This is a genomic window from Paenibacillus sp. A3 (assembly GCF_001399685.1).
Taxonomy (GTDB): Bacteria; Bacillota; Bacilli; order Paenibacillales; family NBRC-103111; genus Paenibacillus_G.
The window spans coordinates 1-52,927 of record NZ_JTHN01000028.1 but is presented as its reverse complement, the minus strand read 5'-3'; the positions used below and the strand labels follow the sequence as shown (position 1 = coordinate 52,927).

Sequence of the window (52,927 nt, the reverse complement as noted above, 5' to 3'; positions counted from 1 at the left end):
TACTTCACTTTCCGGGGGAGGGCAGCGGCTGGAGGGATATACCCCACCGGCGTATACGGAGAATTTCTCTAAGCGAAGCGGGTCTCTAAACAAGCTCAGCCCGTCCGATGACGAATCGGACGGGCTTTTGCCGTGCATGCTAGCTTTGTGCCGAGACGGTTTGATGTCCGGGCGAGGCTGCGGCCGGGTGCAGCATTTTGCCGCTTTTCCAACGGCGGAGAACGAGAAAGCCGCGCAAATATTCGTCGGCGATCATCGACGTATAAATTCCGGCCAAGCCCCATTCGAGCCGAATGCCGAGGAAGTAGGAAAATGGCGTTGCGAGCAGCCAGAGCGAGAACACTCCGGTAATCATAATGAACCGGGTATCGCCGACTCCCGTTAAGGCGCTGCCCATGGCCATATTGATCATTTTCCCCGGCTGCAGCAGCAGGTTCAAACCGAGCAGCGCAACCCCGAGCGCTACAATCTCCGCATCGACGGTGAACAGAGACAGCGCCTTGCTGCCGAATACGTACAGCAGCAGCGCATTGATCATGACGACCGCAAGTCCCGTCCACATTCCCCGATAAGCGGCGCGGTACGCCTCCTGTGCCCGTCCGGCCCCGAAAAGATGGGCGATCTGAATTTGCAGAGCCATCGCGACGGAAAACCCGAGCGTGAAGCAAAACGACTCCATCGTATTCATATAGGTCCGTGCCGCCAATTCCTTGGCCCCGAGCATCGCAATGAACGAAAACAGAATCAGCTGCGAGAATACCCACGAAGCCGAGTGCACGCCCATAGGCCAGCCGATCTGCATCGTTTCGCGGAACAAAGGGCGGTCGAACTGCAAGAGGTCTTTCCAGCCGACCCGGCGCTCGAACGAATGCACGAACAGGAAGGCGAGAACGATCGTGGCCAACAGACGGCTGACAAGGGTCGAGACGGCCACGCCGGCCAGCCCCCATTGCGGGAAGCCGAGGGCGCCGTAAATAAAGGCGTAGTTCAGCACGACGTGAATGACGTTCATCCCGATCGCGATGTACATCGGACCGCGCGTGTTCCCCGTATTGCGAATCGCCGTGCTGAGAGCGGCCATGGCGGCGGTCAGCGTCATGCCTCCGCCGACGATGGAGATGTACGTGTCGGCCATTGGCAGCAGAGCGGCCGGGACTTGCAGCAGCGCGGCGATATCGCGGGCAAAAAGATAGAGCGCGAGGCTGAGCAGAGCCCCGATCACGACCGAGATATTAACCGACATGATGGCGACCGTCCGCGCGTCTTCCGGTTTGCGGGCTCCGAGCTTCTGCGCGATCAGCACGCCGGCCCCATTTGCGACGGTCATAAACAAGATCGTGACGGCTGCAAATAATTGCGTGGAAATGCCCACGACGGCAACGGCGCCGTCCGATATGCGACTGACCATTAGCGTGTCCGCCGTACCCAGCAAAAACTGCAAAAACATTTCAATAAAAATGGGCCAGGCGAGCGCCCAGAGCGTAAACTTTTTGTCGTCGTTCATGTTCCGTATCCTCCTGATGCCGTATTCCCATATCACATTATAGAGCGTATACTTGAAAGCATGTATCACTATCCGAACTAAAAATATTAATTTATAAACCTGACTGCGTAGGATAAGAAGGTGAAAGCGATGCCAATTCTGGAATTTACATCTCCGCCGCTGCCTCACTATTTGGCCAGCGGCTTCTGCGTCATTGCGCCCGGGCGCAAGCATCCGAACCGGCGCAACATCGGCGTGTTCGATCTGCTCGTCGTGCAGGAAGGCTGCATATATATCATGGAAGGCGGCGTTTACTACGAAGTTACGGCCGGCCACGCGATCATTCTCCGGCCTGACCGGCATCATTATTCGCCGCAGGGGTGCATGACGGATACGGCGCATTATTGGCTTCATTTCAACACGACGGGCGCGTGGAGAGAGACCGAGGAGGGAGTGCCGACGCTGCCGTCCGTCTCGATGGAGGAAAAAAGTTTCACAATGCAAACCTTCGCCATTCAGCTTCCCCAGTTTACCAAGCTGCTGAAGCCGACGTCCGTCTACCGGACGATGCAGCAGCTCGGCGAGCTGGAAAAGGAGTCGCACCGCAACTGGGCGCGCTGGAAACATCAGCAGCTGTTTCAGCAGGTGCTGGAGCAGCTTAGCGCTTCGCTGCAAGCGGAAACGCCGCCGCCCGGAGCCGAAGTGGCGGATCAGGCGGCATCCTACCTGCGCCAGCATTTCAAACAACCGGTGACCGCACAGAGCTTGGGGGAGGCGCTCAATTTTCACCCTGTATATATCGCGCGCTGCATGCAGCGGGAGTTCGGCTGCTCGCCCTTCGAGTATTTGCTGCGTTACCGGTTGGAGCAGGCCAAGCTGCTGCTGCAGCAGACCGACTTTCCGGTCGCCCGGGTGGCCGAAGAGGTCGGCTTCAACCAAGCGTCCTACTTTACGTCCTGCTTTGTCAAAGTGGAAGGCTTGACTCCGCGCGCCTACCGCAAGCGCTTTTCCCATGCCTGACCGGATACGGTGATGCTGTTGGAACGGAGGGGAGCGGAGTGACGCTGGAAAGCGTATATCCGCATGCTTCGCGGCAACGCCGTTTTTTCTTCGGAGGAGACGGCTTTTTGCCGCTTGCGGCATCGTGTTGTTTGCAGTTCGGGAGCTTGGAAAAACGATTGGGAGCGCCGATGCATACGGGATGAACGATTGCTCCAGCCTATGATAGCGATAGGGAATTCGTAATTGATGGCTCGGACTACCCTCCCTATAATAAAAATCGTTAACCGTCATTCGGAAACCGAACGATGGAATCGAAAGGGGGGTAAGCGATGCGGCATTTGCAAGATCAAGACCCCGCGGTGGCGGAAGCGATCCGAAAGGAGTTCGCCCGGCAGCGGGACCATATCGAGCTGATCGCTTCCGAGAACTTCGTCAGCCCGGCCGTCTTGAAGGCAATGGGGACGGTACTGACCAACAAATACGCCGAAGGATATCCCGGCAAACGGTATTACGGCGGCTGCGAGTATGTGGACATGGCCGAATCGCTCGCTATTCGGCGGGCCATGGAGCTGTTCGGAGCGGAGCACGCCAATGTGCAGCCGCATTCCGGCGCGCAGGCCAATATGGCGGTTTACCTGGCGGCCGTCCGCCCCGGCGATACGATTCTCGGGATGAACCTGGCGCACGGCGGCCATCTTACACACGGAAGTCCGGTGAACGCCTCCGGCCAGATGTACCGGTTCGTTCCTTACGGCGTGAACGAAAAGACGCACCGGCTCGATTACGACGAAGTGCGGAGCTTGGCGCTCAAGCACAAACCGCGGATGCTGGTTGTCGGCGCGAGCGCTTATCCGCGGATCATCGATTTCGAACGGCTGGCGCAAATTGCCGCCGAGGTCGGAGCTTTATTCTTGGCGGATATGGCGCATATCGCCGGACCTGTGGCTGCAGGATTGCACCCGAGCCCTGTGCCGCATGCGCACTTCGTGACAACGACGACGCATAAAACGCTGCGCGGGCCGCGCGGGGGCATCATTTTGTGCCGTAAATCGTGGGCGTCCCAGATCGACAAGGCGGTCTTCCCGGCGACGCAAGGAGGGCCGCTGATGCATATCATCGCCGCCAAGGCGGTAGCGTTGGGCGAGGCGGCACAGCCGGACTTCGCCGAGTATACCGCGCGCGTGCTGACGAACGCGAAAGCGCTGGCCGAAGGCCTGCTAGCGCAAGAGTTGAATGTGTTGACCGGCGGAACGGACAATCACCTGCTGCTGCTCGATCTGCGCAGCATCAAGATGACCGGCATCGATGCGCAGGAGCTGCTTGACAGCGTCGGCATTACGGTGAACAAAAATGCGATTCCTTTCGACACGGCCAGTCCTATGGTCACCAGCGGCATCCGTATTGGGACACCGGCGGTTACGACGCGGGGCATGGGGCCTTCGGAAATGGCCGAGCTTGCGGGCGTGATCGGTGCGGTGCTCAAGCACCCGGACCATGCCGGAGTCCGCGCGCAGGTGCGCCGCAAGGTGAAGGAATTGACGGCGGCTTTTCCGCTCTATGACGACATCGATTGAAGAAAGAAGGGAATGCCATGGAGTTAGCGTCGCTTGAAGCGAAGGAAAGCGCGCTGTTTCCGACCTATGCGCGGCATCCTCTGACCTTCGTCCGCGGCGAAGGCTCGCGGCTGTGGGATGATCGGGGGAATGTGTATTTGGATTTTATGTCGGGACTTGCCGTATGCAACCTGGGGCATGTTCCACCACCAGTCAAACAGAGCGTGGAGGAGCAACTGGGGCGTTTGTGGCATGTAAGCAATCTGTTTCAAAGTCCCCAGCAGGAGACCCTGGCGAAGCTGCTCGCTGAGCATAGCTGCACGGACCTCGCGTTCTTCTGCAACAGCGGTGCGGAGGCGAACGAAGCGGCCATCAAGCTGGCCCGGCGCTATGCCCAGCGGGTGCAGGGCAGGGAGCGGTACGAGATCGTGACGTTCGAGAAGTCGTTCCACGGCCGGACACTTGCCACGCTGACGGCGACCGGACAAGATAAGGTGAAGGACGGCTTCTATCCGCTCCCTGAAGGATTTGCCTATGCACGGTATAACGATATCGAGTCGGTGGAAGCGTGCATCAACGAGCGGACCGCGGCGGTCATGCTGGAGCTCGTACAGGGCGAAAGCGGCGTGCATCCCGCCGATCCGGCGTTTGTGCGCGAGCTGGCCCTATTGTGCCAAGAGCGGGATTTGCTGCTGATCGTCGACGAGGTGCAGACGGGGATGGGGCGTACCGGCAAGCTGTTTGCCTACGAGCACTACGGCATCGAGCCGGATATCCTAACGCTGGCCAAAGGGCTGGCGAGCGGCTTGCCCGTCGGAGCGATGCTGGGGAAACGCAAGCTGCGCGAAGCGTTCACGCCCGGCAGCCACGCCTCCACGTTCGGCGGATCGCCGCTCGCCATGGCGGCCGGCATCGCCACGCTGCGGACGATGCTGGACGAGCGGCTGCCGGAGCGGGCGGCAGCGGCCGGGCGCTACGCGCTGCGGCGGCTGGCGGCGGAGCTGCATCAGGTCCCGCCGGTGAAGATGGTCCGCGGGCTCGGGCTGCTGATCGGCATCGAGCTGGACCGGCCGGTCGAGCCGTTCATCCGCGAGCTGCAGCGTAAGGGCTTGCTTGTGCTGCCGGGAGGGCCATACGTGATCCGGTTTATGCCGAATTTGTACGTGGCCCACGATGAAATCGACGAAGCGGTGAAACAGCTTGCGGATGTCCTTTCCCAAGCCTCGGACAAGTAATTCCCGCGGACGGGCGCCAAGCAGTTTGATGGATTGCCGTTGCGGGAAAGGATACTGTTACCCGGGGCTTTGGGTTTTAACCGTAGTGATAAGCTGCTCCATAAAAACCCGGCTGGCCGCGCACAAATATTTATTTTTCCGGTAAACGACCCCGATTTGCGTCGTGATCGCGGGATTCGCGATCGGCACGATACGGATTCGCGGATCGGCGATATAGTCGAGGTAAGCCTTCGGCAATACGGTTACGCCGACGCCTTGAGCGACCATATTGATAATAGACTCCATCGTCGTCATTTCCAGCACTGGCTGCGGGGCGAAGTCGAACGCCCGGCAACGCTCGTCCAGAAGCTGCCGCAAATGATAGTTGCCCGGCAGCAAAATGCTGGGCGTCTCCCGCAGCGCCTCGAGCGTCACGGAGAGCTTCTGCCCGATGGGGTGACCGAGCGGGGCGGCCAATGCGAGCTCCTGCTTGCATAATGGTATCGTCTCCAGCTCCTCATGCTCCATCGGCATAAAGACGATGCCAAGATCCAGCTCGTTGTGCAGCAGCCCGTTATAAATATCGCCGGTGCGAAGACCCTGGACGGACAGCTTGACGTTCGGATACCGCTCGTGAAACGAGATGACGGTCGGGGGCAGCAAATAATTGACGACCGTCAGCAGCGCCCCGATGGTCAGCGATCCGCGCTTTAAGCCCTGCAGCTCGCTGATGGCGGCGCGGGCTTGCGACAGTTCGTGGAACACGCTGTAGCTATGGCTGAGCAAAATTTTCCCCGCCTCGGTAATGATCGTTTTCTTGCCGACGCGGTCGAACAGGGGCGAGCCGATTTCGTGCTCAAGCGTGCGGATTTGCTGGCTGAGCGACGGCTGGGCGATGCCGAGCTTGTCGGCCGCCCGCGTAAAATGCAGCTCCTGGCATACAGCCATGAAATATTCCAATTGTCTGAGTTCCAAGGGGCATTCCTCCGGGATGTCATTCGAATTTGGTATCGTTTAATCATAGATTTTGACGATCATTATATAGTAAACGATAGGAAAAAGAAAGGGTAGGTGAATGTTCCGTGAAGCTTCATTACATTCAGCACGTGCCGTTTGAAACACTCGGCCTCATTGAGGCGTGGGCTCGGGAGAAGGGCCATACGGTAACGGGAACGAAGGTATACGAGCAGGCAGCATTCCCCGCGCTTGGCGATTTCGATCTGGCTGTCGTATTAGGCGGGCCGATGGGGGTGTACGACGAGCGCCTTTATCCGTGGCTAAGCGCGGAGAAGGCATGGATCGCCGCCGCGATCAGGCAGAAGAAGCCGCTGCTCGGTATCTGCCTGGGCGCCCAATTGATGGCGGAAGCGATCGGGGGCAAGGTCCGTCAGAACTACTATAGGGAAATCGGCTGGTTCCCGGTCGAGCTGACCGAGGCCGCGAAACAAAGCCCGGCGTTCCGGGGCTTTCCCGAGCGGTTTGTCCCGTTTCATTGGCACGGGGATACGTTTGAGCTGCCGGATCGGGCGATGCGCACCGCCAGCAGCAAGGGCTGTCCGAATCAGGCATTCGTTTACGAAGACTATGTGGTCGGTTTGCAGTTTCATCTGGAGATGGACGAAGCGGGAATCGGCCGGATGCTGAAGCATGGCAAGGACGATTTGGTCCAAGGCCCCTACGTGCAGAAGCCGGAGGAGATGGCAGACCAGACGGAGCTAGTGAACGCGTCGAAAACTATTTTGTACATGCTGCTGGATGCAATGGAAAGGCGTTGTTCAGAGACGGAGCATACGCGGTTCGCTTCCGGCAAGGGACAAGTTTACCGGACCATCGGAGACTAGAACACAGGGGGAATCGAGATGGAGACAGGCTCTACACGCGTAAAAAGAGGAATGGCCGAGATGCAAAAGGGCGGCGTCATCATGGACGTGATGAACACAGAGCAGGCGAAAATCGCGGAAGCCGCAGGCGCAACGGCGGTGATGGCGCTGGAACGGGTGCCGGCGGATATTCGCGCAGCCGGCGGGGTGGCCCGGATGGCCGATCCGACGGTTGTCGAGGAAGTGATGAAGGCCGTGACGATTCCGGTGATGGCCAAAGCCCGCATCGGCCACTATGTGGAAGCCCGGGTGCTGGAGTCGCTCGGGGCCGACTATATCGACGAAAGCGAAGTGCTGACACCGGCCGACGAGCTGTTCCATATCGACAAGCGGGCGTTTACCGTGCCCTTCGTCTGTGGAGCGCGCGACTTGGGCGAAGCGCTGCGGCGGATCGGCGAAGGCGCTTCGATGATCCGCACGAAGGGCGAGCCGGGCACCGGGAACATCGTGGAGGCCGTGCGGCACATGCGGATGATGATCAGCCAAATGCGCAAGGTGCAGAGCATGAGCAAGGACGAGCTGATGGCTGAAGCCAAAGCTTTGGGCGCACCATACGAGCTGCTGCTGCACGTTCACGAGACCGGGCGTCTGCCGGTCGTCAATTTCGCGGCGGGCGGCGTGGCGACCCCGGCGGATGCAGCGCTTATGATGCATCTGGGCGCGGACGGCGTCTTCGTCGGGTCGGGCATTTTCAAATCCGACGCGCCGGAAAAGTTCGCCGCAGCGATTGTGGCGGCGGCCACGCATTACACAGACTATTCCCTGATTGCGCAGGTATCCAGGAACTTGGGCACCCCGATGAAAGGGATTGAAATTGCCACGCTGCAAGCAGCCGAACGGATGCAGGAGCGCGGCTGGTAAGCGGTCAAACCCATCCTTTGCGATGGGTTTTTTATTTTTCTACAATGTCGAATCATTGAAATCCAAGTCATGAAATTACCAAATAAAGTAATGGTATTCCATTGCGAGGAATTCATCCTAAATTATACAATATTACCAGAGGCGAGACGAACAACCGCTCACTCGAGTTCACAGCATTGGAGGAGTTGTAGTGCAGCCTGAACGCCCGCCTGATGATCACAGACGATTTTTAAAGCAATATGCCGAGGAATACAAGCTGGGAACGTACTTTCCCGAAAAGCTGACTTTGTTCGCCAAGTCGGAGCCCGTCTCCTTCCAATGGCTTCGGGAGACGGAGCATGGTTCCGTCGTGTTCCTGATGAGCGCTTCCTGCTCGGCTTGCAGCATGGGACCTGTTCAAGAGTTCGCGGAACGGTTCGGAGCATTCTGCTCCTGTGTGTTATTCGAAGGAAGCGCGGAGGCGATGGAGCAGCAGCGTGAGATCTATGATTTGGACATGCCGTTCTACCTGTGCGATACCGTTAAGCTGCAAAGCCAACTGAAGGTGGGCGCCGTTCCTTACGCCCTGATTTTGAATAAGATTGGACAAGCGGTCGGCGCCGGCATCTTCAACGACTGCGAGAAGCTCGAGCAGTTGGCGGCTCCGTTGATCCGCGTGTATGAGTGCAGCCTGGCACAAGTATGAAGTCGTTCGCGCGCACCATGAGATGCGCCGGTCAAGCCTTTTGCAAAGTATACCGGTTCAATAAACCTGTCGTTTTGCTGTCGTTGTTCGTTTACTTCATGGTGGCCCTGCAGTCGAATATCGGCATTTACTTAAGTAAACGGATCGTAGACCAGCTCTCCACGAACAATCTGTACCTGCTTATGGGAAGCATTGCGCTTCTTCTCTCGTTTCAGCTTGTACGGCTGCTGCTGGAAACGTACTCCCAGCTCAAAAGCAGACGGATGCAAATGGCGTTTGCCGTTCATTGCGAAAATGAATTGGTGGATCTTGTCGCGAAGACGGAGCTGCTGGATAAGGAGCATCCCCAGTTTACAGGCGATTTCTCTTATTGGTCCTTTATTAACGGCAAATATCTGGAATCGTATTCCACCGTGACCGGGCTCGTCAAGCAGGGCTTGATCGCGGCGGTAAGTCTGGGCTATCTGCTGTACTATCATCTGTACATCGGCCTGCTGGCGCTGCTCGTCGGTACATTGAAGGGCATCTACGACCTTCGCGCCGTCCGGCGAAGGGTAACGATCAACGAAGAGATGATGAGGCAATCCCGGGGATATCATTATTATTTCGATGTATTGACGGGCTCCCAGACGCAGAAGGAAATGACGCTGTTTCAATTGGTGCCGTATTTTCGGGAGAAGTGGTTGCGCAAGAAGGACGAGGCCAACGCCTTGTCCATGCAGCTCGAAACCTTAAATCTGAAAAGACAAGCTTCTGGCGAGCTGCTGTCCATCATCAGCTCAGGTATTGTCATTGTGATCACCGCGCTGCTCATTTATAAAGGCTCTCTGACGATTGGAGATTACGTGGCCATCACGATGGCGCTAACGATGACGGAAAGCAATATTACGATGATGTTTGCCTCGATCTCGAGGCTGACGGAAAACGCCGCCCATATTGAAAGGCTGAACAAGATCGAAAGCGATGTGCATGCCGCCGCCCGCCTGCCGGAGCAGGTTGAGCCCTATCCATTCCGCTTTCAGGACGAGCTTCAAATCCGCAACCTGACGTTCCGCTATCCGAATCGGGACGAGCCAGCGCTGACCGACATCAACGCGGAGATTCGCAAAGGCGAAATGATCGCCATTCTGGGCGAGAACGGTTCGGGAAAATCGACGCTGATCAAGCTGCTGCTGGGTCTTTACCGGAGCGACACCGACGCCATCTTGTACGACGGCGTGAGCGTCCGGCAGCTGGACCGGATCGGAATGTGGCGCCAAACGAGCGCCGTCTTCCAGGATTACATCCGGTATATGACGGATGTGCGGGATAACATCGCCGTCGGCAATATTGCCGAGGCGCACAATACGGACAAGCTGCTTTCGGTGCTCGCGAAGGTCGGGCTGTCCAAGACGTTCAAGCAAGGACTGGATACGAAGCTGGGAACGATGGAGGATAACGCGGTCAACTTGTCCGGCGGACAGTGGCAGAGGCTCGCTTTGTCGAGAGTGTTCGTCTCGGAGGATCACGAGCTGGTCGTGTTCGACGAACCGACCTCCGCGCTCGATCCGGTCAGCGAAGTGCGGCTGATGAATGAAATGCTTGAGCACTGCCGTGGTAAAACCGTGCTTATGGTATCTCACCGGGTCGGGATCGCGCGGAGAGCCGACCGCATCTTCGTGATGGAGGGCGGGCGCATAGCCGAGGTCGGAACGCACGACGAGCTGCTTCGCAAGCAAGGACTTTATCAGGAGATGTGGCATCAGCAAAAGCAATGGTACGACTAATTTAGGCGAAAAGAGGGAGTAACGATGTCGTTCAACCGTAAGCCGGGCGGATCAGCCGACAGCGGCCCGCTGATAGGCTCCGTGCTATCGGACCTGCCGCCCCATATCAGTAATACGCCAGCGGAGCCGGGCGAAGCGACGGGTACGATGCTGCTGTTCGTTTCCACCTATTGCTCGCATTGCATCGATTTGCTTCCGCATATCGAAGCGATGACACGGAGGCATCCGACCTTTTCTTTCCGGCTCTTCTCCACGGGCGACGAGGACGATCATCGAAGCATGGTCGAATATTTCGGATGGACCTTCCCGATTTATTCGCTGGACCAGAGCGACATGGAGGCGTATTTTGCGGTGAACTATCTGCCCTTTGCTATCCTCGTCGACGATTCGGGAAAAGTGGCCGCCAAAGGAGTTATTTACAACGCGGACGAGTACGAACAACTTGTGAAAGACTACGCCCGCCATGCGCTGGCTTGATAGTGGCATCCCGGTTATTACACCTTAAGATAAAGCTTCACATTCCGTTGAAAGGAGGTGAATACCATGGCTTGCGACAACCCGAATTGTGATGTTCCATTGAAAAATGAAACGTTCTGCTACCTCAGCGATTGTACTTCTGGCGGTTCGAGTTATCCGAAAACGATGGGCGCTAATAAGATCCTCGGATGCAAAGACGGATCTACGTACTCGTGCCAACAGCCAAGAATAGGCTGCTGCTACTAAACCGATTAGAGGAGGGGGGATCACCCCTCTTCTCTTTTTACTCTTTCAAGAACGGGGGAACTTCCTTGCAAGCTCAATTAATCGTATGCGACCGGATTACCCATAACGAACAGGCGAAGGGGCATCAGTTAGGTACCGTACTAAACCATCGGACGATTCCCGTTCTGCCGTATGCCTTGGATTTGTACATTTTGCTCAAAATCTTTGATTTGCCGCAGGGAAAATCGATAGATACGCATTTTGAGTTCGCCAATGACTGTGGAGAGCGCCTTGGCAAAACGGCGATGACCGTCCTCAGAAATTATAGAGCGGATGATCAAATTCCGGGCGTCGATAAGGATTTTGCATTTACGTTGGTGCTGACGGAGCCGGGAATCATCCACATCAAGTGCTTTACCGACGGCGAAGAAGCGGCATGGTATCCGCTGACGATCCGATTGCCGGAGGACGGGCATCAAGCCTCCTAACTAAAACGTCTAGTACCTGATGAGGTGATCGACGAAGATGACGGGTTTCATAGCGTATATTCTGGATATAACGATTGCGGTTCTGTTCTTCCTTCCCTTTTACATGAAGCTGCGCAGCTTCGAAGGATTAAAGGTGGAAATTTATGCCTATGGGGCGCTGCCGGTATCCATGCTGTCTTTGGCGGCTTATGCCGTGTTGATTGTGGAGTTTTTGCTGTTTTTCTTGTTTGCGACGGGCTTGGCGGAGGGCTGGAAGCAATTCGCGGCGATCGGGCTGCTGTCCGTCTTTACTTGGTTGACCTGGAGAAAGAAAAAAAGCACCGGGGCCGAAACCTGCGCCTGCTACGGCAATGTCGGTTTCCTCAACCGGTTTCCCATCTATAGAAATCTTGTTCTGATCGGTATTTTGCTGATCGATGCGGGCTTGAAGCGGGAGCCGGCAGATGCTTATTCCATGCTCCATTCGCTTGTTTTGGTCATGGCGTTGTCGTTTACCGTTGAGCTCATGACGATTCGTTGGAAAAGAAAAGAGGTCTGACGATGGCCGATCCGTTGTTTTTATGTACGTTACTGTGGTTTGCCATAAGTATAGCAGTACTTGCCACACTGAGAAGGAGGGAGCAACGGGCAATTCAAGCGCAAGTCCGGCAGATCGGGCAGTTGGCGAACGAAACGAACGAGCTGATCTTATTTCTGGACTACTCGGCGCCGGGCTTCAAGGAGATCGATGCTTTCCTGCTCACGGACATGCCGAGCAGGGTTACCGTTGTTTTCCATGCCCCCGAATGGCTGATTGCCGCCAAATCAAAAAGGTGGGAACGGCATTGCGTCGTGAGCGCCGGCAGCCTGAACGCATCCTCGTCTGGCGTGAGCCCAACTCGCATTATTCTGGATAAAGGGGGAAAATACCGCGTTTTCCATGAGGTACCGGCTTTCCTAAAGCTGATGAGCCGGTCAAAAACGTGAAATAGTTCATACTTTTTTGTGTGATAACTCCTTGTGTAGTAATGGCCGAAAGCTTACACTGCGCTAGAAACTGTGAAAATAAGCTTTTATTCATTGAACACCTGCCCTTTTCGGCAGGTGTTTTGTCGTTTAATCGCCGTGGAGATACCGCTTCAAATAATGCCCCGTGACCGAATGCGGATGCTCGATAAGCTGTTCGGGAACGCCTTCGGAGATGACTAACCCGCCCTCTTGTCCGGCCCCGGGACCCAAATCGACGATCCAATCGGTTTGACTGATCACGTCGAGGTTATGCTCGATCACGATCACCGTGCCGCCGTTGTCCACGAGCTTCAGGCGCTGCCCGGCCGCTCGGCCGCCGCTTTTGCGGCGTCGGCCGCCTTGGCGGTGCCGTTCGCGTGGTGGCTGGAGACCGCTTTCGTCTTTACGAAAGCGGCCGCGGCTGGCAGCAGCTCCCACGGCATCGCCGTCTCATCGCCGTGGCGGTAATTGAGGAGCTTGCCAAGCTGCTTGCTTTGCTAATCGTGTTCCGCGCCCGCCGCACCCGCTTCCTAACGGACGCGGTTGTGCTGGGCGCTGCCGCGGGGATGGGTTTCGCCGCCTTCGAGAGCGCGCTGTACGGCTGGGCGCGGCTGGCTTCGCCGGACAGCCTGCTGGCCGTGCTCTGGCTTCGCGGGCTGCTGTCGCCCTTCGGCCACGGCACGTGGACGGCCGTCATGGCCGCGGGCTGGTGGCGCTGGAACCGGCGCTCCGCGGAACGGGGATGCTACGCCGCCTGCATGGCTGCCGCGTTATATGCAGCCGCGGCTATCGGCTTGCATTTCTTGTGGGACGCAGTCGCGGGGACAGGCTCCCTGGGCCTGCTTCTGCAGCTCGTGATCGGCGCATGCGGGCTGTGGCTGCTGCGCCGATTGATCCGGCAGGGGACCGAGGAAGAGATCCGCGCGCTGCTGCGGATCAACCCGGACTTGGCGCAGGCCGCGGGACCGTTTCGCCGCGCGGAGCCGGGTATTGCGCCCGGTGCGGTCAGGCGCTAAGGGCAGAGGAGCACAAGGGCTAGTGCCAGCAAGCACTAGCCCTCAGGCTGTTGAGAAACCCTAGAGTAGAAAATCTCAGCCCAATAGAGGTGGGGTATATCCCGTAAGAGTTTACGTCCGCCTTTGAAACCCGTGAAGATACCGCTAATTCTAATCAAGTTCACGGGTTTCAAGAGCGGCTGGAGGGATATACCCCGCTTGCGTATGCAGAGAATTTCTACGCGAAGCGGGTTTCTCGATAAGCTCGGCTAGTGCCAGCAAGCACTAGCCCTTCTTCTTCCACCCCTTATCCGTTTTCCATTTTTTATCATTGACTCCTGTGCAAGCGAAAAGCTATGATATCACTGAATACTACTTAAACGTTTCAGTACTTAAACGATTCAGTTCACGTACAAATCAGTATGCTTAAGGGGGACCTCGCATGTCAAAACGATGTTTCATTTCCGCCGTTCTTGCCCTTTGTCTGAGTTCTTCCATCCTAGCCGCTTGCGGAGAGAGCCGTCCTTCGTCCGCGGGGCAGGAGCCGGGGAACGAAGCCGGAGGAAACGCAGCCGCGGAGCCATTAAAGCCGGAGCAAGGCGCCCAATTGCTCGTATGGGAATCGAAAGGTCCGGAGCTCGATTATTTGAAAGCGGTAGCGGAAAGCTTCGAGAAAGAATACGGCGTAAAAGTGAAGGTGGAGCCGGTACCCGCGATCGACACCGTTAAGAAGCTGACCACCGACGGTCCGGCGGGGATTGGAGCCGACGTCTTCTCTGCACCGCACGATCAATTGGGGAATGCGGTGACGGCCGGGCTCGTGCTGCAAAACGACGTGTCGGGCGACAGCAAGAAAAACGAGGTCATGTCCTCGGCGCTGGCCGGAGTCACGTACAAGGACGTGCTTTACGGCTTTCCGACGGCAATCGATACGTATGCGCTGTTTTACAACAAGTCCTTGATGGACAAAGCTCCGAAAACGTACGACGACATCGTGAAATTCGCCGAAACCTACAACGATCCGAAAGCCAAAAAGTTCGCCTTGATGTGGGACGTCGGCCAACTGTATCAATCGTACTCGTTCCTCGCCGGTTACGGCGGGTATGTGTTCGGAAGCAATGGTACGGACCCGAACGATATCGGTCTCAACAGCGCGAAAACGGTTGAAGGAGCAAAATATTTGCAATCGCTCAAAAAAATATTGCCGCTGAACGCCGGAGACATCAACGACAACATCATTACGGGCTTTTTCCAGGAAGGGAAAACCGCTGCCGTCATCAACGGCTCGTGGCTGATGGCCAGCTTGTCGAAGGCGAATTTCGACTATGGCGTAGCGCCGCTGCCCCTGCTGCCGAACGGCGAGCATCCGGTCAGCTTCTCCGGCATTCGAGCCCTGTACGTCAATTCGTACACGAAGTATCCGGCTGCCGCCAAGCTGTTCGCAAGCTACGCGACCAGCAAGGACAATCTGATCAAGCGGTTCAAGATGACGACCCAGCTTCCCCCGAGGAAGGACCTGATGGACGATCCCATCATTACGCAAGACCCGAAAGCGGCGGCGTTTCTGGAGCAGGCAAAATATTCGACGCCGATGCCGTCCATTCCGGAAATGGGCAATGTATGGGTGCCCGCGGGCGCCGCGCTCGCTGCGATCTGGAACGACGGTCAAGATCCGGCAGCCGTTCTGACTACCGCAGTAGAGCAGATCAAGACAGCCATGAAAACGACGAAGTAACGCACGGATTCATCCTCAAAACTCGGCTAAGGCGGTTTTACGTATGCAATCACAACCAAGCGCCCGGCGGCATCAGGTCACGGCAGCCGTTTGTTCCGCGGTGTTCATAGGCTTGGGCCAGCTCTACAACAGACAATATATCAAAGGCTTGCTGTTCATCGTCTTGGCCCAATTGTTTTTCTGGAACTATTATTCCATCGCATGGAAAGGCATCCTTGGGCTGATTACGCTAGGCGATGTCCCGACGCAGATTATTCGGGGAAAAATCGTTCAGGGCGACCATTCGATCTTTCTGCTGATCAACGGCCTCATTACCCTCGTCGTCATCCTGCTGTTCCTGGGGTTCTATGCGCTGAATATTTACGATGCGAAGAAGAACGGGGAGCTGCGGGACGAAGGCGGCCATGTTCTCGGCTTCGTCGAGTCCGTGAAGCAGGCGAAGTTCCGGCATTTTCCTTATTTGCTGCTGATCCCTGCCGCTTTTTTCATCCTGTTTGTTACCGTCATCCCGCTCGTGTTTAACGTGTTGATCGCCTTCACCAACTATTCGGCCCCGGCTCATATTCCGGACCGGGCGCTGGTGGATTGGATCGGCTTCCGCACGTTTTACGATCTGTTCGCGCAGGAAGCATGGAGGTCCACGTTCTTCGGCATTTCCGTTTGGAACATCATCTGGGCGGCGGCTTCGACCTCTACCGTCTTTCTCAGCGGGCTATTGCTCGCGATGATGGTGAATCACCCGCAGGTCCGCTTCAAAAAATTTTGGAGAACGGTGTTCATCCTGCCTTGGGCGATCCCGCAGTTCATCTCGATCCTCGTTTTCAGGGTGCTGCTGAACGGAACGTTCGGTCCGGTGAACGATCTGATCGTGAAGCTCGGCTTCTCTCCCGTGCCCTGGCTTTCCGATCCGACGATGGCAAAAGTATCCGTCATTTTGGTGAATTTGTGGTTCTCGACGCCGTTCCTGATGGCGTTGATGTCGGGAATCTTGACGACCCTGCCGCGCGATCTGTACGAAGCGGCGGACGTCGACGGGGCATCGGGACCGCAAAAGTTCGTCAAAATTACGCTGCCCCTCGTGCTGATGGCGACGGCGCCGATCTTTATTATGCAGTTTGCGTTTAACTTCAATAACTTCAACTTGATTTACTTGCTGACGGACGGGAAGCCGAATAATCCGGATTATTATTACGCCGGAAGCACGGATATTTTGATCTCGTGGATCTTCAAGATGACATTGAATCAAAGCCAGTTTAATATGGCCTCGGCCGTATCCATCATTATGTTCATTCTCATTGCGGCATTTTCCTTATGGAATTACAAGCGGATGAAGTCCGTTTAAGAAGAGGATTTGATCTGGATGTCCAAATTAAAAAACAAACTGATCGTCACGGGAATTTACGCGGTATTTGCGGTGCTGCTCGTCACGACGGTTTACCCGATTGTGTGGATCGTAGGCACGTCTCTGAATCCGGGCGATAACTTGCTCGTCAGCAAGATGATTCCCGATAACCCGACGATCGCGCATTACATCGAGCTGCTCCATACGACCGATTTTGTGCTGTGGTATCAAAATACGATCAAGATCGCGCTGGTGAACGCGGTCGTATCGACGGCATTGGTGGCGGCGACGGCGTATGCTTTTTCCAGATTCCGATTTAAAGGGAGACAGCAAGGCTTGATGATGCTGCTGGTCCTGCAAATGTTTCCGGGGTTTTTATCCGTCATGGCGATTTTTGTGCTGCTGCTGCAAACGAAGCTGCTCGACACGCATCTGGGGCTGATTCTCATCTATGCCGGCGGAGCGGTGTCCATGGGCACCTGGGTCATGAAAGGGCACTTCGACACGATCCCGAAAAGTCTGGAGGAAGCCGCGTTTATCGACGGTGCGAGCCATGCCGACGCGTTCTTTAAAATTATATTTCCTTTATCGCTGCCGGCGATTACGTTCGTAGCTCTGAACAGCTTCATTACGCCGTTCATGGACTTTATTTTGCCGCAAATCGTTCTTAGGTCCTCGGACAAAATGACGCTGGCGCAAGGGCTGTATGCGATGGTGGCCAACGAGACCAATTCCAGCTTTACGTTATTCGCAGCCGGCGCCGTGCTTGTGGCGCTGCCGATCACGCTGCTGTACATGTATTTCCAGAAGTACTTAATTCACGGAATCGCGGCTGGCGCGGATAAAGGGTAACGCAATTTTTTCCAAAAGGAGGCGTATGCCATGTTATTAGAAGCGGTTTACCACCGGTCCGGCCATGCGGATTGTTACGCTTACGACGACCGGACGATCCATATCCGGCTGCGGACGAAAAAAGACGATCTGCGCGCGGTAAAAGCTCTCTATGGCGACAAGTACGATTGGGAGCAAACCGCCAGCGAGCAATATCTTCATAAGCTGGCAAGCGATGAACGGTTTGATTATTGGCAGGCGGAGCTTGTTCCTCCGCATCGCAGACTGCGCTATGCGTTTGCCTTGATCTCGGAGGACGAAACGGTCTGGTACACGGAGACTGGCATTCAGAAGGAAAAGCCGCAGGACCCGCTTTCCTTCTTCGATTATCCGTTTCTGTGGCCGGATGAAGTTTCGAAGCCGCCGGGGTGGGTAAAAGAGGCTGTGTTTTATCAAATATTTCCCGAGCGGTTTGCGAACGGCGATCCGTCGAACGATCCGGCCGGCGTTCGTTCATGGGAGGAGGCGGACCCGGGGCCGCACGATTTTTACGGCGGCGATTTGCAGGGCGTATTGGACCGACTGGATCACCTTAGCTCGCTTGGTGTTAACGCGATTTATTTTACCCCGCTGTTTGCGGCGGAGACGAATCATAAGTACGATACGACGGACTATATGAAAATCGATCCGCAGTTCGGGGATACCGGATTGCTGAAGAAGCTGGTTCAGGCTTGTCACGAGCGCGGGATTCGCGTCATTCTGGATGCCGTATTCAATCATAGCGGCGCGCTGTTCGCTCCTTTTCAAGATGTGGTCCGCCACGGAACGGCATCGCGCTACCGGGATTGGTTCCACATCAAGCAATTTCCGGTGCAGACGAAGCCCAGACCTTCCTATCACTGCTTCGCTTTCGAGGCGCATATGCCGAAGCTGAATACGGCGAATCCGGAGGTCCGGCAATACCTGCTGGACGTGGCGCAGTATTGGGTGAAGGAATGCGATATCGACGGCTGGCGGCTGGATGTGGCCAATGAGGTCGATCACGAGTTTTGGAGGCATTTTCGCAAAGCTTTGAAGTCGCTCAAGCCGGATTTTTATATTCTGGGCGAGATTTGGCACGACGCGATGCCGTGGCTGCAGGGAGATCAGTTCGATGCGGTCATGAACTATCCGGTTACAGAAGCTATACTTGATTTTTTTGCCAAGGATGCGATCGGTGCGGAGCAGTTTTCTCACCGGATCAACCGGCTGCTGGCCCAGTATCCGCAGCAGGTGAACGAAGCGGCCTTTAACATCGTCGGAAGCCACGATACGCCGCGGCTGCTTACGGTCGCGCAGGAGGCAAGGAAAGCGAAACTCGCCGTGCTGTTTCAGTTTGCGTTCCCCGGCGTTCCGTGCATTTATTACGGCGACGAAGTAGGGATGCAGGGCGGGGCGGACCCTGACTGCAGGCGGCCGATGATTTGGGACGAGGACCGGCAAAATCAGGAGCTGCTTGCGTTTTACCGGACGATCATTTCGTACCGACGGCAGCATCGGGCGTTGCGGGACGGAACTTTTCAGGTGATCTATGCCAAGGATCATCAGCTTGTCATCCGTAGAACGGATGCAGACGAACAGCTCTACATCGGCTTCAACAACAGCGGGCATCCGGCTGTCGCGGATATCGCCTTGGACGCGCAGATATCGTTCGAAATCGCCATGGGCGACGGAAGCTTCGAACTGACACAAGAGCGGCTTTCTATCAGCTTGCCTCCGTACGGATGGCTTATTTTAAAGGCGCCATTGTCATGATTTGACAAAGACAGGGCCGTATGCTTTAATCGACCTAAACGTTTAAGTAGAGGCGGTTAAACCATGAAAAAAGCAACGATCAAAGACATAGCTAAAGCAGCCGGCGTTTCCATTGCGACGGTTTCGTATATTTTGAACGACGTGAAGACCCAATCCATATCCGATGAAACGCGCGTGAAGGTACTGAAGGCCGCGCAGCAGCTGAAATACGTAACGAACCGTACGGCGCAGTCGCTGAAGGTCAAGAAAACCGGACTCATCGGCATCTTATGGTTTAAAGGGGAGGACCGTCATATATGGTCCGATTTGAAGTATGCGAGAACGATCAACGCCATCGAGCGGCACTGCAGCGAGCTGGGGTATCATGTTATTTTTATGCAAATCGATAACTTGGGCCCGTCCTCGAAAATTATCATGGAGCGCAATTTGGACGGCGTATTCTTATTGGATGTGGATAAAGAACAATTTACAACCATATCGAATTATTTCGGATTCGGCGTTCCCGTCTTCGTGATCGACAGCTATATCGAAGACCCGTTGTTTCACAAAATCGTTCCGGATTTCGTGCGGAGCTTTGAAGCGGCTCGCAGCCTGCTTGGCGAAGCCCCGCAGTTTCTGGTGATGGATTCGTATAACAATGCCGAACTGGTGGAGTTTATCAAGCGGCAATCCGGCTTGGACGAAGAACGGGTTCATGTGTGCGAGAGCATCGAGGGCTTAAATGAATTTCTGTCCGCGTATGCCGGACGTCCGGGGATCGTGATGAATGAATTTTTGGCGTATGAAGCGGCCAAGATCCATGACCGGCTCGCTGTTCTGTGCACAAGCCATTGTCCGGAAATCGTTCCGCAAGGGATGGCGAAAGTTGCGTTTGATATGAATGACTACAAAGAGATTGTCCGTATGATGGATCGCAATATTCAGGATGCGGATGAGGTAAGCCGTGAAAAGTTTTATTGCCTGTCCGTCATCACGTGACGATCCGGTGAGGAGAATGTGGCGTGAGTTCGTCGCGGCTGATCGAAATCAATCATTTTTATTCCCAGATTCTTGACAATTCCAGAAATATATTTATATATCTGCCTCCGAGCTATGAAACGGACGCGGGGCAGCGGTACCCTGTCCTGTATATGCAGGACGGGCAGCACGCGTTCTACAAGGACCGGAAGGGCGAATCGTGGGACGTACACAAAACGGTTGACCGCCTGATCGCCGAAGGACGCATGCGGGAAATTATCATCGTTGCGGTAGCCCACATCGAGGATGCCCGGATTGCGGAATATATGCATGAGAATCCGTACGGACACCGGGTTTTCGATACGACGAATCAGGGCGAGCTGTACGAGGAGTTTCTCGTCCGTGAAGTAAAGCCTTATATCGACCGGGAATACCGGACGCTGCCGGATCAGGAGCATACGGCGCTGATGGGATCGTCCGCGGGCGGTTTGGTCTCTTACAATATCGGGTTCCGCAGGTCCGAGACGTTCGGGATGATCGGGGCTTTGTGTCCGTTCTTCGCAAGCGTTGATCTCCGCACGATGGAGGACCGCTGGTTGAGCCGCGTCTACACGGAAAAGAAAGCTCTGCGCATTTGGATGGACGTGGGAGATGCCGAAGGCTTTACCGTTATGGAAAAACATGTGCGGCATGTCGCGGATACGCTGATCGGCGCCGGATACCGGCCCGGGGACGATTTTATGTACTATTATGCCGTCAATTCGGGCCATTCGCAGAAGGATTGGGCCGCCAGAGTGCATGCGCCGCTGCTTTATTTTTTTGGCTGCATCGGAACTCCTGTTCGTGTCGATTTGCATGGGCCGGAGGCGGTTGGGATCGAAGGGCCGAAGCGTACGCTCAATCCGGTGGTGCACTACGACAGCGGCTTCATGATGACGGATTTAAACGCCTGCTATGAAGTAGTCGATCCCGAGCTGCTGGACGTGACGGCAGACGGCAAATTGCTGCCGAAGAAAGAAGGGGAGACGACGGTTCGGTACATAAACGGCAGCCTGACGGCTGAATTGGCTGTTGCCGTTGTCCCGTCGGTTTCGGAGACGGTCACCGTCCAAGCGTACGTGAAAGTGCCGGCTTCTACGCCGCCAACAGCTGCGCTATACGCCGGCATCGAGCTGCCGATGATCCGCGAAGGACTGTATGGAGGAACCTTTGAGGTACCGCGGGATATGTCCTTCGAATTCCGCATTTCCCGCGGCTTGGGCATGCATGAGACGGACCGGCAAGGCCGGGAAATTGCTTACCGGAAATTTACGGCCAGGGACGGCCTTGTTCTGAATTACGAAGTAGAAAATTGGGTGGATGCGGCGCCCGTGAACGAGCAGAGGTGATGAGGATGCGGAATAACCAATCGAGCATTTTGAAGGTGGAAAATTTCTACTCCGCCCACTTGGACAATACGCGGGATCTGTTTGTTTACCTCCCTCCAAGCTATCGCTGGGATCAAGCGAAGCGGTATCCGGTGCTGTATATGCACGACGGGCAAAATATTTTCCATCCCGCCTTCAACGGCTATTCCTGGAATGTCCATGAGACCGCGGACCGCTTAATTCAGAGCGGCCTCATGGAAGAAATCATCGTCGTCGGCATTCCGAATCGGGGTGTCGAGCGGGCCGATGAATTTACCCACGAGCTGGAAGGGGTTCTGTATCCGTCCGATAAAGTCCGAATCCAGCCCAAAGGGCAGCTCTACGAGCGCTTCATCATCGAGGAAGTCAAGCCTTACATCGATGCGCTTTTCCGCACGAAGCCGGACCCGGAGCATACGGGCTTAATGGGGTCTTCCCGCGGGGGGCAGGTCACCTACCATATCGGCTTGCGCCGTCCGGACATTTTCGGCAAGCTGGCGATTCTGTCGCCGTATTTTTACTACGTCGATCCCGTGACGCTGGAAGAATTCCGGCAGTATCATACGTTCGGCACGAAGCAGCCGGTTTCCCGGATCTGGATCGATTTGGGAGGCAGGGAAGGCACGCTGATCATGGAAAAGCATGTCCGCGAGGTCGCGGAGCAGCTTGCCCTCCTCGGATACGAAGCCGACGACGAGCTGCTGTATTTCTTCGATCCCGAAGCGGCTCATGTGGAGAAAGACTGGGCGGCCCGACTGGCCTCTCCGCTGCTCCATTTATTTGGAGCAAAGGGTCAGGCGCGCTCGTTATCGTTGTGCGGCTGGGACGAAGTCGGCATCCGCGGTCCGCTCTGCCGGTTAAACGCGATCGCGGAGTTTGACAGCGGCTTGAAGATGTCTCTGCTCAGGGCGGCTTACCGGGTGGAAGACCCTCGGATCGTAGAGGTTCAAGAGGACGGGACCGTGGTGGCGAAGGAAGAAGGAGAGACGACGGTGACGGTCAATTACCGCGGTTTGGAGGCTGCTCTTTCCATCCGTGTGGTCAAGGAGCTGAAGGAGCGGGTTACCCTCGATTTAAGGGTTCATGTCCCGCCGCATACACCGGAAACCGTCACGTTATACGCCTGGTTTCCTTTAAGCAAGCAGCCGGATGCGCCTGTATATTCCGAGCGGCTTGAGCTTCCGCTTCATACCGAGTTCGTTTATCAAATTAGCAGAGCCGACGGCGGGGCGGAAACGGATCAAGCCGGAAATCCGGTGGTGCGCCACTACCGGGCCGAGGCCGATTCGCGGTTGGAGCTGACCGTCGAACGCTGGTCTAACGACATCAGAGAGGATTAATTATCATGGTGAAAAAAATTATGCTCGGACTCGTCTGCGGTTCGATTGTGTTTACAGGGGCCGTGTTAATGAACGGAACCCCGCATGCCGCGCAGGATATCGATAATCCCGTGCCAATTGATAGCAATTATGTTTCGGGACCGGTCGGGGGGAACGAAAATTCCGCTTCGAATAAAAGCGGCTCGGAGCCCCAGCTACAGAAACTGCCGGTCACGCAAACAACTAACGGCGTTGAGGTTACCGTTCATTCCATCCGGCGGACCGCACAAACGACGGATTTCGAAATTACGATCAAGAACGGGACCGCGAACGAAAACGTTGCGGTTGACCCAAGCCGTCTTGCCATACAGTCGAACGACAACAGCGCGGGCAAGGTAAGCGAAAAGGTCGGGGCTTCCCCAACCAACCCCGACTTTACCGGGGCGACAATCCTGCCCGGCAAAGAAAGGCACGGCTGGATCAGCGGTCAAGCTTTAACGGAGAAAGAGCTGGAGAGCTTGATCGTGGAGCTTTCGTTGGATGGAAGCGAGCAGAGGGCTTTCTCGTTCGCCATCGACTGCAAAAATCTTAAGTTTCGTACGCTTTGAGCGAATTACTGTACAACGAGCCGTGGCCCTGAATAGGAGCCGCGGCTTATTTTTTTCATAGCCGGAATACGGTTGTATCGGCGCGTTATCGATGCCTTGCGCTATTGACACACTGCCAATTTCGAAGATATTATAGATATAATAACTCTACAATCGATGACGAAAATTACTAAAACGGCGAAGTATGCTCTGCACCCATGCTGTTTTTTTTGCTTTATTAAAGACATACTGAGTCTTCGATGTCCAATATCTTACTCACAGGAGGTCGGGAATTATGGGAAATGTATGGCATGAGCGTTTTAATTCGGAGGAATATTATTATGGGGAAGATCCTAACGTATTTATTCAACAACAAGCTTTTCGATTGGAACCATGTCACAAAGTTATCGCGTTTGCGGAGGGCGAGGGCCGGAATGCCGTCTTTTTAGCAAAACGAAATCATGAAGTGACCGCCATTGACTATGCGGAGAGCGGCCTGCAAAAAACGAAAAAACTGGCCCGGAAGCATGCAGTTGAGGTACATACCCAAAAACTAGACCTGTTGGCGGATGAGGTGTCGAACGAGCGATATGATGCCGCCATCATGGTATTCGGGCATTTTCATAAAGACGATCAGGCCATGATTCTCAATAAAATGAAAAACGCCATAAGGCCTGAAGGCATTATGATGCTTGAGGTATACTCGAAGGACCAATTAAAGTACGGTACCGGCGGCCCCCCGGACCCGGATTTGCTCTACGACCCCAAAGAAATTCTTGCTTGGTGCGAAGGTCATGAGGTGATCCATTTCTTCTATGGCGAGCAAGAGCGGGTGGAAGGAAAGGCGCACACCGGTTTAGCCCATGTCATTCAACTTGTATTGAGAAAAAAATGAGAAATCCGTCAGGCGCGCAGGCTGCTGCAGATGCCCCAAGTGTCCCATTTTGCATCACTGTATCGGATCGAATCGGCAAATGTGTCCCGAAATGGGACACATTTTTTTGTGCATTCCTTTCATTTCCCGCACTCCGACGGTTGGCACAATAATTGCTTTACTTAGGCTCAGAAGGGCAAACATCTATTATCGATTGGGAGGGTCTACATCATGAGTTCGTTTACGAATGAGCGTATTGCGGCCACGGCGGCCAGCCCCAACATGGAAAATTACGAGCAGATGCGGGGACAGTTTCGATGGGAGGAGGTGGAGAGTGAGTTCACATGGCACGAAACCGGAAAAATCAATATGGCGTACGAAGCGATCGACCGGCATGCCGAGTCCTCGCGCCGGGACAAAATCGCCTTATACTACAGCGACGGTCAGAGAGAAGAAGCGTACACCTTCGGGCAAATGAAAAACAGCTCCAACCGCTTCGGCAACGTGCTTCGTCAATTGGGCATTGGAAAAGGGGACCGCGTGTTTATTTTCATGCCCCGTTCTCCCGAGCTGTACTTTGCGCTTCTCGGGATTATTAAAGTCGGCGCGATTGCCGGCCCTTTGTTCGAGGCCTTTATGGAGACGGCCGTGAAGGACCGCTTGGAAGACAGCCAGGCCGTGGCGATCGTCACGACGCCTTCCCAGCTTCCGCGCATCCCGGTTCGGGATTTACCCCATCTGAAGCATGTGATCTTGGTCGGACACGACCTTCTTCGCCTGGAAGAGGGGCAGGTCGATTTCCACAAAGCAATGGAAAGCGCTTCCGAAGAGTTGGACCTCGAATGGATGGACCGCGAGGACGGCCTGATTCTGCATTACACCTCCGGCTCTACCGGAAAGCCCAAGGGCGTGCTTCATGTCCATGATGCGATGCTTCATCATTACTATACAGGCAAAATCGTGCTGGACTTGAAGGAGGACGACGTGTATTGGTGCACGGCCGATCCGGGCTGGGTGACCGGCACGTCTTACGGCGTTTTTGCTCCGTGGCTCAACGGCGCGACGAACGTGATCCGCGGGGGACGGTTCAAGCCAGCGGATTGGTACGCCACCCTGCAAAAGTACGGCATTACCGTCTGGTACAGCGCGCCTACCGCCTTCCGCATGCTGATGGGAGCCGGAGACGAGCTGGTTTCCGGGTTCGATCTGTCCAAGCTCCGCCATGTGCTCAGCGTCGGCGAGCCTTTAAATCCGGAGGTCGTCCGTTGGGGATTGAACGTATTCAAGCAGCGCATCCATGACACTTGGTGGATGACGGAGACCGGGGGCCAGCTCATCTGCAATTACCCGGGGATGGCAATTAAGCCGGGATCGATGGGCAAGCCGATTCCGGGCGTGGACGCGGCCATCCTGGACGACGAGGGCCGTGTCCTGGAGCCTTACTGCATGGGAAATCTGGCGATCAAAACGGCATGGCCGTCCATGATGCGCCGCATTTGGAACAATCCGGCCAAGTACGAAGAGTATTTCCGCTTCCAGGGTTGGTATGTGTCCGGAGACTCCGCTTTCCGCGACGAGGACGGTTACTTCTGGTTTCAAGGCCGCGTTGACGATGTCATCAACACCTCCGGCGAGCGGGTCGGACCCTTCGAGGTCGAGAGCAAGCTGGTGGAGCATCCGGCGGTTGCGGAAGCGGGCGTCATCGGCAAGCCGGACCCGATGCGGGGCGAAGTGATCAAAGCGTTCATCGCGCTGCGGGACGGTTATACGCCGTCGGAAGAGCTGAAGGAGCAGATTGTCCGATTTGTCAAAACCGGCTTGTCCGCTCATGCGGCGCCTCGTGAAATCGAGTTCAAGGACAAGCTGCCCAAAACGAGAAGCGGTAAAATTATGCGCCGCGTGCTAAAAGCGTGGGAATTGAATTTGCCGGTCGGCGACATGTCGACGATAGAGGATTAAGCTTCGGATTCATAAAACAGAGATGGGGGATATAACGGGATGCAGATTATTTTTATCGGATTGCCGGGTGCAGGGAAAGGGACCCAAGCCGAATTCATCCAAGCGAAATTCGGCATACCGCATATTTCAACCGGAGACATGTTCCGTGCTGCGATGTCGGAAGGAACGGCGCTCGGTCTTGAGGCTAAAGCCTACGTCGAGAAGGGGCAGCTGGTCCCCGACGAGGTGACGATCGGGATCGTAAAGGAGCGGTTGAGCCATGGAGATACGACGCGCGGCTTTTTGCTGGACGGATTTCCGCGGACGGTGTCTCAAGCGCTGGAATTGGAGCGGGTACTCATCGAAGGGCGTCGGCGGATCGACCTTGCGCTTCATTTGGACGTGGATAGCAGCAGGCTGCTCGGGCGTCTGACCGGACGGCGGATTTGCCGGTACTGCGGCGAGACGTACCACGTGATGTACCGCCCTCCGCAGGAAGAAGGGAGCTGCGACAAGTGCGGAGGACCGCTGTATCAGCGGCCGGACGATACGGAGGAAACGGTTGCCACCCGGTTGGAAATCAATTTAAAGCAGCAGAAGCCGCTGTTGAAATTTTATAAAATGAGAGGCCAGCTTCGTTCGGTGGACGGAGAGGCCGAGACGGACAAAGTATTCGAAGACATTTGCGGGATTCTCGGAGGCTTGCACGTCAGAGCCAGATAAAGCGGGCAGGCCGCTTGCCGGGGACATAAAGGGCAGATCCGCTGCACGAAGCGGGCCTGCCCTTAGCTTTGTTCGCTTGTAACTGTAACCGGCTTACGGCGTCATTTGAAATTCCTTCAGCTTCCGGTAGAGCGTACTCCGCGTAATGCCGAGCACCTTGGACGCCTCGGTGATGGTCTTCGTCTCGCTCAGCACCTGCTCGATCATCCTCCGCTCGACTTGCTTGAGCGGCTCGGCCGCCCTCGGTTTTCTTTGGTAATATCCCTTGAGCGCTCTCGGCAGATGCTCCACCCGGATCGCGGATCGTTCCCGACCGGCCAGCAAGTAGGCGCGCTCCATCACATTTCGCAATTCGCGGACATTGCCCGGCCACGGATATTGGACCAAGGCCTGCAGCGCTTCGTCGCTGAGGCTATCCGGCCCGTCGCCGTGGACTGTCTGAAATTCGCGGAGGAACTCCCGGCTTAAATGCTCCACATCCTCCGGGCGCTCGCGAAGCGGAGGGATCGTGATCGACAAGACGTTCAGACGGTAAAACAGGTCCGACCGGAACGAGCCGCTGTAGGCGATTTCTTCTTGAAGATTCCGGTTCGTGGCCGCAATAATCCGTACGTTGACCGCACGCTCTTTATTTTCGCCGAGCCTCATAATCCGCTTCGACTCGATGGCTCTTAGCAGGACGACCTGGAGATCCAACGGCATGTCGCCGATCTCGTCGAGAAAAAGAGTCCCGTCGTTCGCGGCTTCGAATTTGCCGATGGCCCCGCCTTTTTTGGCGCCTGTGAACGCTCCTTCGATATAGCCGAACATCTCGCTCGCGATCAGCTCCCGGGGCAGCAGGCCGGTGTTAACGGCGACCAGCGGGCCGTTCTTCCGTTCGCTTTGCTGATGAATCGCCTGGACGAGCACTTCTTTTCCCGTTCCGGTCTCTCCGGTAATCAGCACGTTGGCGCACGATTGGGACGCCAGCTTGGCGACCTCCAGCTCCAACTGGTATTCGGGGTTCAACGTCCGGATGCGGTCGAATTGATAAGGTGCCCCCGAAGAGCGGACGCTAGGCTTCGGCTTGAGCAGAAGCATTTGCTGACCGGTTGTTCCGTAAGGATGCACCTCGAACGCGTGATGGATTTGCTGCAGCAGCGTCGGCGTGAGGAGCTGGCCTTCCGTTAACCGGGTCAGCTCTTCCGCTTTTTTGCTCATGTACACAATATGCTGCCGTTCCGATAGAACGACGATCGCTTCATCGCTGATCCGGCCCCACGACTCCAGGATGATCTCATTCAGCTGGCCGGGCTCCCGGCTTTTTTCTTTAAACGGCTTCGGGGCAATATTGCGCTGCGAGTCCCATACAATCTCGAATTGCCCGTCCGGCATCGCTCTTCCGATTTTTACCGGTCTCGACAAATGGTGGTGGTCGCCTTCGACGAGTACCGTCCCGCAAGCGGTTTCAAGCTTCTTGTCGCTCAGGTGATAAAAGACGTCCCGGTAATCCAAGCTCCCGGTTTCATGAATGCTGTCCAAGATCATTTTGGTGCCCAGATAAGTGTTGAACATGACCGACGAAATCACCTGCTGCGCGCCGAAGCGCTCGTGGAACGTGCTGACGAAATGCAGATTGTGCTCATTCTGAAGCGATTGAAAATAGCTGGCCGAGCCGTAATGCCCCGCTCCGTAGTCTGCTCCCATCGCCGCGATTTCCGTTTCCTTCGTGATCGGACTAAAGATAGGCAAGTGATCGGGATTCAGGCCCATTCTCCGGTACGCGCGATAGAAAGGGATGATGCTCTGTCCGACAAGCGTTGTAAAAACAGCATCGGGCCGCTTCACAATGATGTCTTCCAGCACGTCATGGAAGGTCTGATGACCGAACGGCACATAGGCTTCGCCGACGAGCGAGCCGTTTTTTTCCGCGAGATATGTTCGGACCTGCTGGTTCGTTTCCCGAGGATAAATGTAATCCGTGCCGATGCAGTACACACGTTTCCCGAAGTGCTCGGTTAAATAATCGAGCAGCACATGAACCTGCTGGTTCGGCACCTCCCCGGTATAAAACACGTTGGAATGGCATTCCCGTCCCTCATACAACGTAGGGTAGACCAGCAGGCAGCCGTATTTCTCCAGCACCGGAAGAATCGCTTTCCGGCAAGCCGAAGTATAACAGCCGATGAACACTTTCACGCCGTCTTTTGCAAGCGCTTCCGCTTCTTTCGCGCTTTTGGCCGGGTCCGAGCAAATGTCCCGCACGATCGCTTCCACGTTTATTCCATTTTGGTTGAAGTGCTCAATGGCCAGGATGGCCGCATCGCATTGTCCTCGTTCCGTCAGGGCGGTCGTGCCAGTTAATGAAAACAATAAACCGACTCTGGTATTCATTGAACTCCGCCTCTCCTTGGTAGGTTTGTGTCTTTATTATAACAAAAATCAAACCGTTTGAAATTGGGGGTTGACTTTTTTCTTATGGCTCGTGTGTAAAAATAAGACAGTGTATCATTTTGCGACAGTCACTGGTCTGTGGATGGTTTTGACGCTTTTCGCACAGGAATGGGGGCTGTGATTGTATCAAATTAAGACAAACGGCGGCGTTATTTGTAAGCGTTTTCTTTTATTTGGCGAGGAATTTCATTGGCACGGATTTTGCTTTAATCCCGGTCAAGTCGGTCGGACGACGAGATATTTGTCCCGGCTGATGCAAAACACACCAAGGAGGGGTTTTCGATGAGACATGGAGACATTTCCAGCAGTCAGGACACAGTAGGGGTGGCGGTGGTGAACTATAAGATGCCGCGCTTGCATACCCGGGCGGAGGTTCTGGACAACTGCCGCAGGATCGCCGATATGATCGTTGGGATGAAGCAGGGATTGCCCGGCATGGACCTCGTTGTTTTTCCGGAATACAGCACCCACGGCATTATGTACGACGAGCAGGAAATGTATGAAACCGCTTCCTCCATTCCAGGAGAAGAAACCGCCATCTTCGCCGAGGCTTGCCGGAAGGGCAATACGTGGGGCGTATTTTCCTTGACCGGGGAGCGGCACGAGGCTCATCCGAACAAAGCTCCGTACAACACCTTGATTCTCATGAACAATAAAGGGGACATCGTTCAAAAATATAGAAAAATTATTCCGTGGTGCCCGATCGAAGGCTGGTATCCCGGCGACTGCACGTATGTCGCGGAAGGGCCCAAGGGGCTCAAAATCAGCCTTATCGTCTGCGACGACGGCAACTATCCCGAAATATGGCGCGACTGTGCGATGAAGGGCGCCGAGCTGATCGTGCGGTGCCAAGGCTATATGTACCCGTCGAAGGACCAGCAAATCATCATGGCGAAAGCGATGGCTTGGTCCAACAATACGTATGTCGCCGTAGCCAATGCGGCCGGCTTCGACGGCGTTTATTCTTATTTCGGCCACTCCTCGATCATCGGCTTTGACGGGCGCACGCTTGGGGAATGCGGCACGGAGGAAAACGGCATCCAGTACGCCGAGCTGTCGGTTTCGCTAATCCGCGATTTCCGTAAAAACGCCCAATCCCAGAATCATTTATTCAAGCTGCTCCACCGCGGCTACACGGGACTCATTCATTCCGGGGACGGTGACAAAGGAATTGCGGAATGTCCGTTTGACTTTTACCGTACCTGGGTGCTGGATGCCGAGAAGGCGAGGGAAAACGTAGAGAAGATCACCCGATCGACCGTCGGAACCGCAGAATGCCCGATTGCGGGAATTCCTCACGAGGGCAAGCAGAAGGCGGCCGGAGGCTGACATGTCGTTCATTGCGGAGAAGCTGAAAACAATCCATCATCGCCAAGAACAGGCTACCGGAGAAGAGGAGGACCGCTCTTCTTCTCCCCGGGCGGTGACCCGGTTTCGTTTCGACGTCGACCGCGTCATGCAGCGGGTCCGGTCGAAAATTTTCGGGCAAGACGAAGTCGTCGGGCGGCTGGAGGAGATGCTGAGGGTCGTCTGGTCCGACATTTCGGAGCCGAACCGGCCTTTGTATGTGGCGTTATTTTTGGGACCGACGGGAGTAGGGAAGACCGAAACGGTGAGAGCGTTGGCGGAAGCGATTCACGGCAGCGCCGAAGCGTTTTGCCGGATCGATATGAACACGCTGGCCCAGGAGCATTATGCCGCCGCCTTGACCGGAGCGCCTCCCGGCTACGTAGGAAGCAAGGAAGGCACGTCACTGTTCGATACGCAGCGCATCGAGGGCTCTTACGGCAAGCCCGGCATCGTGCTGTTCGATGAGCTGGAGAAGGCGAACGACCAAGTCATTTATTCGCTGCTGGGTGTGCTGGACAACGGGATGATGGTTTTGTCGTCAGGAGAGAAAACGATCAATTTCCGCAACAGTATTATTTTTATGACCAGCAATCTGGGGGCGCAGGACATCACGGAATTTGCCGACGGGAGCATGAAGGCTTTCTGGAAAAAACTTGGATGGTATGCGCAGCCCCGCCATTGGGGGGCTTCCGAACGCGAGCTTCTGCGGATCATTGTGCAAAAAAAGACGGAGCGCCGGTTATCGCCCGAATTTATCAACCGCATCGATGATATCTATGTATTTAACTGGCTCCGGCGCGACGGGCTCGGACCGATCCTGGATTCGCTGCTGGATTCGCTCAACCGCCGGGTCCTGAAGCATCGCTGCATGGTGATGCTCGATCCTTCCGCCAAGGAGGTCATAGCCTCTTTGGGATTCGATAAGCAATATGGCGCACGCTCGCTGAAAAGAGCGGTCAGAACCTGCATCGAAATCCCGCTGGCCCGGCTGCTCGGAAGCCGGCGGCAGGATGACCCGTTCGTGACATACTACGTGCGGGGGAACCGGAAAGAGCTGGCGTGGTACGAAGACGACGAGCGGCTGGTACATGAACCCAAGGAGGTGACAAGATGAGCGCCGTTGGTCTGCTGTATGTCGGCGCGGTACTGTTTCTGAACGGCTTGATGCTGCTCGGCCGCATAGACGGCAAGAGCGCAGGCGTGTTCAACCTGTTTATCGGGGCCATGCAGGTGATCACCCCGTTTTATATGATCTTTACTTCAGGGGGAGACGCATGGACGATATTTCAGGCTTCCGGTATTTTTCTGTTCGGTCTCACCTATTTATATGTAGGTATTACGAACTTGCTAGGCTTGGATGCGAGCGGTGTCGGTTGGTACTCGTTATGGGTCGCCGTTCTTGCCGTAGGCTATGCGGCTATGAATTTCCTTCATTTTCACGATGAAAAGTTCGGCATCATCTGGCTTATGTGGTCGTTCTTGTGGACCTTGTTTTTTGTTCTGCTGGCGCTAAAGCGCAATATTGGCCCATTTGTCGGCTGGGTGACGCTTATTCAAGCGTGGGTGACGGCGACGATCCCCGCTTTTCTTATCCTCATCGGTGAGTGGGAGCGGATCGGAGCGGGCGTCACGGAAGCGGCGGCGGGCCTTGTCGTGGTTGCCTATGGTGCTGCGTATGCGCTGACCCGGCGGAAAGCGCCGCGCGGGGTGAAGATGTCGTCGTAAGGTGGTTCAATCATGAAGCCACAGCAGTATTGCTGCCGGGGCTTCTTTTTTTACCATTTTATTGGCATTAGCTCTAAAGATTTCTAGCTGCCGAGCCGATATACAAGCTGAGTCCTGTCCATTGGGACGCGTTAGGTTACTAATCGCTTGGAGGCTTAGGAAAAATTGAACAAAGTCAGGTTGTTTCTTACCCTCGTTTTATTAATCGCCCTCATCACCGCTTGCGGCGGACCGAGACCGATTGCGGCAACAGAGTCGGAAAAGGAAAGGGCTTATTGGGAAATGAAGAATTACATCGACTCGCATTTGATAGAAAAGGTGCTGTCCGATTACTTCGAAAATCTGGGTGACGGCGAGCAGCCGGCGATCCCGAAGGATTTCGACTACAAGATGCTCTCGTTCTCAACGTACAAAGGAAATCGAACGAATAAGACTGAGATTCTTGACAAGAGTTTAAGCTATGCCGACAAAAAACCGGTCTTTCCAACCGTCGATCCGATCGTGATCCGAATGAAGCCGGTGATCAATGAGTTGAAGGCCGCGTTGGCTGAAGCATACGATTACTACGAGATGAAAAACTATGTCGACGATAATTTCGCCAAGGGCAAGGAACTGCATGCGAGAATAAGACAGGCGTGGGTGGCGTTTTACCCAATCAGAGAAGAATTTTCCGTAGCGATGAGAAATTTGGGGGCCGAGCTCAGAAAAGCGCATCTGGAAAGCTATACGAGCGACAAGCAGGATTTCCGGTACAGTACCTTAAAACTGGTGGTCGATGCCGAAGCGCTGTCCGCGGAGTTGTCGCGTCAGGGCATTATGGCCGACAACATGCTGGATTTGGATATGAATGCTTTCAAACCGAAATACGACCTGCTTGTGGAAGATCTCAAAATTGTAGCTCAGCAGTATCAGGACATAGTCGACAAAAATAGTTCCGATAAATATAGATATCAAAAATATGTAGAAGCGGCCAAAGAGGTTAAGGCCTCTGCCTCGGAAATGGTTGAGCGGGTAAACAAGCAGGAAAAAGTAGAGGAAAAACCTTCATCAAACGACTACCAGTATCCAAGGGGGACTCCTGAGAAATTCAGAAGTAAGGTTGGTAGCTTCGTCTCGGAGTACGAACATATTTTTTAATGTCGTAAATAAGCGGGGGACGGCTTGCAGGTATGAAAAAGAAGTTGTATCATAAGAATAAATAAGGAGCCGTGCGGCTAACACGACTCCTATAGTACAGTAGGCCGCTTCAAAGGCGGTCGGCTTCAAAGTAAAGTGAGTCAGGGAAATAGACCGTTACCTTACCAGAGTGGGCGGTCTATTTCTTTTTGTTTTGGATAAGCACGATGACAATGGTCACAACCAGCGTCAGCAGCGCAATAAGAAGCGAACCGAAGCCGATCATGAGCGTCAGAGCGTCTTTAACCTCCACAGGCATCACCTCCCTTCCGAGAGGCTAGCCGACCGCCCTTGCAAGCCGTTCTAGTGTACAGGAAATAGTATACATTATTTATTCTCCGGCAATCTACTATTTCTGTTCTTCCCAGCAGACAGAAGCCGCAACAGCATTTGCCGCCGCGGCTTCCGTTTTATTACAAAAACTTCCTATTCTGCTTCTTCCCGTCGAAGGTGAACAGCACCGGCTTCGTTTCGATGACCGATTCCAGGTGCACCGTCTTCCCCCACAGCCGGTGAATATACGGAAGGGTCCGTTCCACATACTTCAAATCGAGCTCGATGCCTTCGTACATATGCTTCAAATACAGCTCGCCGTTCTTCTCGAAATCCCCGTTCTCGACCACAATATAAGGGAAGCCGCCGTTCACCCGGGAGTACACGAGCTGGTCGCGGATATGTTCCCAAGACTTGTCGGTAATTTTCCACTCCGGCCCTTTTTTCTCGAAAATGTACAAATCGAGCTCATCGCACAGCTTCTTGGTCATATAGTTGCGGATGAACGATAGGTCGGAGTCGAATTCGCGCACTTCGAATATCTTCTGCCGGCCTTCGCCGCCTTTATAGCCGAAGCGTTCCCGGTCCTCCTCGGACGGCTTATCCCAGCGCTTCTCGATGTCCTCGAAAATTTTCAGTCCCAGGTAATACGGATTGAGCGTATGGCGGGAAGGGACGACAACGGAGGAGTTCAGCTTGGAGTATTCGATCGTCTCGGAGTCGGTCAGATCGAGCTCCCGCATAATGCGCTGATGCCAGTAGGAGGCCCAGCCTTCGTTCATAATTTTCGTCTCCATCTGCGGCCAGAAATACAGCATTTCGTCCCGCAGCATCGTCATGATGTCGCGCTGCCAATCCTTCAGGTAAGGGGCATGCTCTTCGATAAACAGCATCAGATCCTTCTCCGGCTCAGCCGGAAACTTGGCCGGGACTTCTTTCTTGTTGGCGGTTTTGGCCGCAGGCTTCTCATCCAAATCCCACAAATCCTCGTAACCGAACTTACGCTCCGAAGGCTTTTTCTGATCGTCCGCTGCTTCTTCCCGGCCGCTGCCGCGTCCGCGATACGGCTTCGTGATCAGCGGATCGATATGTTCTTGAATGGCAAGCACGGCATCGATAAACTGTTCCACCTCGTCCGTCCCGTATGCGATCTCATACTGGCGGATGCGCTCGGCCGTGGCGGACATGCTCTCGACCATGTTGCGGTTCGTCTTGGAGAAGCGGACGTTGTTTTTGAAAAAGTCGCAGTGCGCCAGCACGTGCGCCACAATCAGCTTGTTCTGGATGAGCGAATTGCCGTCGAGCAGGAAAGCGTAGCACGGATCCGAGTTGATGACAAGCTCGTAAATTTTACTGAGTCCGAAATCGTACTGCATTTTCATCTTATGAAATGTTTTTCCAAAACTCCAGTGAGAGAAGCGGGTCGGCATCCCGTAAGCGCCGAAGGTGTAAATAATATCGGAAGGGCATATCTCGTAGCGCATCGGGTAAAAGTCGAGACCGAAGCCGCTGGCGACCTCGGTAATTTCCGCGATGGCGTATTCCAGTTGCTTGATATCATCTGCATTCACTGGGCGATCCTCCCCTCCGCGCCCTTCGGGAAAAAGGTTTTGAGCGCCTTGTACACTTCCCCTTTCTCACGAATGACATAGTGCACGAATTTCGGATCGTGAATGTTCCGGTAAGCGGACATCAGCGTGCTGCTGCGGTTATATTGATTTACTTCGCCGTATCCGAACAGGTTCGCCCGCTTGATTAACTCGCCGATCAGCCGCACGCACCGCTCGTTGTCCGAGGTCAGGTTATCGCCGTCAGAGAAATGAAACGGATATATATTGAAGCGGGACGGCGGATAGCGCCGGTCGATCAAGTCAACCGCAAGCTGATAGGCCGAAGAGCAGATCGTGCCGCCGCTTTCGCCTTTGGTGAAAAATTCCTCTTCCGTCACTTGCTTGGCCTCGGTATGGTGGGCGATGAAAATGATTTCCACCTGCTCGTATTTCGTCCGCAGGAATCGCGTCATCCAGAAGAAGAAGCTGCGCGCGATATATTTTTCGAAGGATCCCATACTGCCGGACGTATCCATCATGGCGAGCACCAGCGCGTTCGAGTGAGGAGTGACGATTTCGTCCCACGTCTTGTAGCGCAGATCGTCCGGGCTGATATGATGAATGCCGGGAACCCCCGAGGTGGCGTTCCGTTTCAGATTTTCGAGAATCGTCCGCTTCTTGTCGATATTGGACATGATTCCTTTTTTACGGATGTCGTTGAAAACGATTTCTTTGGTGGTGACATTATGCTTTTCCTTCTGCTGCAGGTTCGGCAGCTCCAGTTCCTCGAAGAGCATGGACTGCAGGTCCTCCATCTGCACTTCGGCATCATAATAGTCGTCTCCCGGCTGATTGCCGGCGCCCTCGCCCTTGCCCGGACCGGAAGCGGGCTGCGGGTCTACCCCGAGCACGTCCCCGACCTGGCTGTCCCCGTCGCCTTGCCCCACATGCTTGCTCTTGTTGTAGTTATAGCGGAAACGGTACTCATCCAGACTGCGGATGGGCACTTTGACGATTTGCTTGCCGTCCGACATGATGATGCTTTCGTCCGTCACCAGATCAGGCAGATTTTGTTTAATCGCTTCACGGACTTTCTGCTGATGGCGGGTCTGATCCTGATATCCTTTGCGGTGCAGGGACCAATCCTCGCGGGATACGGTAAATAAAGGCTCTGTCATGCGGAACACCTCCTGATAGCTTTTGGATCAAAGCTGGCTTCGATAGCGCGGTCAAAAGCGGTTGAGCCGGCGTCGAAAGCTTGAACGGTGTTGGGGACCGGATGGACGATAAGCGTGTAAAGCAGCATGTAACTAAACATGACAAGTACTTGGAAAAAAGTGCTTGTTACTAAATATATTCAAGTGCCGGGAGGATATGTGAGCGGGTTGGGAGTGGAATTTTGGTACCCGCATTCAGAAGATTCAAAAGGTCTCCATTTTACAGGAGTCGATTCTAGTTTATACTGTCTGATAGAAAGGTACAGTGGCGTAGTAGAGGTGAGGATTCTGGGTATTCAATTAACTAATGAAGAAATTCTCGCTATCCTTAGAGCAGCGGATGAAATTATCGGTCAGGGCGGCAGGACGCTGCTCGCAAAAATATTAAAAGGCTCCCGTGATAAAAAAGTGTTAGAGCTCGGTCTGGATCATTGTCCGACCTACGGTTACTTTCGAGCCCAGACACTTGAGCATATTGTGGAAAAGGTGGATTGGATGATTCACCACGATTTTCTGGAGATTCAATTTAGCGGGAAGCTGCCGATGATTAAGTTTACGGAACGCGGTTGGACGATTGAGCGCAGCCAAATAGTAGAAGAACTTCTGCAGGAGTGGGACGCTTGGCTGCGGAAAGGCGTAACCGCGGTGGATATGAGCTATTTAAAGGAAAGAAACCGCGGCATGGTTCTGGAATTGCTGGAAACGGTAAAACGAAAGCGCGCTTCCCAATATGTTCCCTTTCTGGAGCAGTGGGAGAAAATTGAGGTAAAAAAAGTGCGGGAAGCCATCCGCGAAACGATCGCCGCTGTTCGCAGAGAAGACGGCTCTCCTTCCCTTGACGGGAAGCATGAGCAGACCGAATTCACGATCCCTAGATTGGAACCGGAGCTTTTGAAATGCCAGGAATGTGGAGAACGGTTCAAGTTTGAAGTGGAGGAGCAGAAGTTTTATAAAAGCAAATGCTTCGCGCCGCCCAAGCGATGTCCGAAATGCCGCGAGAAGAAGTGGTTTCGCAAAATGGGAATCGAGCTGCCCGATGACGATCTAGAAGAGGAATCGTGAGGGGGAAGAGAAGGTTCACTTGGATAAGTATGGTATAATCATGGTGGGCAAAGAACTTTTATCGAATATGGACGATATTTTTACCATTTTTCGAAAATGAGGAAGGGTGCCGATGAATCCTACGATAGAACAGTGGAAAGCACTATATGAAGAGGCCATATCTTTCAAGCAAAGCAAGTGCTGGGAATGGATGACCAACGGGCATATGTTCGGCGTGCAAAATCCGGAAAGCGGCGAAATCGGGTACTGCAGCATTTTGGGCAACGGAGGCGAGGTTTTCGGGTTGTCCGTTTATGTGGGGACAAAAGGCCTCAATTCGATCATGAGCATGTTCTCGGGCGAGTCGAATGAAGACCCAAGATTTACTCAGGATGCGCTGTTGCTATCCTTCGACAATCGGGACGAGCTGTATCCGCGGGAGCTGAAACAGATCAAGGAGCTTGGGCTCAAATTCCGCGGCGCGCATGCCTGGCCGACGTTCCGGGTGTATGAACCCGGCTTTGTGCCGTGGCCGGCCTTAACGCAGGAGCAAGCGGTTTTCTTCGCATGGGCAATTCAGCAGGCGCGTGAAATCGCAATGGAGCATCGTCATGACCCGGATGCGCTGTTTCACGAGGATGAAGAAACGTTTCTTGTCCGGGTGCCTTCCCGAACCGAAGACAGGATCGTCTGGTCGAATCAATGGCTGCAGCCGGAGCCCTTGGAGGAAATGCCTTCGCTGCAAGCTGATCCGGTCGACGAGCTTCGATTGACCAAGGCGAAAAAATCGGCGAAAGGTTCGGCGGGCATTTGGGAGATCGACTGCTTCTTCGCACCCATACCTGTTGATGAGGGGGAGCGTCCCTTTTATCCGAAGATGTTTCTGATCGTAGACGGGGGCTCGGGGCAAATTTTAAAACACGGCTTAAGCGAAAAAACGCAAATTGCGAACGATCTGGTTGATGCATTTATTGCTCTGGTCGAGCAGCTAAAGCTTGTTCCCGGCGAAATATGGGCTACCAATGAAGAAGTTTACGTTTACTTGCGGCAGGTTCTACGGGCCTTCGAGCCGCAGGCTTATTTGACGGACGAATTGCCTGCGTTGGAAGACGCCAAAGACAGCATGCTGCATTATTTTGGAGCCGGCATGCGGTAAGGTTTCTTTCGTTCAATCATCAGAAATGGTGGATTCTATATTTGGAGTGGATGCTCATGTTCGAGCTTATTGATGAGAAAAAACGTCAATTGGATCAAAAAAGGCCTCTGCCGACGCATACCTTACGCAGCATCCGGGAGCATCTTATCGTGAATTGGACGTACCATTCCAACGCTATCGAAGGAAATACATTAACCCTCTCGGAAACAAAAGTAGCATTGGAAGGAATCACGATTGGCGGGAAAACGATTAAGGAACACTTGGAGGTCATTAACCACAAAGAGGCCATTCTTTATGTCGAGGACATTGTTCGAAGACAAGAACCTTTATCCGAGTGGCAGATCAAAAGTATTCATCGGCTGATCCTCAAAGGAATTCAGGATGATTTTGCAGGCATTTACCGGAAGGAAAATGTGCTGATCAGCGGAGCCAATATTCCGCCGGACGCCCTGCAAGTTCCTCTTGCCATGGAGCAATTCATCCAATGGTACGATAATGAGAGTGAGCAGCTCCACCCTGTAGCCCCAAAGCGGCAATGGTGCATAGCGACTTTGTGAAAATTCATCCGTTCATAGATGGGAACGGTCGGACGGCGCGATTATTGTTGAATTTTGAGTTAATGAAGAACGGGTATCCGCCCGTTGTCGTTGAAAAAGAAAACAGACTCGCTTATTATTCAGCGTTAGATGAGGCTCGCACGACAGGGGATAATACCCGTTTTATAGCTCTGGTAAGTGACATTTTAAGTCAAACGTTCGATTTGTATCTTAAGCTTGTGTGAAGCTAGTCGGAGATTAGCAGGCGCGTTTTTCTGTCTGCGACCATGCCCCGTTCCCGATCGCTTTCTTCAGGCTTTGCCTTCAGCCACCGTTCGTTCGCTTGTCGGTAGAGGCTGCGGCTGCAGAAGCGCCGATTCTCGGTTTAGCACGGATTTTTCTTTGGTTCTCAGATACGCCATCCAATAGGCGGTGGCGACGAAGATGCTGCCTCCGACGGCATTGCCGAGAAAGACAGGGACAAAGTTGCCCAGGTACTCCAACCAAGTATAGTGCCCTGCGAAGATCGCGGCAGGAATCAGGAACATGTTCGCGACGACGTGCTGGAAGCCGATGGCGACGAAGGTCATTGTCGGGAACCAGATGCCGAGCATTTTGCCCGCGACGTCGTCTGCGCCGTAAGCGAGCCAGACGGCCAAGGCGACAAGCCAGTTGCAGCCGATCCCCGAAATAAACGCCTGCAGGAAGCTCTCGTCAAGCTTGGTTCCCGCCACCTTGACCAGCTTGGACAAGTACGGCTCCGCTTCCGTCAATCCGACGACGTGACCGAACAGGTAGGCGACAAACAGCGCCCCGGCAAAGTTGGATAGCGTAATCAGCAGCCAATTGACGGCCAACTGCTTCGTCGTTATTTTGCCTTGGAGCCGTGCAAGCGGCACCGCCATCATGTTTCCGGTTAACAGCTCGCCCCCGGCAATAATTGTGAGGATCAAGCCAATGGGGAACAACGCCGCGCCCAGTAAGGTGCCGAGCCCGCTCCAGGCCGCAGGAACACCCGCAGCTACTCTCAGATATAGAAGGAAGCCCAGGGCGATAAATGCCCCTGCCAAAAAGCCCAGCGTACAAGCTTGCAGCGGACGCATATTCGCTTTCTTCTCGCCCATGGCTACGGTAATATGCGCAATTTCTTCCGGTTTGCGATACGACATGTCTAGACACGACCTTTCCATTATGTTTGTGAAAATATTCACAATCAATGATGTGCTAACGCCCAGTCTCTGCTGTCGTCTCATTTTACCGCAAAAAAAGGGGATCGAAAGTGGTATTTATCACATTCACGTAGGATGGTTTGCACAGAAAGCGCGGTTCCGTAAATAACGGCTGAGACCTTAAAAAGGATTTTGGAAATTCGACGAAATATGGTAAAATATAACTATATACGCAATATTATTTAACGAATCGACATGAATCGATAGTTCTACGAATTGAATAACAAGGGCTCCGTCATTTCATTGCAGGAGGGGGCCGTGGAGGGGTCGTATGCGTCAACGCACGGGCTTGACGGTTGCAGGGAACGCCTTCGTTATGAACAGCAACTCGTTTCGGATTTGGAACGGGTTGCTTTTTGTCTTCATAGCCAATTTAATTCGGGAGGGAGAAAGAGGATGTCACAGAAACTGGATGAAGCGACGATCAGTGCTATTGACCGCTGGATAACGGAGATGCAGGATGCGGAGGAAGCTACCGTTCTCCGTTTGGATCGCAGTCCGGCAGACGACCCGGGTGCGTATCGGACGCTTAGCCATACGTTGGAAAATGCGCCGTCCGATCGTTTGCGTCAGTTATGCGGCACGCGCCGGGTTCAAGCAAGCACGATGCTTTATACGGCGTGGGCCGCACTGCTGCAGCGCTATTTGCGTACCGAAGAGGTACGGTTTGCGGCGGTCGAGCCCGAGGAAGAACGGATCATCCTTGCCCGAATCGCAGGCGCGGCTTCGCTGCCGTTCGAATCGCTGGTCGCCCGGGCGGAGGATACGCTGGCCCAAGGGAAGGCTTATGCGCTTACGCGCAGCGAGCTTAGCGACTTGAGCGGGTCCGCCTCGCTGCAGCTTCCTTTCAATACGGCTGCAAGCGTGGAAGTTCCCGGCGCCTTGCGGGCGTGGTCCGTCATTCCGGGGTGCGACCTCGCGGTCCGGTTCGTGCTTTCGGACCTTCTCGAAGTCCGCGCGGAGTACAAGCCGGACACGTTTCAGGCATCGACGATCCGCAGGCTGCTGGGGCATTTGGAAAATATCATCTTGAGTTGGTTCGAATCTCCCCATACGCCAATCGGCCGCATCGATTTGCTGAGCCAAGACGAGAGAGAGCAGTTGCTGGTTGGGTTCAATCAAACGGATGCGCCCTTTTCCTCCGATGCGACCATTCACCGGCTGTTTGCGGAGCAGGCGCGGCGCACGCCGGATCGCCCTGCGATCGTCGACGGGAAGGACTGCTTGACTTACCGGCAGCTCGACGAACAATCGAACCGGACAGCCAGAATGCTGATCGAACTCGGCGTACAAGAAGCAAATGCCTTTGTCGCAGTTATGACACGCCCCACGCTGTCGATGTTCGCCGGTATTTTGGCGGTGCTGAAAGCGGGTGCGGCGTATGTGCCGATCGATCCGAATTATCCTCCGGACCGCATACGATACATTTTGGAGGATAGCGGAGCGAAGCTGCTGCTCATGGAGGGGCAGTCGGCGCTTCCGTTTGCCTTTGAGGGCCAAGTCGTCGATCTCGCGGACCGGCGGATGCATGACGGGGATGCGTCTCCTTTGCCGGAGCTTGCGGAACCGTCCGGTTTGGCTTACGTCATTTATACGTCCGGCTCTACCGGCCAGCCGAAGGGCACGCTGATCGAGCACCGGTCGCTGGTCAATTTTTGCGAATGGCATTGTTCGCATTTTCAGGTCACGATGGAGGACCGCAGCAGCAAATATTGCAGCGTCGGGTTCGACGCTTCTATATTGGAAATTTTTCCCTACCTTATTTCCGGGGCGGCGGTTCATGTCATTCCCGAGCATATCCGGCTTGATGCTGCGGAGCTGAACAGGTATTTCAACCAACATGACATTACGGTCAGCTTCTTGCCGACCCAGCTTGGCGAGCAGTTTATGAAGCTTCCCAATCGCTCGCTCCGCGTGCTGATGACGGGCGGAGAGAAGCTGAAGACATTCCACCCGCAAAGCTACCTTATTTATAACGTATATGGTCCTACCGAAAATACGATCTTCACCACGACGCATCTTGTCAAGGCGCACACGGATAACATTCCGATTGGGAAGCCGCTGAACAATGTTCGGTTGTATATTTTGGATGCCTGCGGTCAGCCGCAGCCGGTGGGGGTTCCCGGGGAATTGTGCATTTCCGGTGTCGGTCTGGCCCGGGGCTACTTGAACCGGCCGCAGCTGACGGAGGAGAAATTCGTCGCCCATCCGTTCTGCGAGGGGGAGCGGCTGTACCGGACGGGGGACTTGGCCCGGTGGCTGCCGGACGGTTCCGTGGAATACGTGGGACGCCTCGATCATCAGGTGAAAATTCGCGGTTTCCGGGTCGAAACGGGCGAAATCGAGCAGCGGCTCCGGCTGCACGACCGGTTGCTCGATTGCATCGTGATCGCGCGCGAAGACGATGTCGGCCGTGCGTACCTATGCGCATACGTCGTATCTGAAGCGCCTCTCACCCGCAGCGAGCTGTCGGCGTTTCTGGCGGAGCAGTTGCCGGATTATATGGTACCTTCCTGGTTCGTCATGCTTCCGAGGCTGCCTGTGAATGCGAACGGCAAGGTCGACCGGCGCGCGCTGCCAGAACCCGAGCGAGATGCGGAGTCGGCTTCTTACGCGCCTCCGGCCAGCGAGGCGGAACGGGGGCTGGCGGAGCTGTGGAAGGAAGTGCTCGGCTTGCGAACCGTTGGCGTCCATGACCGCTTCTTCGACGCCGGAGGCCATTCGCTGCATGTCGCCGTCCTGCGCGGACAGATTGAATGGCGCTTCGGCGTCCGGCTGTCGATTGCGGAGTTGTTTGAGCATGCGACCATCCGTAAGCAAGCGGAGTGGATCGGTCAAGCGGACAAACCGACCGGAGGCGGTCAGGCGATCGGGAAAGCGCCGGAGCGGGAGCATTACCCCCTTCATCCGGCGCAAAAGCGGCTCTTCTTCATCGGGCAGATGAAGCAGTCGGGTACGGCCTATAACACTCCTCTGCTGCTCAAGATCGAAGGGAGCGTCGACCGGCGGCGGATGGAGCGGGCTTTCGAGCAAATGATCGAGCGGCACGAACCGCTCCGTACGGCTTTTGCGTGGGTGGACGGGGAGCTCGTACAGACCATCTCGCCTCGTGCGGCGTTTCAAATGCAGTTTTTGGCGGCGGCGGAAGAAGAAGCGGAGCGGCTGATGTCCGCGTTCGTCGTTTCCTTCGATCTCGGGAAGTCGCCGTTATTCCGGGCCGGACTCATTAGCTGCTCCGAGGAGCTTCATTATCTGATGCTGGACTTCCACCATATTATTGTGGACGGCGTCTCGATGCACGTGTTTTTCGAGGAGTGGAGCCGATTTTACCGGGGGGAGGAGCTGCCTCGCCCGACCATCCAATTCAAAGATTATGCCTTCTGGCTGAACGGCCGGGAACCGCAGGAGGAGGCGCGTCAGCGCGAGTATTGGATGGCGGCCTTGTCCGGGGAGCTCCCGGTTCTGCAGCTGCCGACCGACAAGGAAAGACCGGGCTTCCAAAGCTTCAAAGGCGACACTTACCCGCTCCGGTTGGATGCCGGTTTGACCGCGCGCTTGAAGCAGTTCTCCCTCAGGACGGACACCACCTTGTATATGATCCTGCTCGCCGCTTACAACGTGCTGCTTGCCCGGTATTCCGGCCAGGAGGACATCATCGTCGGCGTTCCCGTCGCCAGCCGCCCGCATGCCGAGCTGCAGCCGCTGATCGGCATGTTCGTCAACACGCTGCCGATCCGCAGCTTCCCGGAGCGGACGAAGACGTTCGCCGGCTATTTGCAGGAGCTGAAGTCGATTCTGCTTGCCGCCTTCGAGCATCAGGACTACGATCTGGAACGGCTGGTACAGTCGCTGCGCATTCCCCGAGTGCCGGGACGAAGCCCGCTGTTCGATACGATGTTTGTCATGCAAAATACGGGCCGCACGACGACGCCGTCGATCGAAGGGAGCCGGATCACCGATCAGCGGTACGTGGACCCGATCTCCAAGTACGATCTGATGCTTGATGCGGAGGAGACGGAAGAGACGCTCCGGATCGATTTCCAATACTGCACCGATCTGTTCGTACGGGATACGATCGAGCGGATGGCGAACCAGTATGTGCGGATATTGGAGGATGTGTTGGCTTCGGAGGAAAAGCGGCTGTCTGAGCTGCGATTGCTTTCGGAAGCGGAAATAAAGGAGCAAGTGGAGGGACGGAATCGAACCGAATCCGCATACGACCGCGAGTTGACGATTCACGGATGGTTTGAGGAGCAAGTGCGGCAGACGCCGGATCGCCCTGCTGTCGTATTCGGGGACGAAGTGCTTACTTACCGGCAGTTGAACGACCGGGCGAACCGGTTGGCGTCCGTCTTGATTCGCCGAGGCATGCAGCCGGAGCAGCTCGTCGGGTTGATGGCCGAGCGGTCTCCGGACATGATCGTCGGTCTGCTTGGCATTCTTAAGGCGGGAGGGGCCTACCTTCCGATTGATCCGGATTATCCCGCCGACCGTGTAAAATATATGCTGGACAACAGCCGGGCCCGTCTCCTGCTCACACAGACGCATTTGGCGGACCGGGTCGAATTTGACGGCATGAAGCTCTGTCTGGATACGGCCGCTGCCTACGAGGCAGCGGCCGACAATCCTCCTCCACGCAGCCGTTCGAGCCACTTGTTGTATGTGATTTATACGTCGGGAACGACTGGCAAGCCGAAGGGCGTCATGATCGAGCACCGCAATATGGTCAATCTGCTTCACTATCAGTATCGGTACACGAACGTCGATTACAGCAGCAGCGTGCTGCAATTTACGACGCTCAGCTTCGACGTAAGCTCGCAGGAAATATGGTCCGCTCTGCTGGCGGGGGGCACCTTGCATCTCGTGACAAACGAAACCCGGCGAAGCCCGGACAAGTTGCTGCAGCTCATCGAAGAGTGCCAGATTCAGGTCTTGTTCATGCCCGTCTCGTATTTGAAGCTCATCCTGAACGAGAGCGCGTATGCCGACAAGCTTCCGGCGTCGGTACGCCATATCATAACGGCCGGGGAGCCGTTAGTTGTCCCGGACAAATTCAAGGCCCATCTCCAGCGGCATCAAGTATTCCTGCACAATCATTACGGCCCGTCGGAAACGCATGTCGCGACGGCCCATACGATCGACCCGAACGGCTCGATCCCGGAGCTTCCGCCGATCGGCAAGCCGATTGCCAACTCGCGTATCTACCTGTTGAACGACCGGTTGCAGGTTCAGCCGTTCGGTGTGCCGGGAGAGCTGTACATCGCAGGGGATGGCGTGGGCAGAGGGTATTTCAACGACGAGCGCCTGACGGCGGATAAATTCGTGTCTGACCCGTTCGCCAGGGAGGGACGCATGTACAAAACGGGCGACCTCGCGCGCTGGACACCGGAGGGCACGCTGGAATTTTTGGGCCGCCTGGACCATCAGGTGAAAATCCGCGGGTATCGGATCGAGCTTGGAGAGATTGAGAACGTGCTGCTGAACCATCCTTCGATCCGGGAAGCGGTCGTGGTCGCCAGGGAGATTGGCAGCGGCAGCAAGGAGTTGTGCGCTTATTTCGCCGGGACGGAGGAACTGCCGGTTAAGGACGTCAGGGAGTACTTGTCCAAGACGCTGCCGGAGTATATGCTGCCCTCGTATTTCGTTCCGTTAAAGAGCATGCCGCTCACGCCCAACGGCAAAATCGACCGCAGGGCGCTGCCCGAACCCGATCCGGGCGAGCGTACCGCAGCGGGGCGCGACCGCGTCGCCCCGCGTACGGACATCGAGAGGAAGATGGCGGCGGTATGGGAGGAGCTTCTGGGCATTGCCGAAATCGGCGTTCACGACAACTTCTTCGAGCTCGGCGGACATTCGCTGAAGGCGGCTGCGATGACCGCAAGGCTGCAGCAGGACTTGGATATCGGAGTCAACGACGTCTTCGAGCACCAGACAATTGCATCTTTGTCGGCCAAGGTGAAGCCAAAGGCCAACTATTTGACCGCCAAGCTGGAGCAGCTGAAGATAGCCCGCCGGGACGAGGCGATGGAACGATTCGACGAAGAGATCGCCGAATACCGGGCGAGAAACGAACGGTACGCCCGGCTCGACCTGACGCGGGACAGCGGGTACAGCGACATTTTGCTGACGGGAGCCACCGGGTATTTGGGCATCCATTTGCTGCGGGAGCTGTTAGCCGAAACCGCTGCGACGGTTCACGTTCTTGTACGTGCGGCGACCGAGACGGAAGCGCGGGAACGACTGCTTGCGAAGCTGGCTTTTTATTTCGGCGGTGATGCCCTAGAAGCGCAATTTGGCCGCCGTATTCGGATTTACCGGGGGGATTTGTCGCGGGAAAGCTTGGGGCTGGATGAGGAAACGTATCTGCAGCTCGCACGCACCGTCGACTGCATTGTGCATTCGGCGGCGACCGTGAAGCATTACGGGAGCTATTCGCACTTCGAAAGCCAGAACATCGCTTCGACCGAGCGGCTTCTGGCGTTTGCCGGCACGCACCGGGCCAAAGACGTGCATCATATTTCGACCCTTGGCGTCGCGACCGGTCATATTCCGGGACAGTCTGCGGCTTATTTTACCGAATACGATTTGGACCGGGGACAGCAGTACGAGAACTATTACGCCAAATCCAAGTTCGAAGCGGAGAAGCGGGTCGTTCAGGCGCGTGTCCAAGGGCTCCGCACAAGCATTTACCGGGTGGGGAACCTCGTCTTTCAATCGGAGACGGGCAAGTTCCAACAAAACATCGAGGAGAACGCCTTTTACGCTACGCTCAAGTCGTTTATCCGTCTCGGCATGGTGCCACGGCTGAAGGCCGATATCGATTTTTCTTGCGTCGATCGGGTCAGTCAAGCGATTGTTCACCTCATGAAGCCAGCTGCGTTGAAGGACGAAATATTCCATTTGTACAACCCGCACTATGAGAGTATGCACCGTGTACTGGCGGATGGCCGTTCGGGAGGAAGAATGGCGTCGGGGACGCTCGACGAGTTCATCGATTACATGAAGAGCAGGTATGAAGAAGGCTTTTGCCGGGAGGAGATCGAGAGTCTGATGCTTCATTACGGCTGGCTGGAGCAGCAGGAGCAGACCCGGTTTACGCTCGCTTCGGAGAAAACCGTCCTGCTATTGAAGGAGCTCGGCTTCGAATGGCAGGCGATCGGCGATAAGCAGATGGACGATATGCTGCGATACTGCCGGGAAGTCGGATTTATTTAATCTGGAAAAAAGGGGAGCTCGGACGAACGGAGAAATAGTATTGTAGAAAGGATGAGGGAGGGAATATGATGGAAAGAGCAGCGGAACGTTTAAAGCACTGGCTGCGTACGGTTCCAGAGCAGTTCGGCCGGATGTCCGAAGCGGAGGTATCCGAGCGGCCCATGCCCGGTAAATGGTGTCCGAAGGAAGCGCTTGGGCACTTATGCGATTCGGCTGTCAACAATCTTCCGAGATTTATTAAAATGCAATATGAAAAGCAGCCGTATATCCTCATCCCTTACGATCAGGATCAATGGGTGACATTGCAGGATTATCAGGAGGCTCCGGCGGAAGAGATCCTGAATTTATGGTCCGGCTTAAATAACCGGATCTTGAAGGCTATCGAAAAAATACCGGCCGAAAAGCTGTCATACCCATGTGTCACCGTCCATCAGGAAACGAAAAGCTTGCAGTGGCTTATTGACGATTACGTGGAACATATGGAATACCATCTCAAGCGTCAAATTTTGAAGAACAACGTTTAATTGGACGCTTATTTTGGCATCAATATAAAATATACTTAGCTGCTGGAGGGTCTGGAATGAAGCTGTATGTCATCCTCTCGTTCAACGAAGACGGGATGGAAAATGTGTATGTGGGCGAGGACGAGGAGAAAGCTCTCTCGTTCAAGCCGTCCGATTTTGAGCACTGCGACGCCTTGTTCGTCGAGGTGTGGGAAGACGGAGAGAAGATCGACGATTACCGTCTGGAGTAACGTGTGAAGCCGAAGGCCGGTCATCCTTGAGGGATGGTCGGCTGTTTTTTTGCACCCTATCATCGTCGTATCATTGACAAATCATTGATAAAATTGTGAAATAAAGCTATTCAGACGCAGCGGAGTTTATTATAATAGAATTGGTTATGAGAATTTTCACGAAAGTTTAACAATTGTTCCAAAGCGTTCCTGCGATAGTTTCAGAGATCATATTCGTAAGCGCATACAAAGTAATTCGATTTCTTGTTTACAATATGTCAGTTTGTTGTTAGAATAAGTTACATATTCTGCATTGTGCGTCCGAAGGCGGCAGGTCGTGGGAAGCTTCCCTTCCTTCATCCCTGTTCGTCCAGTCCAAGGACGCCGATTAAGGGAGACGAGTATGGATTACGATAAAGACACGGTTTACGTGGTCGGCGATGCGCAGACATCTCTCAATAATCCGATTACTCAGCAGTACAGCGCATTTTTCATCGGACTTGTCGTGGATACGACCAACCACAAAATCGTGGATGCGGGCTGCTCGTCCACCATTCCGCTAACCTCGCAATTTGTCCGCTCCTTATTCGTCGGGCAGAGCATCCTGGCGTTCGAGCCGGTCGCCGACGAAATCAAGCGAAGGTACCACGGCTCGTCGCAGAAAGCGATCATCGTCGCCTTCAAGGATGCGCAAAAAAAATACAAATTGGTCTTGAACGGCCGGGATTGCGATTCCGGTGCGTCAGGGACCGCATAACGCTGCTTTGTTTATTAGTATGGCGACATACGCGTAAATAAAATCCAGCAAACGATACGCTTGGAAGCCTTGCGGCTGCCGGTTGTCGTTTGCTGGATTTTTTTATACCTATCACATTGGAGGATTGAGCGATGAAACTGTACATTTCGATTGATATGGAAGGTATTACCGGACTGGTCGATGCCACGTTTGTCGATTCCAGCAAGCACAACTACGAAAGAGGGCGGCTCATCATGACCGCGGAGGCCAATCATGTCATTGAAACGGCTTTCCAAGAGGGATGCGGGGAAGTCGTGGTCAACGACAGCCACTCCAAGATGAACAACCTGCTGATCGAGAAGCTTCATCCGGAGACGCAGCTGATTTCGGGGGACGTCAAGCCGTTTTCGATGGTGCAGGGGCTTGACGCCAGCTTCGCCGGGGCCGCTTTTCTGGGCTATCATACGCGGGCGGCAAGGAAGGGGGTACTCAGCCATACGATGATTTTCGGCGTGCGGAACATGTACATCAACGATACGGCGATCGGAGAGCTCGGCTTCAATGCGTTCGTCGCGGGTCATTACGGTGTGCCGGTGCTGCTCGTAGCGGGGGACGACGAAACGGCGGAGGAAGCGGAAGCGCTGATCCCGGGAGTGACGACGGCCATCGTCAAGCGGCGCATCTCGCGGACGGCGGCGCTCTGCTTGACGCCGGAGAAAAGCGGGCAGCTGCTTCGCGACAAAACGAGGGAGGCGCTTGAGGCCCGCGGCCGCGTGAAGCCTTTAACGCCCCCGGAGAGTCCGATGCTGTCGATCGAATTCGCCAATTACGGGCAGGCGGAGTGGGCGCATCTGATGCCGGGAACGACGATCGAGCAGGGCTCGCCGGTCGTTTCCTTTCAAGCCAAAAACATTCTGGAGGCGTACCAAGCGATGCTGGTCATGACGGAACTGGCCATGCGAACTTCATTTTGTTAAGAAGCGGGTGATCGAGTGGCGTCGTACCTATTGAAAAGATTCGTATCCATGCTGGTGACGCTGTGGCTCATCGTCACGATTACGTTTTTTCTGATGCATACGATTCCGGGCTCGCCGTTCGACCAGGACGGCAAGGAGGCCAATCCGGCCGTCGTCCAGAACATGATGGCGTTCTACCATTTGGATAAGCCGGTGTACGTCCAGTATGCGCTTTATTTGAAGTCGCTGCTCACGCTGGATCTCGGGCCGTCGATCTCGCATTATCCGGAAAGCGTGAACGCGATGATCGAGCGCGGCTTCCCGGTCTCGTTTCAGCTCGGCATCGTGTCGCTTCTCCTTGCGATCGTATCGGGCATTGCACTCGGAACGGCCGCCGCGCTCCGGCAAAACGGCCTGATCGATTACATCGCCATGGTGCTCGCCGTCATCGGCATCGCGGTGCCCAATTTCGTCGTGGCTCCGCTGCTGATCAAATACATCGCGGTGGAATGGGAGCTGCTCCCGGTCGCGACGTGGGGGACATGGAAGCATGTCGTGCTGCCGGCGGTCGCGCTATCCACCGGACCGATCGCGATCATCGCAAGACTAACGCGGGCCAATATGGTCGAAGTGCTGACGCAGGACTATATCGAGACGGCAAGGGCCAAAGGGCTTTCTCCGGCGACGATTGTGTTCAAGCACGCCCTGCGCAACGCGGTGCTGCCGGTGGTTACGTTAGTTGGAGCCTTGCTTGCGAACGTGCTGACGGGCAGCTTTGTCATCGAGAAAATTTTTGCGATTCCGGGCATGGGGAAATATTTTGTGGATGGGATCAACAACCGGGATTATGCGGTCATCATGGGAACGACGGTGTTCTACAGCGCCTTGCTCATCTTCATGATGTTCCTGGTCGATATCGTGTACAGTCTGATCGATCCCCGAATCAAGCTGCATAGAAAGGACGCATAGAAAGGAGGGATGAGGATGTCGGTTCCCGATCATTTATTTGTGCCGATGCAAAAACGCATCGGTCCTACGGAAGCGATTGTCCGGCCGCAGTTGACGCTCTGGCAGCAGGCACGCATCCGGCTGTTCAAGAACAAGCTGGCACTGCTCGGGCTTATCTTCATCGTTGCGCTTGCGGCGCTTTCGATCTTCGGGCCTTGGCTGACGGACCAGAGTTACTCCAAGCAAAACCTGCTAAACGGTAACCAAGCTCCGTCGGCTGAGCATTGGTTCGGCACCGACGAGCTTGGCCGTGACGTGTTCGCGCGCATCTTGTTCGGCTCCCGCATTTCGCTGACCGTCGGCGTCGTCGCGGCGCTCATCGATTTTCTCATCGGCGTCGTTTACGGGGGCATTGCCGGCTATTTTGGCGGGCGGGTCGACAACATCATGATGCGGATCGTCGACATCCTGTACGGCATTCCGTACCTGCTGATCGTGATCCTGCTGATGGTCGTCATGGGCCCGGGCTTATTCACCATCATCATCGCGTTAACGGCCACCGGCTGGATCGGCATGGCCCGGATCGTGCGCGGGCAGGTGCTTCAGTTGGCGTCGTCCGAGTATGTGCTGGCTTCGCGGACGCTCGGAGCGGGTCCTTGGAGCATTATCCGCAGACACCTGCTGCCGAACGCTTTCGGCGTCATTATCGTGCAGGTGACGTTCTCCGTCCCGTCGGCGATCTTCGCGGAAGCGTTCCTCAGCTTCCTCGGTCTCGGCATCCAGCCTCCGCTGGCCAGCTGGGGCACGATGGCGAACGATGCGCTGCCGACGATTTTATCCGGCTATTGGTGGCGGTTGTTCTTTCCGGCGTTCTTCATCTCGCTGACGATGCTGGCGTTCAACCTGCTCGGCGACGGGCTGCAAAACACATTTAATCCGAAGCAGAGGAGGTAAACTCCATGAATGGACCCGATTCATTGTCTCCCCCGGACGTCCTGCTCGAAGTGAAAGACCTGCATGTCTCCTTCGCCACGTACGGCGGCGAGGTGCAGGCGGTCCGCGGCGTGAGCTTGACGCTTCGCCGCGGCGAGACGCTCGCCATCGTAGGCGAGTCCGGCTGTGGCAAAAGCGTCACCGCCCGCAGCTTGATGCGGCTGCTGCCCCCGCAAACTTCGAAGATCAGGCAGGGCAGCATCCGGTTTCAAGGACGGGAGCTGACCGGACTGACGGAGAAGCAGATGCGGGAGATCAGGGGCTCGGCCATCACGATGATTTTCCAAGATGCGATTACCGCGCTCAATCCGACGATCACCATCGGCGAGCAGATTATGGAGGGCATCATCCGCCATCAGAAGCTGTCGCGGTCCGAAGCCCGCAAGCAGGCGGTAGAGATGCTGGAACTGGTCGGCATTTCCAACCCAGAAAGCCGGCTCAAGCAGCATTTGCACCAGTTCAGCGGCGGCATGAGACAGCGCATCATGATCGCTATCGCAGCGGTCGGCAAGCCGTCGGTGCTTATTGCCGACGAACC

The 52,927-nt window shown here is 55.0% G+C and carries 45 protein-coding genes and 2 pseudogenes; 39 read left to right on the top strand and 8 right to left on the bottom strand.

Annotated features, from left to right (window positions below; all coding sequences use genetic code 11):
- Positions 1–139: 139 nt before the first annotated feature.
- Positions 140–1,504 (bottom strand): MATE family efflux transporter, encoded by a 1,365-nt coding sequence (locus tag QJ48_RS03660; protein WP_054972299.1) that lies wholly within the window; start codon positions 1,502–1,504, stop codon positions 140–142.
- Positions 1,505–1,633: 129 nt separating this feature from the next.
- Between QJ48_RS03660 and QJ48_RS03655 the strand changes: the two genes are divergently transcribed.
- The 4 genes from QJ48_RS03655 to QJ48_RS03645 all read left to right on the top strand — a co-directional run bounded on the left by QJ48_RS03655 (position 1,634) and on the right by QJ48_RS03645 (position 5,273).
- Positions 1,634–2,503, top strand: a complete 870-nt coding sequence (locus QJ48_RS03655) for a helix-turn-helix transcriptional regulator (protein ID WP_054972298.1) — start codon at positions 1,634–1,636, stop codon at positions 2,501–2,503.
- A 38-nt stretch (positions 2,504–2,541) separates the two neighbouring features.
- Positions 2,542–2,688 carry a hypothetical protein gene (locus QJ48_RS36585; protein WP_157261493.1) on the top strand — a complete coding sequence of 49 codons (147 nt, stop codon included), beginning with the start codon at positions 2,542–2,544 and terminating at the stop codon, positions 2,686–2,688.
- Between the two features lie 126 nt (positions 2,689–2,814).
- Positions 2,815–4,059, top strand: coding sequence for a serine hydroxymethyltransferase (glyA, locus tag QJ48_RS03650; RefSeq protein ID WP_054972297.1), 1,245 nt, complete (start codon positions 2,815–2,817; stop codon positions 4,057–4,059).
- Between the two features lie 17 nt (positions 4,060–4,076).
- On the top strand, positions 4,077–5,273 hold the full coding sequence (locus QJ48_RS03645; RefSeq protein ID WP_054972296.1) for an acetylornithine transaminase: 1,197 nt from the start codon (positions 4,077–4,079) through the stop codon (positions 5,271–5,273).
- 57 nt (positions 5,274–5,330) lie between these two features.
- On the opposite strand, the gene QJ48_RS03640 is transcribed toward QJ48_RS03645, so the two are convergent.
- Positions 5,331–6,227, bottom strand: coding sequence for a LysR family transcriptional regulator (locus QJ48_RS03640; RefSeq protein ID WP_054972295.1), 897 nt, complete (start codon positions 6,225–6,227; stop codon positions 5,331–5,333).
- Positions 6,228–6,334: 107 nt separating this feature from the next.
- Between QJ48_RS03640 and QJ48_RS03635 the strand changes: the two genes are divergently transcribed.
- The 8 genes from QJ48_RS03635 to QJ48_RS03600 all read left to right on the top strand — a co-directional run bounded on the left by QJ48_RS03635 (position 6,335) and on the right by QJ48_RS03600 (position 12,600).
- A complete protein-coding gene (locus tag QJ48_RS03635; RefSeq protein WP_063858008.1) occupies positions 6,335–7,093 on the top strand; it encodes a type 1 glutamine amidotransferase in 759 nt (252 codons plus the stop codon).
- 18 nt (positions 7,094–7,111) lie between these two features.
- A complete protein-coding gene (gene pdxS / locus QJ48_RS03630; protein WP_054972294.1) occupies positions 7,112–7,993 on the top strand; it encodes a pyridoxal 5'-phosphate synthase lyase subunit PdxS in 882 nt (293 codons plus the stop codon).
- A gap of 190 nt (positions 7,994–8,183) precedes the next feature.
- A complete protein-coding gene (locus QJ48_RS03625; RefSeq protein WP_054972293.1) occupies positions 8,184–8,678 on the top strand; it encodes a hypothetical protein in 495 nt (164 codons plus the stop codon).
- Positions 8,675–10,444 carry an ATP-binding cassette domain-containing protein gene (locus QJ48_RS03620; RefSeq protein ID WP_054972292.1) on the top strand — a complete coding sequence of 590 codons (1,770 nt, stop codon included), beginning with the start codon at positions 8,675–8,677 and terminating at the stop codon, positions 10,442–10,444. Before QJ48_RS03625 ends, QJ48_RS03620 begins: the two co-directional genes overlap by 4 nt.
- A gap of 24 nt (positions 10,445–10,468) precedes the next feature.
- Complete coding sequence (locus tag QJ48_RS03615) at positions 10,469–10,921, top strand: hypothetical protein (protein WP_054972291.1); 453 nt, start codon at positions 10,469–10,471, stop codon at positions 10,919–10,921.
- Positions 10,922–11,232: 311 nt separating this feature from the next.
- Positions 11,233–11,634: a hypothetical protein gene (locus QJ48_RS03610; RefSeq protein WP_157261492.1), complete on the top strand. Its 402-nt coding sequence runs from the start codon at positions 11,233–11,235 to the stop codon at positions 11,632–11,634.
- A gap of 37 nt (positions 11,635–11,671) precedes the next feature.
- The gene (locus QJ48_RS03605) at positions 11,672–12,172 is read left to right on the top strand and encodes a MauE/DoxX family redox-associated membrane protein (RefSeq protein ID WP_054972290.1); all 501 of its coding nucleotides are present in this window, start codon (positions 11,672–11,674) and stop codon (positions 12,170–12,172) included.
- Positions 12,173–12,174: 2 nt separating this feature from the next.
- A complete protein-coding gene (locus QJ48_RS03600) occupies positions 12,175–12,600 on the top strand; it encodes a hypothetical protein (protein ID WP_054972289.1) in 426 nt (141 codons plus the stop codon).
- Positions 12,601–12,729: 129 nt separating this feature from the next.
- Here the strand turns inward: QJ48_RS03600 and QJ48_RS03595 are convergent.
- A pseudogene (locus QJ48_RS03595) lies at positions 12,730–12,933 on the bottom strand (excinuclease ABC subunit A); the annotation flags it as partial.
- Positions 12,934–12,998: 65 nt separating this feature from the next.
- Here QJ48_RS03595 and QJ48_RS03590 point away from each other — a divergent pair.
- The 12 genes from QJ48_RS03590 to QJ48_RS03535 all read left to right on the top strand — a co-directional run bounded on the left by QJ48_RS03590 (position 12,999) and on the right by QJ48_RS03535 (position 27,122).
- Positions 12,999–13,637 carry a PrsW family glutamic-type intramembrane protease gene (locus QJ48_RS03590; protein WP_082420324.1) on the top strand — a complete coding sequence of 213 codons (639 nt, stop codon included), beginning with the start codon at positions 12,999–13,001 and terminating at the stop codon, positions 13,635–13,637.
- A 421-nt stretch (positions 13,638–14,058) separates the two neighbouring features.
- A complete protein-coding gene (locus QJ48_RS03585) occupies positions 14,059–15,351 on the top strand; it encodes a maltose ABC transporter substrate-binding protein (RefSeq protein WP_054972286.1) in 1,293 nt (430 codons plus the stop codon).
- Between the two features lie 43 nt (positions 15,352–15,394).
- Positions 15,395–16,693, top strand: coding sequence for a sugar ABC transporter permease (locus tag QJ48_RS03580; RefSeq protein WP_054972285.1), 1,299 nt, complete (start codon positions 15,395–15,397; stop codon positions 16,691–16,693).
- Positions 16,694–16,711: 18 nt separating this feature from the next.
- Positions 16,712–17,545 (top strand): sugar ABC transporter permease, encoded by an 834-nt coding sequence (locus QJ48_RS03575; RefSeq protein ID WP_054972284.1) that lies wholly within the window; start codon positions 16,712–16,714, stop codon positions 17,543–17,545.
- 30 nt (positions 17,546–17,575) lie between these two features.
- Positions 17,576–19,318, top strand: coding sequence for an alpha-glycosidase (locus QJ48_RS03570; RefSeq protein WP_054972283.1), 1,743 nt, complete (start codon positions 17,576–17,578; stop codon positions 19,316–19,318).
- A gap of 63 nt (positions 19,319–19,381) precedes the next feature.
- A complete protein-coding gene (locus QJ48_RS03565) occupies positions 19,382–20,296 on the top strand; it encodes a LacI family DNA-binding transcriptional regulator (RefSeq protein WP_054972282.1) in 915 nt (304 codons plus the stop codon).
- A 23-nt stretch (positions 20,297–20,319) separates the two neighbouring features.
- Positions 20,320–21,663, top strand: a complete 1,344-nt coding sequence (locus QJ48_RS03560; RefSeq protein WP_054972281.1) for an alpha/beta hydrolase — start codon at positions 20,320–20,322, stop codon at positions 21,661–21,663.
- 5 nt (positions 21,664–21,668) lie between these two features.
- Entirely contained in the window at positions 21,669–23,021 is a 1,353-nt protein-coding gene (locus QJ48_RS03555; RefSeq protein WP_054972280.1) for an alpha/beta hydrolase, read from the top strand.
- A gap of 5 nt (positions 23,022–23,026) precedes the next feature.
- Entirely contained in the window at positions 23,027–23,608 is a 582-nt protein-coding gene (locus QJ48_RS03550) for a hypothetical protein (protein ID WP_054972279.1), read from the top strand.
- Between the two features lie 274 nt (positions 23,609–23,882).
- A complete protein-coding gene (locus tag QJ48_RS03545) occupies positions 23,883–24,482 on the top strand; it encodes a bifunctional 2-polyprenyl-6-hydroxyphenol methylase/3-demethylubiquinol 3-O-methyltransferase UbiG (protein ID WP_054972278.1) in 600 nt (199 codons plus the stop codon).
- Positions 24,483–24,692: 210 nt separating this feature from the next.
- Positions 24,693–26,420, top strand: a complete 1,728-nt coding sequence (acsA, locus tag QJ48_RS03540; RefSeq protein WP_054972277.1) for an acetate--CoA ligase — start codon at positions 24,693–24,695, stop codon at positions 26,418–26,420.
- Positions 26,421–26,459: 39 nt separating this feature from the next.
- The gene (locus tag QJ48_RS03535) at positions 26,460–27,122 is read left to right on the top strand and encodes an adenylate kinase (RefSeq protein WP_054972276.1); all 663 of its coding nucleotides are present in this window, start codon (positions 26,460–26,462) and stop codon (positions 27,120–27,122) included.
- A 93-nt stretch (positions 27,123–27,215) separates the two neighbouring features.
- On the opposite strand, the gene QJ48_RS03530 is transcribed toward QJ48_RS03535, so the two are convergent.
- Positions 27,216–29,495, bottom strand: a complete 2,280-nt coding sequence (locus QJ48_RS03530; RefSeq protein WP_054972275.1) for a transporter substrate-binding protein — start codon at positions 29,493–29,495, stop codon at positions 27,216–27,218.
- Positions 29,496–29,837: 342 nt separating this feature from the next.
- On the opposite strand from QJ48_RS03530, the gene QJ48_RS03525 reads away from it, so the two are divergent.
- The 4 genes from QJ48_RS03525 to QJ48_RS03510 all read left to right on the top strand — a co-directional run bounded on the left by QJ48_RS03525 (position 29,838) and on the right by QJ48_RS03510 (position 33,767).
- On the top strand, positions 29,838–30,884 hold the full coding sequence (locus tag QJ48_RS03525) for an aliphatic amidase (RefSeq protein WP_054972274.1): 1,047 nt from the start codon (positions 29,838–29,840) through the stop codon (positions 30,882–30,884).
- 1 nt (position 30,885) lies between these two features.
- Positions 30,886–32,019, top strand: a complete 1,134-nt coding sequence (locus QJ48_RS03520; RefSeq protein ID WP_054972273.1) for an AAA family ATPase — start codon at positions 30,886–30,888, stop codon at positions 32,017–32,019.
- Entirely contained in the window at positions 32,016–32,630 is a 615-nt protein-coding gene (locus QJ48_RS03515) for an AmiS/UreI family transporter (RefSeq protein ID WP_054972272.1), read from the top strand. Before QJ48_RS03520 ends, QJ48_RS03515 begins: the two co-directional genes overlap by 4 nt.
- A gap of 165 nt (positions 32,631–32,795) precedes the next feature.
- Complete coding sequence (locus QJ48_RS03510) at positions 32,796–33,767, top strand: DUF3829 domain-containing protein (RefSeq protein WP_054972271.1); 972 nt, start codon at positions 32,796–32,798, stop codon at positions 33,765–33,767.
- 178 nt (positions 33,768–33,945) lie between these two features.
- Here QJ48_RS03510 and QJ48_RS38465 read toward each other — a convergent pair whose 3' ends face one another.
- From QJ48_RS38465 to yhbH, 3 genes are all read right to left on the bottom strand, one after another.
- A complete protein-coding gene (locus QJ48_RS38465) occupies positions 33,946–34,059 on the bottom strand; it encodes a putative holin-like toxin (protein ID WP_237762797.1) in 114 nt (37 codons plus the stop codon).
- Positions 34,060–34,219: 160 nt separating this feature from the next.
- A complete protein-coding gene (locus QJ48_RS03505; protein WP_054972270.1) occupies positions 34,220–35,650 on the bottom strand; it encodes a SpoVR family protein in 1,431 nt (476 codons plus the stop codon).
- The gene (gene yhbH / locus QJ48_RS03500) at positions 35,647–36,807 is read right to left on the bottom strand and encodes a sporulation protein YhbH (protein ID WP_054972269.1); all 1,161 of its coding nucleotides are present in this window, start codon (positions 36,805–36,807) and stop codon (positions 35,647–35,649) included. The genes QJ48_RS03505 and yhbH overlap by 4 nt, the downstream gene beginning before the upstream one ends.
- A gap of 318 nt (positions 36,808–37,125) precedes the next feature.
- Between yhbH and QJ48_RS03495 the strand changes: the two genes are divergently transcribed.
- The 3 genes and pseudogenes from QJ48_RS03495 (at position 37,126) to QJ48_RS03485 (ending at position 39,824) form a co-directional block, all read left to right on the top strand.
- Positions 37,126–37,908, top strand: coding sequence for an RQC-minor-1 family DNA-binding protein (locus QJ48_RS03495; protein WP_054972268.1), 783 nt, complete (start codon positions 37,126–37,128; stop codon positions 37,906–37,908).
- Between the two features lie 112 nt (positions 37,909–38,020).
- Positions 38,021–39,043, top strand: coding sequence for a DUF6930 domain-containing protein (locus QJ48_RS03490; RefSeq protein ID WP_054972267.1), 1,023 nt, complete (start codon positions 38,021–38,023; stop codon positions 39,041–39,043).
- A 56-nt stretch (positions 39,044–39,099) separates the two neighbouring features.
- Positions 39,100–39,824: pseudogene (locus QJ48_RS03485) on the top strand (Fic family protein).
- A 66-nt stretch (positions 39,825–39,890) separates the two neighbouring features.
- Here QJ48_RS03485 and QJ48_RS03480 read toward each other — a convergent pair.
- Positions 39,891–40,748, bottom strand: coding sequence for a formate/nitrite transporter family protein (locus QJ48_RS03480; RefSeq protein ID WP_054972266.1), 858 nt, complete (start codon positions 40,746–40,748; stop codon positions 39,891–39,893).
- Between the two features lie 456 nt (positions 40,749–41,204).
- Between QJ48_RS03480 and QJ48_RS03475 the strand changes: the two genes are divergently transcribed.
- The 8 genes from QJ48_RS03475 to QJ48_RS03445 form a co-directional block, all read left to right on the top strand.
- Positions 41,205–48,023, top strand: a complete 6,819-nt coding sequence (locus tag QJ48_RS03475; protein ID WP_054972265.1) for a non-ribosomal peptide synthetase — start codon at positions 41,205–41,207, stop codon at positions 48,021–48,023.
- Positions 48,024–48,088: 65 nt separating this feature from the next.
- A complete protein-coding gene (locus tag QJ48_RS03470; RefSeq protein ID WP_237762796.1) occupies positions 48,089–48,547 on the top strand; it encodes a DinB family protein in 459 nt (152 codons plus the stop codon).
- Positions 48,548–48,603: 56 nt separating this feature from the next.
- The gene (locus QJ48_RS37970; RefSeq protein ID WP_167670274.1) at positions 48,604–48,777 is read left to right on the top strand and encodes a hypothetical protein; all 174 of its coding nucleotides are present in this window, start codon (positions 48,604–48,606) and stop codon (positions 48,775–48,777) included.
- 382 nt (positions 48,778–49,159) lie between these two features.
- A complete protein-coding gene (locus QJ48_RS03465) occupies positions 49,160–49,513 on the top strand; it encodes a DUF3870 domain-containing protein (protein ID WP_054972263.1) in 354 nt (117 codons plus the stop codon).
- A gap of 131 nt (positions 49,514–49,644) precedes the next feature.
- Positions 49,645–50,469 carry a M55 family metallopeptidase gene (locus QJ48_RS03460; RefSeq protein ID WP_054972262.1) on the top strand — a complete coding sequence of 275 codons (825 nt, stop codon included), beginning with the start codon at positions 49,645–49,647 and terminating at the stop codon, positions 50,467–50,469.
- 15 nt (positions 50,470–50,484) lie between these two features.
- The gene (locus QJ48_RS03455; RefSeq protein ID WP_054972261.1) at positions 50,485–51,417 is read left to right on the top strand and encodes an ABC transporter permease; all 933 of its coding nucleotides are present in this window, start codon (positions 50,485–50,487) and stop codon (positions 51,415–51,417) included.
- Between the two features lie 15 nt (positions 51,418–51,432).
- Entirely contained in the window at positions 51,433–52,350 is a 918-nt protein-coding gene (locus QJ48_RS03450) for an ABC transporter permease (RefSeq protein WP_054972260.1), read from the top strand.
- A gap of 5 nt (positions 52,351–52,355) precedes the next feature.
- Positions 52,356–52,927 (top strand): ABC transporter ATP-binding protein (locus tag QJ48_RS03445; RefSeq protein ID WP_237762795.1); only part of this gene is annotated, 572 nt, incomplete at its 3' end.

What these genes read in the sequence shown, in the direction of transcription:
- acsA (WP_054972277.1), top strand. Translation starts at nt 24,693, where the DNA reads ATGAGTTCGTTTACGAATGAGCGTATTGCGGCCACGGCGGCCAGCCCC.
- yhbH (WP_054972269.1), bottom strand. Translation starts at nt 36,807, where the DNA reads ATGACAGAGCCTTTATTTACCGTATCCCGCGAGGATTGGTCCCTGCAC.
- pdxS (WP_054972294.1), top strand. Translation starts at nt 7,112, where the DNA reads ATGGAGACAGGCTCTACACGCGTAAAAAGAGGAATGGCCGAGATGCAA.
- QJ48_RS03515 (WP_054972272.1), top strand. Translation starts at nt 32,016, where the DNA reads ATGAGCGCCGTTGGTCTGCTGTATGTCGGCGCGGTACTGTTTCTGAAC.
- QJ48_RS03460 (WP_054972262.1), top strand. Translation starts at nt 49,645, where the DNA reads ATGAAACTGTACATTTCGATTGATATGGAAGGTATTACCGGACTGGTC.
- QJ48_RS03475 (WP_054972265.1), top strand. Translation starts at nt 41,205, where the DNA reads ATGTCACAGAAACTGGATGAAGCGACGATCAGTGCTATTGACCGCTGG.
- QJ48_RS03465 (WP_054972263.1), top strand. Translation starts at nt 49,160, where the DNA reads ATGGATTACGATAAAGACACGGTTTACGTGGTCGGCGATGCGCAGACA.
- glyA (WP_054972297.1), top strand. Translation starts at nt 2,815, where the DNA reads ATGCGGCATTTGCAAGATCAAGACCCCGCGGTGGCGGAAGCGATCCGA.
- QJ48_RS03545 (WP_054972278.1), top strand. Translation starts at nt 23,883, where the DNA reads ATGGGAAATGTATGGCATGAGCGTTTTAATTCGGAGGAATATTATTAT.
- QJ48_RS03605 (WP_054972290.1), top strand. Translation starts at nt 11,672, where the DNA reads ATGACGGGTTTCATAGCGTATATTCTGGATATAACGATTGCGGTTCTG.
- QJ48_RS03525 (WP_054972274.1), top strand. Translation starts at nt 29,838, where the DNA reads ATGAGACATGGAGACATTTCCAGCAGTCAGGACACAGTAGGGGTGGCG.
- QJ48_RS03575 (WP_054972284.1), top strand. Translation starts at nt 16,712, where the DNA reads ATGTCCAAATTAAAAAACAAACTGATCGTCACGGGAATTTACGCGGTA.
- QJ48_RS03620 (WP_054972292.1), top strand. Translation starts at nt 8,675, where the DNA reads ATGAAGTCGTTCGCGCGCACCATGAGATGCGCCGGTCAAGCCTTTTGC.
- QJ48_RS03535 (WP_054972276.1), top strand. Translation starts at nt 26,460, where the DNA reads ATGCAGATTATTTTTATCGGATTGCCGGGTGCAGGGAAAGGGACCCAA.
- QJ48_RS03470 (WP_237762796.1), top strand. Translation starts at nt 48,089, where the DNA reads ATGATGGAAAGAGCAGCGGAACGTTTAAAGCACTGGCTGCGTACGGTT.
- QJ48_RS03655 (WP_054972298.1), top strand. Translation starts at nt 1,634, where the DNA reads ATGCCAATTCTGGAATTTACATCTCCGCCGCTGCCTCACTATTTGGCC.
- QJ48_RS03490 (WP_054972267.1), top strand. Translation starts at nt 38,021, where the DNA reads ATGAATCCTACGATAGAACAGTGGAAAGCACTATATGAAGAGGCCATA.
- QJ48_RS03555 (WP_054972280.1), top strand. Translation starts at nt 21,669, where the DNA reads ATGCGGAATAACCAATCGAGCATTTTGAAGGTGGAAAATTTCTACTCC.
- QJ48_RS03660 (WP_054972299.1), bottom strand. Translation starts at nt 1,504, where the DNA reads ATGAACGACGACAAAAAGTTTACGCTCTGGGCGCTCGCCTGGCCCATT.
- QJ48_RS03520 (WP_054972273.1), top strand. Translation starts at nt 30,886, where the DNA reads ATGTCGTTCATTGCGGAGAAGCTGAAAACAATCCATCATCGCCAAGAA.
- QJ48_RS03565 (WP_054972282.1), top strand. Translation starts at nt 19,382, where the DNA reads ATGAAAAAAGCAACGATCAAAGACATAGCTAAAGCAGCCGGCGTTTCC.
- QJ48_RS03615 (WP_054972291.1), top strand. Translation starts at nt 10,469, where the DNA reads ATGTCGTTCAACCGTAAGCCGGGCGGATCAGCCGACAGCGGCCCGCTG.
- QJ48_RS03585 (WP_054972286.1), top strand. Translation starts at nt 14,059, where the DNA reads ATGTCAAAACGATGTTTCATTTCCGCCGTTCTTGCCCTTTGTCTGAGT.
- QJ48_RS03480 (WP_054972266.1), bottom strand. Translation starts at nt 40,748, where the DNA reads ATGTCGTATCGCAAACCGGAAGAAATTGCGCATATTACCGTAGCCATG.
- QJ48_RS03550 (WP_054972279.1), top strand. Translation starts at nt 23,027, where the DNA reads ATGGTGAAAAAAATTATGCTCGGACTCGTCTGCGGTTCGATTGTGTTT.
- QJ48_RS37970 (WP_167670274.1), top strand. Translation starts at nt 48,604, where the DNA reads ATGAAGCTGTATGTCATCCTCTCGTTCAACGAAGACGGGATGGAAAAT.
- QJ48_RS03645 (WP_054972296.1), top strand. Translation starts at nt 4,077, where the DNA reads ATGGAGTTAGCGTCGCTTGAAGCGAAGGAAAGCGCGCTGTTTCCGACC.
- QJ48_RS03530 (WP_054972275.1), bottom strand. Translation starts at nt 29,495, where the DNA reads ATGAATACCAGAGTCGGTTTATTGTTTTCATTAACTGGCACGACCGCC.
- QJ48_RS03450 (WP_054972260.1), top strand. Translation starts at nt 51,433, where the DNA reads ATGTCGGTTCCCGATCATTTATTTGTGCCGATGCAAAAACGCATCGGT.
- QJ48_RS03570 (WP_054972283.1), top strand. Translation starts at nt 17,576, where the DNA reads ATGTTATTAGAAGCGGTTTACCACCGGTCCGGCCATGCGGATTGTTAC.
- QJ48_RS03600 (WP_054972289.1), top strand. Translation starts at nt 12,175, where the DNA reads ATGGCCGATCCGTTGTTTTTATGTACGTTACTGTGGTTTGCCATAAGT.
- QJ48_RS03580 (WP_054972285.1), top strand. Translation starts at nt 15,395, where the DNA reads ATGCAATCACAACCAAGCGCCCGGCGGCATCAGGTCACGGCAGCCGTT.